The sequence below is a fragment of the Brucella sp. HL-2 genome (genome assembly GCF_025846885.2).
In the GTDB taxonomy this organism is placed as follows: Bacteria; Pseudomonadota; Alphaproteobacteria; order Rhizobiales; family Rhizobiaceae; genus Brucella; species Brucella quorumnocens.
On record NZ_JAOYTK010000001.1, the window covers coordinates 228,825 to 286,495 of the forward strand.

Genomic DNA, 57,671 nt, shown 5'->3' on the forward strand with positions numbered 1-57,671 from the left:
GATGCCGACAAGCTGCGCGTTCTCTCGGTTGATACGGGCGAAGGCCAGCCGGTTCAGGTTGTTTGCGGCGCACCAAATGCCCGCGCCGGTCTGGTCGGTGTTCTGGGTCGTCCGGGCGACTACGTGCCGGGTCTTGATGTCACGCTGTCAGTCGGCAAAATTCGCGGTGTCGAAAGCTTCGGCATGATGTGCTCCGAGCGCGAGCTTGAACTTTCTGAAGAGCATGATGGCATTATCGATCTGCCTGATGATGTTCCGGTCGGCACAAGCTTTGCCGCCTATATGGGCCTTGATGATCCAATCATCGAAATTGGCCTCACGCCGAACCGTGCCGACTGCACAGGTATTCGCGGCATCGCGCGCGATCTTGCAGCCGCTGGCCTTGGTACACTCAAGAAGCTTGATGCCGAACCTGCGAAGGGCGAGGGCGTGACGCCTGTAAAGGTTGTTCTCGATCAGGACACCGAGAACCCATTCTGCACCGGTTTTGCATTGCGTCTGGTCAAGGGCGTGAAAAACGGCCCAAGCCCGAAATGGATGCAGCAGCGCCTGAAGGCTATCGGCCTGCGCCCGATCAATGCACTGGTGGATATCACCAATTACGTGACGTTTGATCTTGGTCGCCCGCTGCACGTCTTCGATGCGGCTAAGGTCAAGGGCAATCTGACAGTTCGTGCGGCCAAAGACGGCGAAACCATTCTCGGCCTCGACCAGCGAGAGTATAAGTTCAAGCCGGGCATGTATGTGATCGCCGATGAAAACGGTCCCGAATCGATTGCCGGTATCATGGGTGGCGAGCATTCAGGTTGTGACGAAAACACCGTGGATGTGCTGATCGAATCGGCTCTCTGGGACCCGCGCATGATTGCCCGCACGGGCCGCGAACTCGGTACCGTCACGGATGCGCGCTATCGTTTTGAGCGTGGCGTCGATCCGGAAATGATGATCCCGGGTGCGGAAATTGCAACCAGACTCGTGCTCGAACTCTGCGGCGGTCAGCCGACAGTTCTCGACGTGGTTGGTTACAAACCTTATCAGACACGCGTCATCGATTTCCCGGTTACAGAAGTCAAACGCCTGACCGGCATCGAAGTGCCTTATGATGCCTCGTTCGATATCCTGAAGCGTCTTGGTTTTGGCGTTGAAGGCGATGGCAAGGTCATCAAGGCGAGCGTGCCAAGCTGGCGTGGGGACGTCGAAGGCAAGGCCGACCTCGTTGAAGAAGTCATGCGTATTCATGGCATCAACCAGATCGCGCCGCAGCCGTTGCCAAATCATGGTGCGGTTAATGGCCGTATCCTGACGACGCTTCAAATCCGCACGCGTCTTGCGCGTCGCACACTTGCTTCGCGCGGCATGATGGAAGCTGTGACCTATTCCTTCATTTCCGACGCGCAGGCCAAAGCCTTTGGTGGCGGCAAGCCAGAACTGAAACTTGCCAACCCGATTGCAGCAGATATGTCGGACATGCGGCCTTCGCTGCTGCCGGGTCTGCTGAGTGCTGCACAGCGCAACGCGGATCGCGGTTTTGGCGATACGGCTTTGTTCGAAGTATCGGGCATCTATGAAGGCGACAAGCCTGAACAGCAGCGTCGTGTGGCTGGCGGCATCCGTCGTGGCACGGCTGGCGTTGAAGGTTCGGGTCGTTTCTGGTCAGGCAATGCGGCAACCGTTGGCGTGTTCGATGCCAAGGCTGATGCATTGGCCGCACTTGAAGCAGCTGGCGCACCAGTTGACCGTATCCAGATAGAAGCCGTTGGGCCTGAATGGTTCCATCCGGGCCGTTCGGGCACGCTGAAACTCGGTCCAAAAGTTGTGCTGGGTTACTTCGGTGAGTTCCACCCGGACACGCTGGAAGCGCTTGATGTATCGGGCAGCCTTTGCGGATTTGAAGTCTACATTGATGCGATTCCTGAGCCGAAAGCTAAGGCAACCCGCACCAAGCCAGCTTTGAGCCTGTCGCAGTTCCAGAGCCTCAAGCGTGATTTTGCGTTTGTGGTGGATGCGAATGTGGAAGCTGGTAGCGTTGTGAAGGCGGTTTCATCTGCCGATAAGAAGCTGATCGCAGGCGTTCAGGTCTTCGATATCTTCACAGGCGCGTCACTCGGTGAAGGCAAGAAGTCCATTGCAGTTGAAGTGCTGTTGCAGCCGCAGGATCGCACGCTGACCGATGAGGATCTCGAAACCTTGTCGAAGCAGGTGATTGCAAGTGTCACCAAGCAGACCGGCGGCGTTCTTCGCGGCTAAATGCAAATGAAAAGCCCGGCGCCAGAGTGTAGATCTGATTCAATCAGATCTACACTCTGGCTACTTATTTTAACGTGCATCTTTGTCCGAAAACCGTTTCACACTTTTCGGGATGCGCTGCACGCCGGGCTTTTTTAACCACGCAGGCCGATGCAATTGCCCCATGGGTCTTTGATCTGGCACATGCGCAGACTGTCCTGAATAGCGAGCGGCCCGCGATAAAGTGTTCCACCAATGGCCATGAAATGCGCGACCGATGCGTCGAAATCATCAACATGCCAGTAAACAACACTGCCTGCAGTTCCTGATGCTACCTTTTCATCTGCAGGAACAATCTCCAGATCGACATTGCCGATTTTCAGATAACTGAAATCGAATGCCTCAAGGTGTGTGAGGACGGCTTGCGGAAAGGCCTTGCGATACCAGTCAATTGCAGCCTCCACATCGCTTACATGCACAAGAACGGCGGATATGATGCCGGTCATGCAGGAACGGCCTGACGCAAAGGCATCGCGAGCATTGCCATATCGATAATCTTTTGAACGGCGCCACGCGAATTGCCGTCGCGGGCTTCGAACGAAATGCTCTGCTGGATCATATGATAGAATTCGGTCATCTGCACGATATCGGTTTCGGCAGGCAGATCGCCTGCTAAAATGCCGCGTTTCAGCCGCTCTGAAAGCCGTTCATGATTGGTGTGGCGGATGACCTGAAGGAACTCCTTAACAGGCAAATTTTCCGGTCTGCACTGGATGGAGCTGACGCTGATCATACAGCCGCCTGCAGGGCAGGCAAAGGCACTATCGGCGGTGAGTTCCAGCCATTTGCGCAGGCCGTCCTGAATGGTTGTGGATTTTTCGAGAGCGTCAAATGGAGCAGCACCGATGGTGCGCTGATAATAGTCGACCGCTTCGCGAAACGCCTGCTCCTTGTTGCCAAACGCGGCGTAGAAGCTCGGCGGCGTGATGCCGATTGCCAACGTGAAATCGTTGATCTGAGCGCATTCATAGCCCTTCGCCCAGAAGACTTTCATGACTTTTTCCAGCGCAGCATCGCGATCAAAGCTGCGTGGACGCCCGCGCGGAACCATTTTTCTACCTTTCTGTAGTCATCCCTATATAATTTGCTTGACGCTCCGGAGCAAGGCGATATGAATTATGTAGTATTGACTATATAAATAGGATTCGTCCCATGAACGAAGTGTGTGATTCTGCCCTCGTGGCGGAAGAAGTTGTTGCGTCGCCAAGTGAGGCGCGGGCGATTCCACTGGTGGTCTATTGTTTGACGCTGGGCGTCTTTGCATTGACCACTTCCGAGCTGATGATTTCAGGAATGATGCCCGCACTTCAGCAAGCTTTCGGGCGTTCCATTTCTGATATTGGCAACCTCATCTCGCTTTACGCGCTGGGAATGATGATTGGTGGGCCGCTGGTAACTGTGCTGTTTCTGGCCCTGAAGATTGAGAACAAGCGTGGCCTGCTCTTCCTGCTTATTTTCTATGCGGCCGCACAAAGCATTGCTGCCTCGACCAGCAATTTCCACGTGATGCTTATCGCACGTGTTCTGACCGGCATGGCTGCGGCAACAAGTTTCGGTCTGATGCTCGCAATCACCGCACAATTGGTTGCGCCTGAACTGCGTGGCCGCGCTTCCTCGCTGGTCTTTGCGGGGCTGATGCTCTGCACGGTTCTGGGCGTACCTCTGGCAACCGTGATCACCAACAGTTTTGGTTGGCGGGCAAGCTTCTGGACGATTGTTGTTGTCATCCTCTTCTGCGCCCTTGTTATTGCGCTCAAAATTGAGGCGAAACCGAACCAAGACGAGGTAAATCTGCGCTCCGAACTTAATGAAATGCGTAAGCCAAGGCTCTGGGCAGCCTATGCCACAAGCGCATTGGTGATTGGCGCATCGTTCTCGGTCTATAGTTATCTGTCGCCGATCACAGCGAAATTGGCGGGCTTTCCTGAAGCGCAGCTGCCGTTCCTGTTGGCCATTTACGGCGCTGCAAACATCATCGGCAACTACATCGTTGGTCGCTTTGCCGACCGTCATACGATTGCGGCTATTTTTACTGGCATTCTCGTCATGCTCGCAGCAATGGTGATTTTCGCGCTCTTTGCGGAATTCAAATTTGCAACGGTTCTTGCAATCGTCATGATTGGTCTGACCGGCATTGCGCTCAACCCGGCTTTCATAGCGCGTGTAATGCGGATTGCGCATCCGGGTGCACTGGTCAATGCGATGCATGCATCCGTTATCAATATCGGGCTGGGCCTTGGGCCTTGGGCGGGTGGTCTGGCGCTAGAGTCCGGTTATAGCCTGCACGCCCCACTCTGGGTGGGCGCAATCATGACGCTTGGAGGTCTGCTTACCCTTGCACCCCGCGCTTTGCGTCGAATGTAATTCGTTCAAAGGGCACCAAAAAAAAGCCGGGGTTGATGCCCCGGCTTTTAATTTCGAGAGTCTCTTAGTCCTTTGAGAACATCGTCGCGCTCTGTGATGTTGAGACCATCGTGTTGTAATCATTCACGATCCACTGCAGATCGGAAGCGGCGCCGCCTTTGCGTGCGTCACCTTTTGTCTTCTCCAGCTTTTCCTGGAAATCGCGCAGCTTGCCCAGCAGGCTTGCCGGGCGGGATTCAAAGACGTGGAATGAGTTTGGATGTTCTGTCGCATAGTCGTCCATTTCACGGACAGCGGTTGCATAGGAATCCATGGCTTTGCCGAAAGCCTCCATATCGACAATCGGCTTCTCATTTTCAGGCAGCAACTCGACGAGAGCATTGGCGCGGATCATGACATTGCGGACATGCCAGCTGGCTTTTTTGCCCTCTGCCTTTTCAAGCGCATCAAGCTCGGCCAGATCGACCTTGCTCTTTTCTTCGCTCAGCAATGCATCGACACGCTTGCGCTCCTTGGTGAATTCCGGCGCATATTCTGCGATCTGCTTGTGGAATTCCTTGGCACCGGCATATTTGTCGGACTTGTAGTCCTTGCGGTCGTAATACTTGCTGGCCTTCTCGATCACGGGTGCAAGCTTCTGATAGATCGCAATATAGCTCACCATTGCCTCATCGAGAGCAGGCAATTTAGGCTCTGCCGTGGTGGCTGCTTCAGCCGCTTCGATCTCGCTGCGTACATCATAGAGCGAGTAAAGACCGTAAACGTTGCGTTCCTTGCCGGTTGGGCCCTTCTTCATGTCGACCCAGCTGTCGTAGCGGTCAAGCGATTCCGAGGCGCGAATGGTTCGGTTAAGAAGCGAAACATAGGCGTTCATCTTGTCAATCGCAGCATTCGGATCAGCCTCTTCAGCAGATTGCGCAAAGGCTGCTACTGGCAAAATGACTGCCAGAAGTGTGAACAGGATCGCACGAGGCGAGAAGCGTTTCATATGATTTTCCCTCTTTGAGCACATTCTAAAAACTGCAAATTGTCTTCAGCATATTTACTTTAAAAGCCGGACGTTATGTCCCCCTCCGACTATTCGCAGGCCCTGCGGTTCTTTGGCCCATTTGTTTGAGGGCCCATTTATTCGCGGGCGCATTTTATTCGCGGGCATTGTCTGGGAGCCAATTACGCCCGGAACGATTCCTTATGACAGTGATGATTGTCGCGGCGATTGAAAGCACGATCAGATATTCGACGAAGCGGAGTGGTATAACGAACCAGCCACTGATTGTGCGCTCGTTCGCGCCATAAAGATTGATGATCTGAAACTCATAATTCACGCCGGTACTGCCGCCGCCATGTGTGACGATTTCTTTGATTTGAAGGTGGCTGCCGCGGCTTCCCAAAAGCCAGGCGAACGGTTGGTTGTAGATTGGATTGCCACGGCTATCCAAACACATGCCGACGAACGACATGAAAGAAATCATGATTGCCGTAGCTTCCGGCTTTCGCCAGTCAACTTTGGTGAACCAGAATATAGCGGAGCAAACCATGAGAACAAAAATGCTTGCGACACCATCAATGAAGATGACGCCGTAGATTCCATACATCAGGCCCACTCCCGCAAGGGAGAAGCAAGCAATGACAGCGGCGGCGATGGCAAATATGCCAAGCACTTTCGTTATGGTTCCTGTTTGCATGGCGGGCAAAGAGCATGCGGAAGCAAGAAAGACAAGCTTTATTAGAGTCTTCTACTTTGCGGAGATGTTCGCATGAATATGCGTGTGTTCTCAGAGAGAAGGCCATTGAAGTCGGTCAGTAAAGAGAGGCGGAGATGATCCCGCCTCTCGAGGTCAATTAGAATTCTAGTTCGAACAATCAGAGCCCGGTCATGGCGAGCGAGGCATCGGTATAACGTTTGCCTGCAATCTTCTCAGAATCGAAAAGCGTGTTGAGCCGGTCAAGCTCTTCGGTGGTCAATGTCACGTTGGTTGCTTCCGCATTGTCTTCCAGATGGTTAATCTTGCGAGCCCCGGGAATAGGAACGATGTAATCGCCCTGATTGAGTACCCAGGCGAGTGCCAGCTGTGCCGGAGTCACCTGCTTTCCACGTGCAATCTCGGCAATCAGATCGACCTGTTTGTTGTTGGCTTCAAGATTGCCCGGCTGGAAGCGCGGAAGCGTCTTGCGGAAATCATCCTCTGCCAGATCGGATTGCGAACGCACCTGTCCCGTCAACATGCCGCGACCAAGCGGGCTATAGGGTACGAAGCCTATACCAAGCTCGGCACAGAGTGCCAAAACCTCCTGTTCAGGATCACGCGTCCAGAGTGAATATTCGTTCTGGAGAGCGGCAATCGGGTGAACTGCATGCGCACGGCGGATCGTCTTTACGCCCGCTTCGGAAAGGCCGATCGTGCGAATTTTGCCTTCATTGATCAGGTCCTTCATCGTGCCGATTACATCCTCGATGGGAACGTTTGGATCGACGCGATGCTGATAAAAGAGATCAATTGTTTCAATACCGAGGCGCTTCAAAGAAGCTTCGGCCACGGCACGGATATTTTCGGGGCGGCTGTCCACACCAACCGGCTTGCCGTCTTCAATCTTGAAGCCGAATTTCGTGGCAATGGTTACTTTATCGCGGAAAGTCTTGAGCGCCTTGCCCAAGAGCTTTTCATTTTCATAGGGGCCATAAACTTCAGCCGTATCGAAGAATGTGATGCCCAGATCAAAAGCACGGTGCAGTGTACGAATGGCATCCTGTTCTTCTTGTCCGCCATAGGCATAGCTCATGCCCATGCAGCCAAGGCCGATTGCGGACACAGTCAGTTCCTGGCCAAGCTTGCGCGTTTTCATCGGTATTCCTTTCGGGACGAGTTCTGAAATTCGAATGTCTGCACATGTATGCAGAACAAAGCGCGGAAACCCCGAGAGGCAAGAGGTGCGTAAGGGGAATGCAATTGCGGGGTTTCCGGTGAGGCAGAAACTACGCCCAGAATCCGTGTTCGATAATACCGATTTATTTTCACGGGTTATTCTATATTTTAGAACAATGAATCGAAGCCAGCTTTCCCAACTTGCAGTTCTGGCCGCTGTTGCAGCCCATGGCAGTTTTCGTGGTGCGGCGAGAGAATTGTCGATTGCGCCATCGGCTGTCAGCCATGCCGTTGCAGCTCTCGAAGATAGCCTTGGTATCCGGCTTTTGTCGCGCACCACGCGCAGCGTGGCGCCCACCGATGCCGGACGCCAATTGCTGGAGCGACTTGCGCCCGCGCTTGAGGAAATTCATCAGGCTCTCGGGGCGGCGATAGAAGCGCGTGAGCGCCCTGCAGGAACGCTGAGAATCACGCTGCCGCATATTGCGGCGCAGTTTGTCATTGCACCGCGGCTTGGAGCGTTCGCTGAAGCCTATCCGGATATTACCCTTGATCTGACAGTCGAAAGCGCTTTTACCGATATTGTATCGGCGGGCTTTGATGCAGGCATGCGGCTCGGTGAAAGTCTTGAAGCGGATATGGTCTGCGCACGTCTGACCAGTGATCTGCGGGCAGCAATCGTCGCGTCGCCTTCCTATCTAGCAACTGCACCTATTCCCAAGCATCCCAACGATTTGATGCAGCATCGTTGCGTGCGTCATCGCTTTGCCAGTGGCCGCATATATCGCTGGGAGTTTGAAAAAGCGGGTGAGGAACTGGAAATTGCCATCAACGGCTCGCTCATCCTTAACGATGACAGACTGATTCTCGACGCTATTCTTAACGGTGCCGGTCTTGCCTATCTATTTGAGGACCATGTCCGCGAGGCATTGAAAGACGCTCGGCTTGTCAGAGTGCTTGAAGACTGGTGCCAGCCTTTTGCCGGGCTTTATCTCTATTATCCAAGCCGCCGCCAGATGCGGCCTGCCTTGCGCGCATTCATTGATTTCTTTCGCGGATCTTATGAGATGCAGCACTGCTTTCTGGGGGCGTGAGATTGGACCATCTTCGTTACTCAGGCCTTTCTGAAAAGGCAAAGAAGGAGCATTTCAGCAGGCTCATCCAAGCTGATCCCGTGCTTTGGGATGCGCTACATCGTGTGCGCAGTCTCAACCTTTCCGATTGGTGGCTTGTATCGGGAGCGCTCTATAATTCTGTGTGGAACGCTTTGACTGGACGCGCCCATGGCTATGGTATCAAAGATATCGACGTCGCATATTTCGATGATCGGGATATTTCGTGGGAAGCTGAGGATAAGGTCATTCAGGCGGGTGCGTCAGTCTTTGCAGGTTTCCCTTTGCCTGTCGAAATACGCAATCAGGCTCGCGTACATCTATGGTTCGAAAAGCGTTTCAATAAGCCCTATATGCCGCTTCGTTGCGCATCCGAATCGATAGAGCGTTATGCAGCTATTGCGCATTGCGTGGGTGTCCGTCTGGAAAATGACGGCAAGCTCACTATTCACGCTCCTTTTGGGTTTGATGATATTTTTTCGTTTCGTATTCGGCCCAATCGTGCCATCGATAACCGCGAAACATATGACATCAAGGCTCGTCGCGCGTTGGAACACTGGCCTGAACTGATTGTTCAGTGCTGGGGCGAACAAGGTTGAAGCCGATATAGATAAGGGAATAGCATGTTTCGTTGGGGTATTCTTTCCACCGCCAAGATTAGCGTCACGCAGGTCATTCCGGCGCTGTGTGCTTCCGATAATGGTGTGGTTCATGCGATTGCCAGCCGCGATCATGCACGCGCTCGCGCTGTTGCTGACCGTTTTGGCGCGCCGCTCGCCTTCGGTTCCTATGAAGAGCTGCTGGCAAGTGAAGAAGTGGATGGCGTTTATATCCCGTTGCCGACTTCGCAGCATATCGAATGGACATTGAAGGCGGCTCAGGCTGGCAAGCATGTGCTTTGTGAAAAGCCGATTGCTTTGAAAGCCGACGATATTGATCAGCTGATTGCGGCACGCGACAAACACAAGGTCACAATCGCAGAAGCTTTTATGGTTTATTACCACCCGCAATGGATCAAGCTTCGCTATCTTCTCGCGGAAGGTGCCATTGGGAGATTGCGCCACGTGCAGGGCGCATTCAGCTATTTCAACGACGATCCGGGCAATATGCGCAATCAGCCGGAACTCGGTGGCGGTGCGCTGCCCGATATTGGCGTGTATCCGACGGTGGTCACGCGGATGGTAACGGAAAAAGAGCCGCTCTCGGTTCAGGCTTCGGTCGAGTTCGATCCGAGGTTCGGCACTGATCGCTATGCGAATGTATCTGCGCGATTCGATGGCTTTGACTTGAGCTTCTATGTTGCAACCCAGCTCGCTGGTCGCCAAACCATGGTTTTCCACGGTGATAAGGGATTTATTGAGGTTCACGCGCCATTCAACACCGGCAAATATGGCCATGGCCGCATTACGCTCTATAATGCAGGACATACGGAGGCGACTGAATGGTCGTTCTCCGATACAAACCACTACCAGCTTCAGGCTGAAAACTTCGTGCGGGCCACGAAGGGCGAAGGCGTGATGCTGTTTTCTTTGGAAAACTCGAAGGCAAATCAGAAATTCATCGATGCGATTTATATGGCGGGTAAAAGCAACGGTTTCGTAAACGTCTAAGAGAACCGTAAATTTTGACAGGCAGGAATCTTTCGCTCTCACACAGCTTGTGACTTGCAGTGAAAAACAGCCTTTCTTATATACGCCACGCACGAGGCTTTGATGACAGGCCCGGTTGGTCAATGGTGATCTTCCGTACCGCAACCTTGAAGCAAGCATTGTGAAATCGATAGGAGCCGCTTATGGAACGCTCGGTAGAGGTCCTGGCGGTTTGCTGAATGGAGAGAAATATGGCTAAAGTTATTGGTATCGATCTGGGAACGACCAACTCCTGCGTTGCCGTCATGGACGGAAAAAGCGCGAAGGTCATCGAAAATGCTGAAGGTGCTCGCACAACGCCTTCGATCATCGCTTTCAGCGATAGTGACGAGCGCCTCGCTGGCCAGCCTGCGAAGCGTCAGGCTGTCACTAATCCTGAAGGCACCCTGTTTGCCGTCAAGCGTCTGATTGGTCGCCGCTTTGATGACCCAATGGTCACCAAGGACAAGGATCTCGTTCCTTACAAGATCGTCAAGGGTGACAATGGTGACGCATGGGTAGAAACCCACGGCAAGAAGTATTCCCCATCGCAGGTTTCCGCGATGATCCTTCAGAAGATGAAGGAAACCGCTGAATCATATCTCGGCGAAACCGTGACGCAGGCTGTTATTACGGTTCCGGCATACTTCAATGATGCTCAGCGTCAGGCAACCAAGGATGCCGGCAAGATCGCTGGTCTTGAAGTTCTGCGTATCATCAACGAGCCAACGGCTGCAGCACTTGCTTACGGTCTCGATAAGAGCGAAGGCAAGACCATCGCTGTTTACGATCTTGGCGGCGGCACGTTCGACGTTTCGGTTCTTGAAATCGGCGACGGCGTGTTTGAAGTAAAGTCCACCAACGGTGACACGTTCCTCGGCGGTGAAGACTTCGACATGCGTCTGGTCGAGTATCTGGTTGCCGAGTTCAAGAAAGAACAGGGCATCGATCTTAAGAAAGACAAGCTTGCTCTGCAGCGCCTCAAGGAAGCTGCCGAAAAGGCCAAGATTGAGCTTTCCGCTGCTCAGCAGACCGAAATCAACCTGCCGTTCATCACGGCCGACCAGACCGGTCCTAAGCACCTTGCAATCAAGCTTTCGCGTTCGAAGTTTGAAAGCCTCGTCGACGACCTCGTTCAGCGCACGGTCGAGCCATGCAAGGCAGCTCTTCGCGATGCGGGCCTGAAGGCTGGCGACATTGACGAAGTGGTTCTGGTTGGCGGTATGACCCGTATGCCGAAGATCCAGGAAGTCGTTAAGGCTTTCTTCGGCAAGGAACCACACAAGGGCGTAAACCCTGACGAAGTCGTTGCCATGGGTGCGGCCATTCAGGGCGGCGTTCTGCAGGGCGACGTCAAGGACGTTCTGCTGCTCGACGTGACCCCGCTTTCGCTCGGCATTGAAACGCTCGGTGGCGTATTCACCCGCTTGATCGAACGCAACACGACGATCCCGACCAAGAAGTCGCAGACCTTCTCGACGGCTGAAGACAATCAGTCGGCAGTGACGATCCGCGTCTTCCAGGGCGAGCGTGAAATGGCAGCTGACAACAAGATCCTCGGCCAGTTCGACCTCGTTGGCATTCCGCCGGCACCGCGTGGCGTTCCACAGATCGAAGTCACCTTCGACATCGATGCCAACGGTATTGTGAATGTGTCTGCAAAGGACAAGGGCACCGGCAAGGAACACCAGATCCGCATTCAGGCATCGGGTGGTCTTTCGGACGCTGACATCGAAAAGATGGTCAAGGACGCTGAAGCAAATGCTGAAGCCGACAAGCAGCGCCGCGATGCGGTTGAAGCCAAGAACCAGGGTGAAAGCCTGCTTCATTCGTCTGAAAAGTCGTTGAAGGAATATGGTGACAAGGTTTCGGCTGAAGACAAGCAGGCAATCGAAGGCGCAATCGCAGCGCTGAAGACCTCGCTTGAAGGCGACGATGCTGAAGATATCAAGGCGAAGACGCAGGTTCTTGCCGAAGCTTCCATGAAGCTTGGTCAGGCTATGTATGAAGCAGCTCAGGCTGCCGAAGATGCAGGCGCTGAAGGTGGCGAGCAGGCTTCTTCCAACGACGATGTCGTTGACGCCGATTACGAAGAAATCGACGACGACAAGAAAAAGTCGTAAGCCTTGTCCGTAAAGCTTAAGCCCGGGTCATTCCCGGGCTTTTGCGGCCTTTCGGGACGGTTGCACCGGACGGACAAAAATAAAAAACAGTCCAGCAGACAGGTCATATAGAGGCCGCTTTGCGCAAAATGGGACCGTGGAGACGCAATCCGGAAAATGGATGCGATCCAGCCGTCGGGATAACGAACTATGAAGATCGATTATTACGAAGCTCTGGGTGTGGAGCGAACTGCAGACGATAAGGTGCTCAAAACCGCCTTTCGCAAGCTCGCCATGGAATACCATCCGGATCGCAATCCGAACAATCCGGATGCAGAACGCAAGTTCAAGGAAATCGGTGAAGCTTATGAAACGCTGAAAGATCCGCAAAAGCGCGCAGCCTATGACCGTTTCGGTCACGCAGCCTTTGAAAATGGCGGCATGGGCAATGGCTTTGGTGGTGGTGGCGGCGGTTTCGGTGGAGCCGGTGGCTTTGCCGATATTTTCGAAGATATTTTTGGCGAGATGATGGGCGGCGGTCGTCGTCGCTCCAATGGTGGACGCGAACGCGGCGCCGATCTGCGCTACAATATGGAAGTCACGCTTGAGGAAGCCTATTCCGGCAAGGCCGCACAGATTCGCGTGCCGACATCCATCACCTGTGACGAATGCTCAGGGTCTGGCGCCAAGGCCGGTTCACAGCCGACCACTTGCACCATGTGTTCGGGTTCGGGCCGTGTACGTGCCGCGCAGGGCTTCTTCTCTGTAGAGCGCACCTGCCCAACCTGTAACGGTCGCGGCCAGATCATCAAGGACCCTTGCGGCAAGTGTCACGGTCAGGGCCGAGTGACACAGGAGCGTTCTCTCTCGGTCAACATTCCGGCCGGTATCGAAGATGGCACCCGTATTCGTCTCGCAGGCGAAGGCGAAGCTGGAACGCGCGGTGGTCCATCGGGTGATCTTTACATCTTCCTGTCGGTCAAACCGCATGAGTTTTTCCAGCGCGATGGTGCTGATCTTTACTGCAAAGTGCCGATCTCGATGACGACAGCAGCGCTGGGCGGAGATTTTGAAGTCTCCACGCTTGATAGCACCCAGACGCGTGTGAAGGTGCCTGAAGGTACCCAGAACGCCAAGCAGTTCCGCCTCAAGGGCAAAGGCATGCCGGTTTTACGCCAGCAGGCAGTGGGCGATCTCTATATCCAGATCGATATTGAGACACCGCAAAACCTGTCCAAACGCCAGCGCGAATTGCTTGAGGAATTTGAACAACTCTCGTCCAAGGAGAACAGTCCGAAATCGGCAGGCTTCTTCTCCCGGATGAAGGAGTTTTTCGAAGGTATAGGTGAGTGAAGAAAAGGGAGCCGTTTGGCTCCCTTTTTTTACGCTTTCCTTAATGTCGCCTTGCCTAAATACGCCAATGCGGCATAAACTTGTCTGATAACGACAATGGGAGCAGTGAAGAATGGCAGGACAGCTCGGCAGGAAACTGGCCGCTAAGTTCGATGAAGAAATCCGTTTTTTCAAAGGTTGGATAGACGGACCAAAGGCGGTCGGCGCGATATTGCCGACAAGTTCCATCACGGCGCGACGCATGGCGAGCGTCATCGACACGAAATCAGGTCTGCCAGTTCTAGAACTCGGACCGGGCACAGGTGTGATCACCAAAGCCATTCTAGCCCATGGTGTGAAGCCAGCCGATCTCTATTCGGTCGAATATTCACCGGATTTCGTGGATCATCTTGACCGGGCTTTTCCCGATGTGAACATTATTCAGGGAGATGTGTTCGATCTCGATCTGGCGCTTGGCGATATGAAAGATCAGAAATTCGACAGCATCGTTTCTGCTGTTCCCATGCTGAACTTTCCGATGGAAAGCCGCATTCAGCTTATGGAAAGCCTGTTGTCCCGTATGCCGCGTGGTCGTCCTCTGATACAGATCACTTATGGTCCCCGCCCTCCGGTTCCGGCAGGCAAGGGCAATTACATTGTGCAGCATTATGATTTTGTTGTGCGCAATGTCCCTCCTGCGCAGCTCTGGGTCTATCGCAGCCCGCTCGTTTGATCCCATACGGAGTTAAGTAATCTGATGACGGCAAAGATCCTGATTTTTGCGGGCTCTATCCGCAAGGGGGCGTTCTCAGGCCATATGGCAGATGCAGCCGCCGGGGAACTGGTAGCTCAGGGTGCAAGCGTAACACATATCTCGCTGGCCGATTTTCAGCTTCCGATTATGAATGAGGATCTGGAAGCTGAAGAAGGCATTCCTGAAAACGCCATGAAGCTTGGTCGTCTCTTTGCAGCACATGACGGGCTGATGATCTGTTCGCCGGAATATAATGCGTCAATTCCGCCGCTGCTTAAAAACACGGTTGATTGGGTCAGCCGTATTTCCAGAGATGGTGACAAGCCGTTCAGGCCTTATGCGGGTTTGACGGTCGGTCTTTGCTCAACGTCCAATGGTGCTTTTGCCGGTATGCGTGGGCTTTATCATCTACGCGCCGTTCTGATGAATGTGGGCACGCAGATCGTCAGCGAGCAGTGCTCGGTCGGTGGTGCAGCTGACGCTTTCAATGATGACGGCACACTCAAGAACGAGCGTCACGCCAAAATGCTGAGCGCTGTTTGCGCCAGCCTTATCAAGCACTCGGTCAATCCAGGACGTTAAATTTAGTTTCTATCTGACAATTTCAGGGCGCGGTATCTTTCGTACCGCGCCCTGTTGTGCGAATAAACTAAAAATCATATCGGAGAATAGCATGACGACGACAGATTTGCGTGATCGGCTGATCGTGGGCCTCGACGTGCCAACCGTTGCTGAAGCGGAAAAAGTGGTCGAAGAACTGGGCGATGCTGTCACGTTCTACAAAATCGGTTATCAGCTGGTGTTTGCAGGTGGTCTCGATTTTGCAAAGAGCCTGATTGCGGCCAAGAAAAAAGTTTTCCTCGACATAAAGCTCCTCGACATCGATAACACCATCGCCAAGGGCGTGGAGAATGTCGCGAAGATGGGCGTTTCCATGCTCACCCTGCACGCTTATCCCAAAGCCATGCGCTCGGCTGTTCAAGCAGCGAGAGGCTCAGATCTCTGCCTGCTTGGCGTGACGGTGCTGACCTCTATGGATGATGCTGATCTGAAGGAAGCAGGTTATTCCGATACGCCGGAAGCACTGGTGCTCAAGCGCGCACAGCAGGCGCGTGAGGCGGGCATGGGCGGCATTGTGGCTTCTGCCGCTGAAGCTTATGCCATCCGTCAGGCAATCGGTCCCGATATGGCTGTCGTCACACCCGGTATTCGTCCGGCAGGCAGCGAGAAGGGCGACCAGAAGCGCGTGATGACGCCCGCAGATGCTCTCAAAGCTGGCGCAAGCCACCTTGTCGTTGCGCGGCCAATTGTCGGCGCCGCTGATCGCAAGGCTTCAGCCCTTGCCATTCTGGAAGAAATGCGCTCGGTTGGCTGAAAGAGGAGGATGATATGACCAAAGCCTATTGGATCGCCCGTGTGGATGCTCGCGATACGGAGCGTTACAAAGATTACGTTTCTACGGCCAAACCTGCTTTTGAGCGCTATGGTGCAAAGTTTATTGCACGTGGTGGCAAGGCTGAGGCCGTTGAAGGGCCGGGGCGTGCCCGCAATGTCATCATCGAATTTGAGTCTATGCAGCACGCGCTCGACTGCTACAATTCGTCCGAATATCAGGCCGCAAAAGCCATCCGCCAAACCGTAGCGGACGGCGAAATCGTCATCGTTGAAGGCGTCGCCTGATTATAATCTTACTGGCGGGTCGTGACGACCGGCGACAGACAGATCAAGCAATATGACCTTGCCCGCATGCGGATCTGCATTGCGGGCATTTTCATTCATGCCTTCGTGCGCGCTGGTGACAATCAAGACAGAGGCGTCTGCACCGATGAAAGCCGGGCAGGTTGGCTGGGTAACGGGTAGCTTGATCGAACGTAAGAGCCGCCCCTGCGACGAATAAGCGTTAAGGGCGCTGCCGCCCCAGCATGCATTCCACAAGGTGCCTTCCGCATCGACCACCGAGCCATCAACGCCACCATCTTCGACACGATGATGGAAAACGCTTTTTTCAGAGACCGGCAGGCCGGTTTCGGGGTCGGTATCGACCCGCCATATGATATTGCGGTCGGTATCGGCAAAATAAGTGATCTTGCCATCCGGCGAAAAGCAGATTGAGTTGGTGATCGTGATACCAGAGAACAGTTTTTTCACATGGCCTTCACGATACCACCAGATCGAGCCGGCACCCTTCTCGGCCTTCTTGCCCATGGTGCCGATCCAGAAGGAGCCGGACGGGTGCACACGTGCATCGTTGGAGCGCGTGATGGCATTATCGGCTTCGAGCGGATGATGCAGTGTGAGACGCCCATTGGCACGCTCGCGCACAAAAAGTCCGTGCTCGCTGACAATCAACTGCCGCTCACGATCAATAACCGCAAGCGCACTGGCTTTCATGCCAAGATCATGCGTGCGAACTTCACCGCTGTCGTCTCTCTCGATCAACCTTTGACCGAGAATATCGAACCACCAGCACTGACCGGTAAGCGGATCATAACCCGGGCCTTCGCCCAGTTCGGTGACATGATCAGCAAAGAATGTTGTTTTGACTGCGGTCACTTTTCTCTCCCGGCTTTGGTCCAGCTCTGGCGTTAACAGCATAATCAACAGACAGGCAGCAATCCAGTTGCAAAAATCTGCGCGTGCTCATGAAGCGTCTATGAAACCTGCATGATCGGAAACGGCTATGTCGTCTGCAAAATTCGCTTTAGAGCGCGTTTCGATCTGATTTGATCAGATCGGCGCTCTCAACTCGTTTTATCTACGCATCGTGCTTTCCTAAAATTGATTCCGATTTTAGGGCCGATGCGCTAAGTTCCGGCAACTGAGAATCGCGAGGAAATCATGTCGCTAAAAGTTGCGGTCCAGATGGACCATATCAGCACGGTCAATATTACGGGTGACACCACTTTTGCTCTGTCACTTGAAGCGCAGAAGCGCGGCCATGAGCTGTATCATTACACACCAGACCGGCTTTCGATGCGCGATGGTATTGTTTCAGCTCGCGTTGAAAAACTGGAACTGCGTGACATCAAGGGCGATCACTACACGCTGGGTGAGCCGGTGCGCCGCGATCTTTCAGAAATGGATGTGGTTCTGCTGCGTCAGGACCCGCCGTTCGACATGAACTATATAACCACTACGCATCTTCTGGAGCGTATCCATCCAAAGACGCTGGTGGTGAACGACCCGGCATGGGTTCGCAACAGCCCGGAAAAGATTTTCGTCACCGAATTTCCGGATCTGATGCCCGAAACGCTGATTACCAAGGACCCGCAGGAGGTTCTAGAGTTCCGCCGCGAGTTCGGCGATATCATCTTAAAGCCACTTTACGGCAATGGCGGTGCGGGCGTGTTCCATCTGGCTGATGGCGATCGCAATCTGACCTCGTTGCTCGAAATGTTCGGACAGCTGTTCAAAGAACCGTTCATCGCGCAGCGTTATCTCAAAGATGTGCGCTCAGGTGACAAGCGTATCATTCTGATTGATGGTGAGCCGGTCGGCGCAATCAATCGTGTGCCTTCGGAAACCGATGCGCGTTCCAACATGCATGTTGGCGGTCGTGCAGAACAGAGCAAGCTGACTGCACGTGAGCAGGAAATCTGCGCGCGCATCGGCCCGTCGCTGAAAGAGCGCGGCTTCATCCTCGTTGGTATCGACGTGATTGGCGATTATATGACCGAGATCAATGTAACCTCGCCAACCGGCATTCGGGAAATCGAACGCTTCGACGGCACCAATATTGCGGCCCTGTTCTGGGACGCGGTTGAAGCCAAGCGTAAGTAAAAAATCGGGCTTTAAGCCTTCGTTTGAAAGAGAATCGCGTCCGTTGCGGACGCGATTCCGCTATTTTTCCGTCTTGCCGATAAAATCAGCCGGGTTTTTATATTTTACCGTTTGCAGATGTTCGCAATAAAGGACGAGTTCTCCCTCGCCTTTGAAGATCTCATAGCTTGCACGGATTAGGCCAAGTTCCTTGTAGCGCGGCGTTTTTTCCATATTCGTGCGCACTGCATAAATCGTATCTCCTATGAAGACCGGTTTGATGAAACGCAGTTTGTCATAGCCATAAGAAAACGCATTCACGCAGTTGGTGGCCACCAGGCCAAGGCCAGCGGAAAAGACAAATGCGCCTGCAATCAGCCTTCGTCCGAATATTCCTTCGCTGCGCGCGAACATTTCATCCTGAACGTAAGGGTGAATATCGGTAACCAGCAGATTGAACTGATGGCTGTCGCCTTCCGATATTGTGCGTCGCAACGATCTGATCTTCTGCCCGACTGGCCAATCCTCATAGAACCAGTTTTCGGCGTTCCATACCGGTAACCTGGCATGTTCTGGCGGCATATCGGTCGGCATTGTCGAAGAGACTCCGACCGTTGGCGCAACGTTAGACATTTTTTCCTCCACAGTTCTTATATGAAGTATGCATTCATATATGCATAACAATCAAGTCAGAAAGCTCAATGCTGGCGACCGATTTAGCCAGTAGGCCAGCATCTGCGAAGCTTGCTCTCTCGCACGAGAAATGCTTAAATCCTTTGGTTGTATACAAGCACAAACTCACGTTAGAGGTGTGTAAAATACCGAGCGGGGGCTCATGGTCGCGCGAGTAGGAACAGTTGCGTTTCAGGGCATAGAAGCTGTGCCTGTCGATGTGCAGGTCATGGTTGCACCGGGCAAGATGGGCATGTCGATTGTCGGCCTGCCCGACAAAGCGGTTGCCGAAAGCCGGGAACGTGTACAGGCCGCACTTCATGCTTCCGGCCTTTCCATGCCGACCAAGCGTGTCACGGTCAATCTGGCTCCGGCTGATCTGCCGAAAGAAGGCTCGCATTATGATCTGCCGATTGCCGTTGGGTTGATGGCAGCTATCGGTGCAATTCCGATCGACGCCATACAATCCTATCTGGTTTTGGGAGAGCTTTCGCTTGATGGCTCCATAACGGCTGTTGCGGGCGTATTGCCTGCTGCAATTGGCGCCAATCGTGAAGACAAGGGCCTGATCTGTCCGTATGACTGTGGGCCAGAAGCCGCATGGGCAGGGGCCAATGTCGATATTCTTGCGCCACGCAGCCTGATTGCGTTGGCCAACCATTTTCGGGGAACACAGGTGCTGACGCCGCCTGATCCTTCGATGCGGGTTTCAAGCGAAGTGCTGCCCGATCTTGCCGATATCAAGGGGCAGGAGACTGCCAAGCGTGCGCTGGAGATTGCTGCCGCCGGAAATCACAATCTGCTTCTCGTCGGGCCGCCTGGATCGGGAAAATCCATGCTTGCACAGCGGCTCCCATCCATTCTGCCAAAACTCAGCCCGCGCGAACTGCTCGACGTTTCAATGATCACATCCATTGCAGGCGAGCTGTCGGGTGGAAAACTGTCTGACCGCAGACCTTTTCGCGCGCCACATCATTCGGCGTCTATGGCTGCAATGGTTGGTGGGGGGCTGCGGGCGAGGCCGGGTGAAGTATCACTTGCGCATAATGGCGTGTTGTTTCTCGATGAGTTTCCGGAGTTTTCGCCACAGGTGCTCGATTCTCTCAGGCAACCGCTGGAGACTGGCGAATGCATGATTGCACGCGTCAATCATCGTACCAGCTATCCGGCGCGCTTTCAGCTGATTGCAGCGATGAACCCCTGTCGTTGTGGCATGGCGGGGGAGCCAGGCCACACATGCGCACGTGGCCCGCGTTGCCAAAGCGACTATCAGGCACGCATTTCCGGGCCGTTGCTGGACCGAATCGATCTCAGGGTCGATATGCCTGCCGTCTCAGCCCTTGATCTCATTCAGCCGTCGCAGTCTGAACGAAGCGAAAGCGTTGCCAAACGTGTCGCGCGGGCACGGGCGACACAAAGCGTGCGCTATGCAGCTCTTGGGCTGGATGCATCCATGACCAACGCTTACTGTTCGGCAAATCTGATTGAAGAAGTCGCCAAGCCGGATGCTGCGGGCGTAAAGCTGCTGCGCGACGCGAGCGAACAGATGCGCTTTTCTGCGCGTGCCTATCACCGCATTTTGAAAGTGGCCCGCACATTGGCCGATCTCGATGGAGTGGACCAGATCAGCCGCATACATCTTGCTGGCGCGATTTCTTATCGCATGGGCGCTGAGAGACTGTCTTCTGTGGCGTGAAGACCACGTCACAGAAGCTCTTTCTGCTCTAAAGCATGTCGCAGTTAAATGGATTCATTTAACGTTCGCGAACATGCGACAATTAAAAGAATCTAGAGCGAGCACCATGGGTGCGATTAAACACGACACGCTCTAGCAGTTCAGGGTCTGAAGCGTCATGCTGCCATTGTTCAGAAAACAGGCTTTGCTGAACAGCGATAGATCAAGCGGATTTGGAAGACGCACGTCGCTTAGATCCGGGCAGGCTTTGGCGTCTGCATCAAAACTACGATCAATCTGCGAGATACAGAGAATGGTTAGTCCTTTCTCTTCAGCAAAAGCTTTCAGCGCTCTTATCTGAACCATCAGTTCCGGTTTTTCACGCTTCTGATCCAACAATTGTAGATAGTCGACAACGACACATGTATCGCGCGGCGCATTCTGCGATTGCTCGACGATGTAATCTGCGCTGATTGCTTCAGATGTGTCGAACACAAACTGTGTTTGAAAGTCACGTTCGTTGATACCGAGCATCTCAAATCGTTTTCCGATGTCTTTTCTCGTATAGTCCAGAGAGAAGAACAGGCCGCGATGGCCTTTTTTCATGGCCTCAATGAGGATTTCAAGGCTGAGCAGTGTCTTGCCATGGCCGGGCCGGGCACCAACCAAAACCAGATCACCGGGTTGCAGGCACGCATAAAGTTCGGCTGCTGAAACGGCGTCGTTATGTTTGTGGGTCAGCATACTCCAGCTTTTAAAGCCTTCGTGTGCAGCGATGCGATCCAATGCCAAATGAAGCGGTATGTTCTCATTGCGCGCGATAAGCTTTGCGCGGCGTTTCAGATGATAGATCGGGGCCGACAATTTCATCAAAACCTCCTGCGAGCTTTGATTGCAATCCCTCCTTATGCATTCGCTCGACCAGTTGGTTCGGTGGTGAGATTTCCCGCATGAAAAATGCTTTCCCGATCGGAGGGGGGAGGCGTGGATAAAGCCAGAATCAGAGCATAGCGCAGATCAGGCTGAGAGGTGAATAGGATTTTGCGTGATTGCCGGGGAGCGGCTTACTCTCCCCGGCATTTGTTAGAGCCCGAACGTCACGAGTCCGTTTTCATCAATACTCCAGGCCGGGTTCCAGGCGATTTCCCATGCATGCTCGTCGGGATCAGCAATGTAGCCGCGCAAGCCGCCATGCACTGGCGCATCGGCGGGTCGCAATATCTTTCCACCAGCGCGCGTCAGCTTTTCCATGAGCGGCTGGACGTCTGTTTTGTCACCTACATTATGCGCCAGCGAGAATGCGCCCGGCTGCATCAGGCCGAAGCAGTTCATATCGGCTTCAAGCGAAGTTTTCAGGAAGGTGCCGAGAACAAAGCCATTCATCTGATAGAAGATGATTTCTTGGTTCTGGAATATTGGCGTCCAGCCAAAGCCTTCGACGTAAAAACGACGAGAGCGCTCAAGTTCCTGGATGCCAAGCGTGATGACGGAGATTTGCTGTTTCATAATCAAGACCCTATATTCTCCAATACACCATTGCATCGGAGTTGAAGGTCAAGGGACTCGACGAATTGGTCGGATTAGCTCGCATACCGAAAAGTTTGAAACCGCTTCGGATAAGATACGCTCTAAAACACCAATGAAGGCCAGGACCCGCTTTTGAGCGGGGATCGGGCTAACCGCACCGAGCTCTCCTTTTTAGACCCGAAAAGGATAACACAAACGGGCCCGGCTTCAAAAGACTTGAAGAAGGCTGGTGGTTATTTCACTGCACCAACCAGCAAATTGTCCTGGGATTCGATTGTGACCCAGCGGCCGGTATTGTTTGCGGCCTGACGCTTCAAGTAGGTGTAGTCGGTTTCGTCCCAGCGCAGAACTTCGTCAGTCAGGTTGTCGAGAACGAAATCGCCGCGATCCGTGCGAACGGTTAATACTGCGTGGCCTTCGCCGTCTGGCTTGCGAACGACAGTGATCAGCAGGTCCGTCATCGGAACACCGGCCTTGGCGAGTTCACGCTGCTTGAGAAGAACATAATCTTCACAATCGCCAACAGTGGTTGGATAGGCCCAATATTCCTCAACGCCGTAGATTTCCATGTCGGTCATCGGCTTGATTCGTTCATTGACCGAAAGATTGATGGTTTGAATGTGCTGCCAATTGCTGTTGTTGAGCGAGAGTGCACGGGTGTCGCGGCTGACGATATTGCATTCAGCGGCTTCGCGCTTGCAGAACTCGTAATGACCGATTGGCTGTGAAGTAAGCTTGCCAGTCTGCATATAGGCACCGGTTCCAGCCTGTGCACCGACGCTCGCCATAAGAGCGACAATGCCGATGCTGGCAGCAGCGATAAACTTCATGCTCGAGCGAACTACGCAAAACATACTCAAGGCCCTTTTCACAGCCCGCACTGGGCATTTATTAACGAAAAGTTAAAATATGAAACATGCCCGGAGTCAATTGAGGCTGCCGCGTCTTCGCCTAACATCTTAATTAATGGTTAACGCGGGCATTGTGCGGTATATGCACCTATAAATTGTATATGATGAGGAAAAAAACCGCCGCTTTAAGGGCGACGGTTTAAAAATTACGTATATATAATATAAGCTTACGCTGAAATTTCTGTCAAAGGGATGCTGCTCGAAAGCGGCGTCTGAACAGGCCGACTCTGTTCAGGAAGCTTTTTAAAGCGGTGTGAAGCAGACGTTTGTGTGTCCGGCACTGATAAAACCAAGGCGCTGCGCTGCACCCTTGGAAAGATCAAGCACACGCCCTTTAATGAACGGACCGCGATCATTGATACGAACAATGAGCGACTTGCCGTTTCTCTGATTGGTGACCTTGACCTTGCTGCCAAGCGGCAAGGTGCGGTGGGCAGCTGTCATCCCTGATGGGTTCATGCGTTCGCCCGATGCGGTGCGTGAGGTGAGTGCATACCAGGAAGCACCGCCACAGCGTGCAGCTTGAGCTTCCATTGCGGTGATCGAGAAAAGACCAGTCGTCGCAACGGCGAGCATAGCCATACGGATTTTGAAGTTCATACTGATTCCAAGAGTCGTTTCACAAAGTCTGTCCGGTAATTTTGAGTTACGACGAGAAAGACCTGCGCCAACTGGAATCTAAATGTGGCGATGGCGTGATGTTATTGAGAGTATAATGAGATAATAGATTTAATGAACTGAGCGGAAAATGATCCTATACTAAGCGTTGTTTATTTTATGACTCAAGAAAATATCAGGAATATTTTAATCGATATGCCAGTGTTGCTGTAAAACTGTTTACGATTCGTTAGGATTCTGTGCTTGCCCGTTGCTCAACCATGTTTTGTGGCGGGAAGTGCAAGAAAAGCTGCTTTGCAGATGGTCACAGTCGTACCGTCTCGGTACAATTTTTATTTGTGGGCCCAGTTTTCAGCCGCTTCAGCCAAGTTGACGGAATCCGGCCTTTTTCGGGCAGAATACAACCATGGGCTGTTTTTGAGGTGGTAAAGTTTGTAACGCCGCCTGTAACTTTTGTTGAAATGTAGCGCGATGACACAGTTTTGACCGCGCATCGCATGCACGCAAAAGCCAAAATCCTGCTATAAGCGCTCATCTTCAGAACGGAAAATCATGCAGGATAAAACGCCAAAGGACGATACCGACACAACGCTTCCAGTCATATCGGCGGGAAAACGTATTCTATATCTATGCCTTGGCTTTCTCATGCTGGTGCTTGGTATCATTGGTGCCATTCTGCCGGTAATGCCGACAACAATCTTTATCATCTTGGCTGCGTGGTTTTTCGCGCGTTCATCGCCGAAATTTGAGGCGCGCCTGCTCGCTGATCCGCGATTTGGTCCGCTTATTGTCAAATGGCGCGAGCGCGGTGCAATCCCGCCTAAGGCAAAACTATATGCCTGTCTTGGCATGGCATTCGGCTATGGCATGTTCTGGTGGGGTGCGCGCCCGGGGCCTTTGCTTGCCGTCTCTGTCACGATCTTTATGCTCGGCTCTGCGGCTTACGTTCTATCGCGCCCCAGTGAATAAGATAACATAGCAACGGGAGCTCTTAATGCCTTTGCCTTCCATCAATCCGCTTATCGGTAAGCTTTCCGCACCGCCAATTCCTGCAGTGCAGGCGTGGGCGCGGAATTATGATGGTGCGCATGGTCCTCTGATTGATCTCTCGCAGGCCGTTCCCGGTTATCCGCCGCATCCCGATATGCTGCGTTTTCTCGGCGTGGCCGCAGGATCAGTCACCTCTGCGGGCTATGGTCCGATTGAAGGCGAGACGGTTTTGCGAGAGGCCTATGCAGCCCATGTTGGTGGCCTCTATGAGGCTCAGATCCAGGCTCACAACGTTCATATAACATCGGGCTGCAATCAGGCTTTCATTGCAGCGATTATGTGCGTCGCCCAAAGCGGCGATACGGTTCTTGCGACTAATCCCTTTTATTTCAACCACCAATCATCGTTGGAGATGCTGGGCATCCACTCGGCAACAGTCGCCTGCCGCGCTGAAAACGGGTTTGTGCCTGCAATTGAAGATATAAAGGCGGCCTTACATAAAGGCGTGCGCGCGCTTGTTTTGGTGTCGCCCAATAATCCAACCGGTGCAATTTATCCGCCGCAATTGCTTGGTGAGATTTATGCTGCTTGTCGTGAAAACGGGACGTGGCTGCTGCTCGATGAAACCTATCGCGATTTTCTAAGCAATGCTGATCGAGCTCCGCATGGACTGTTCGCAGAGGCTGACTGGCCGTCGCATCTGGTCCAACTCTACAGCTTCTCTAAATCCTTTTGCATTCCGGGCCACAGGCTTGGGGCAATTGTCGCAGGTTCCGAGATGGTGGCCAATGTTGCCAAAGTGATGGATAATCTGCAAATCTGCGCAACACGTGCACCACAGATTGCGGTCAGCCAGGCGATTGAACCGCTCAAGACTTGGCGCGACGACAACCGCAAGGAGATTGAACGGCGCGCGGGAGCCTTGCGTGTCTCCATGAGTAATGTGGCTGGTTGGCATATTGAGGCAGTGGGCGCTTATTTCGCATTTGTGCGTCATCCTTATGAAGGCGTGTCGTCTGCCAAGGTTGCCGAGATGCTCGCCAAGTCCATAGGTGTTGTCACACTACCCGGCAGCTTTTTCGGAGATGAGCAGGATGCATTTTTGCGATTTGCTTTCGCCAATGCAGACGTTGCCGGCATTAAGGCCATGGCCGCGCGACTTCCGCTTTTGAAACTTTGAGTGTTCAAGCAGCAAGGAAAACCCTGCAAAACGGCGGGCAAAGTCGATTGATACAAAGCTGTAACACTACTGTCATATGACTGTTATATAGAGCGCGTAGACGGCTGGTGACGCTTTCACGTCATGTGTCTTTTACAACAGGGGCTGGTGCTCATGAACAAGATGATTTCCTCGACCGCAGCGCTCGCAATTGCTGCAGTATTGTCGGTTTCCGCTGCGAATGCGCGCGATCAGATTCAGGTTTCCGGTTCCTCGACCGTTCTGCCTTATGCCAAGATCGTTGCAGAAACCTTTGGCGAAACCTATCCGAACTTCAAGACGCCGGTTATTGAATCGGGCGGCTCTGGCGCAGGCATCAAGGAATTCTGCAAGGGCGTCGGTGAAAACACCATCGATATCGCCAATGCATCGCGCGCCATGAAGGGCACCGAACTCAAGTCCTGCATTGATGCAGGCGTTAAGGAAGTTCAGGAAGTCCGCTTTGGCTATGACGGCATCGTGTTTGCAACCGATGCGAACGGTCCAGACTGGAAACTGGCTCCAGTTGACGTTTACAAGGCTCTTGCTGCCAAGCTCGTCGTAGACGGCAAGCTGGTCGACAATCCAAACACCAAGTGGAACCAGGTCAATGCAGACCTGCCAGATTGGGATATCACTGCCTACATCCCTGGCGAAAAGCATGGGACGCGTGAAGTTTTCGAAGAAAAGCTTCTTGCTGACGGCTGCAAGGAATCCGGCGCTCTCGACGAAATCAAGAAGACCGGTCTCGATGACAAGGCTTCGGCTGCTGCCTGTATCGCTGTTCGTAAGGACGGCAAGGCTGTCGATATCGATGGCGATTACAGCGAAACGCTGGCTCGCATCGACTCCAACAAGCAGGGCGTTGGCGTTTTCGGTCTCTACTTCTTCGAAAACAATGCTGACAAGCTGAAGGTAGCGACCGTAGGCGGCGTCAAGCCATCGGCTGAAACCGTTGCTTCGGGCGAATATCCGGTTTCGCGTCCACTGTTCTTCTACGTGAAGAAGGCTCACCTTGGCGTCATTCCAGGCCTCAAGGAATATGTTGACTTCTTCCTGTCCGAACAGATGGTCGGCCCGGAAGGCCCGCTTGCTGAATACGGTCTGGTTCCGGCTCCGGATGCAGAACGTGAAGCACAGCGCACTGCCTTCACCGAAGGCAAGCTGATGGAAGTCAAGTAAGCTTTGATCTGTGGAATGTGGGGAGGACTCCTTCCCACATTCTTCCTCTTTTGCGCTGGTCGGATAAGACAGGCGCATTCGCGTGGAATTGGCTGACTGCAAACTGTGCTTGAGCAGCTATCTTCACATTTTTTGGGGCAACCGGGGAAATTGAATGTCCTTCTTTCTGGTTCTCGTCAGTGTCGTCGCAATCGGACTGATCGGATTCTTTATAGGTCGACAGCGCGCCGTTGCGATTGACAAGGCTCAGCCTGTCGTCAGTTCAGGCGCAGCCACAGAGAAAATGCATTCCCGCCCGCTCTATCATGGCTGGTGGGTTTTCCTCGTTTCCGCATTGCCCGCAATTTTGTTTCTCGCGGTCTGGGCGGTTGGTACATCGGTTTATCTCGATCATACGGCAACTGCTCGTATGCCGGCTGCTGTCGAAGATGGTTCGTTTTCAGAGCGCAGCTTGCAGCTTGGCATGATTCGCAGCCTTGCTGGCGGCTTGGAAAAGCTGACGCCTGCTGAAATCGATAGTTTACCGCAGACCTATAAGGAAGCCCGTGATGTTCTCGGCTCAAAAGGCGTAGCGCTTGCGACTGAAGGCCAGGACTATATGGTTCCAGTTGCGCTCTTCCTCGAAAAGGCGAGTAAGGTTTCCCATACGGTTGGCAGCGCAATCGCTCTCGTTATCGCGGTTGCTGGTCTGATTTTTGGACTTTCCGGCATCAAGCGCCGCACGCGTGCCCGTAACAATGTCGAGCGCATCGTATTGTGGGGCCTGATTGCCGCTTCCGGTATCGCTATTCTGACGACCATCGGCATCGTGTTCTCTGTTCTGTTCCAGACGGTGAGCTTCTTCCAGTCGATCGCCCCGATGGACTTCTTCTTCGGAACTGTCTGGGACCCACGCTTCGCAGCTGCAGGTTCGGGTGGTGAAGTCGGTCAGTTTGGTCTCATCCCGCTTTTGGCTGGTACGCTTTATATTGCATTCGTTGCGATGTTGTTTGCTGTACCAGTTGGCCTGTTCTCCGCAATCTACATGGCAGAATATGCGTCGCCGCGTGTCCGCACAGTGGTCAAGCCCGTGCTTGAGCTTCTTGCCGGTATCCCGACCATTGTTTACGGCTTCTTCGCACTGATAACGGTTGGCCCGTTCCTGCGAGATCTCTCTGCTGCCATTGCTGGCGGTCAGGGCTTCATTATGGCGCAGAGCGTTCTGACTGCTGGTCTTGTCATGGGCGTGATGCTGATCCCGTTTGTATCGTCTCTGTCTGATGACATTATCACAGCGGTTCCCGGTTCTCTCCGCGATGGCTCGCTTGGTCTTGGTGCAACGCGTTCGGAAACAATCAAGCGTGTTGTTCTGCCAGCAGCACTTCCGGGCATTGTCGGCGCACTTTTGATGACGGCTTCGCGTGCAATTGGTGAAACCATGATTGTGGTGCTTGCAGCCGGTGTTGCAGCGCGCCTTTCTGCCAATCCCTTTGAAGCGATGACGACGATCACTGTCAAAATCGTCAGTCAGCTCACCGGCGACCTTGAGTTTGATTCCCCGCAGACGCTTGTTGCCTTTGCGCTGGGTATCACCCTCTTCGTCCTGACGCTGATCATGAATATCTTTGCGCTCTACATCGTTCGCAAGTACCGGGAGCAGTACGAATAATGACCGATTCAACTCTCAATGCTGGCACTGCGGTAACAAAGCCCCAGCGCCGCGATATCGGAATCAAGCGTCGCTACGCTGCTGAACGTCGCTTCCGTCTCTATGGTGTGGTTGCCATTGCGATTGGTGTGTTCTTTCTCTGTGCGCTTTTGTTCTCGGTGTTTTCCAAGGGCTATACGGCTTTCGGACAGACGACGATTTATCTGCCGGTCAAGCTTGACGCACAGGTTATCGATCCGGGCAATAAGCTTGCAACCGATCCGAATGTGTTGATCACGGCCAACTATCCGCTTCTGGTACGTAACGCCTTGGCTGAAAAGCTGGGTGTGCCGAGCACGGATCGCGCTGAAATGCGTGAAGTTGGGCGCTTCTTCTCCGATGGTGTTCGTGTTCAGCTTCGCCAGATGGTGATGGATAATCCATCATTGATTGGCACCACACAGACAGTTCCAGTTCTGGCTGCTGCTGATATTGACTCCGCCTATAAGGGGCAGATCGATTTTGAGGTTCCAGAAGCAAACCGCAAGGTTTCAGACCGTCAGTTTGAGTGGATCAAGACGCTTACCAATGAAGGCATCCTGAGCCAGGCTTTCAACTGGGGCTTGTTTACCAATGGCGCTTCCAGTCGTCCTGAAACCTCTGGTCTCGGTGTTGCGCTTGTCGGTTCCTTCTACATGATGATGATCGTGCTGGTTCTCGCACTGCCTATCGGCGTGGCCGCTTCGATCTATCTTGAAGAATATGCCAAAAAGAACCGCCTCACGGATATTATCGAAGTCAATATCAACAATCTGGCAGCTGTTCCGTCGATTGTGTTCGGTCTGCTTGGGCTTGCAGTCTTCATCAACTTCTTCAATCTGCCGCGTTCAGCGTCAATTGTCGGTGGTCTGGTGCTGACATTGATGACGCTTCCAACCATTATCATTGCGACACGCTCCGCACTTCGCGCCGTGCCGCCGTCGATCCGCGCAGCAGCTCTTGGGCTTGGTGCATCTAAAACGCAGATGGTGTTTCACCATGTGCTGCCGCTTGCAGCGCCCGGCATTCTGACCGGAACGATTATCGGTCTTGCTCAGGCGCTTGGTGAAACAGCACCATTGCTTCTGATCGGCATGGTGGCTTTCGTTGCCAATATGCCTGCAACGCCGATGGACCCTGCAACGGCTCTGCCTGTGCAGATCTTTATGTGGGCGAATGAAGCTGAGCGTGCCTTTGTAGAACGGACATCAGGCGCTATTATCGTCCTGCTCCTGTTCCTGGCAGTCATGAATATTGCAGCAATTATTCTGCGCCGCCGCTTTGAGCGCCGCTGGTAAACGGGAGAGAAATGATGAATCTCATGACCGAACGATCTCTCGAAAAAGCCGTAGGAGAAAAGATGAACGCCAACGCCCCCTCCATAAAGATGCGCGGCGACAAAGTCTGCGTGTTTTATGGCGAGAAACAGGCTCTGTTCGAAGTTGATCTGGACGTTCCAGAGAAGATGGTGACGGCGCTGATCGGTCCTTCGGGCTGCGGCAAGTCTACATTCCTGCGTTCGCTCAATCGTATGAACGATACGATCGAAGGCTGCCGTATCGCTGGCAAGATCACGCTCGACAACGAAGATATCTACGATCCGAAGATCGACGTTGTTGAACTGCGTGCTCGCGTTGGCATGGTGTTCCAGAAACCCAATCCGTTCCCAAAGACTATTTTTGAGAACGTGGCCTATGGTCCACGCATTCACGGTCTGGCACGCAACAAGACCGATCTCGAAGAAATCGTGGTCACCAGCCTCAAGAAGGCCAGCCTTTTTGAAGAAGTGAAGGATCGTCTGCACGATGCCGGAACCGGTCTTTCAGGTGGTCAGCAGCAGCGTCTTTGCATCGCACGTGCGATTGCGGTCAGCCCGGAAGTCATCCTGATGGATGAGCCGTGCTCAGCCCTTGATCCGATTGCGACTGCCAAGGTCGAAGAGCTTATCGACGAGCTGCGTCAGAACTACACGATCGTAATCGTCACACACTCCATGCAGCAGGCAGCTCGTGTTTCGCAGCGCACCGCAATGTTCCACTTGGGCAATCTGGTGGAAGTGGGCGATACGGATGTGATGTTCACTGCACCGACCGAGAAGCGTACGCAGGACTATATCACGGGTCGTTTTGGCTAAAATAATTGGAGCATTTCCAGCAAAAGTGTGAAGCGGTTTTGCGTAGGATAATGCGTGGTAAAGATGAGCAGGAGCGACGGCTGATTTGAGAAGACAGCTGTTCGGCTTCCCCGCAATTTAATTGAGGTCTATTATGGCGTCTCAGCATACCGTCACCGCTTACGACGAAGAACTGCAGTTCCTGACCCATAAGATCGCCGAAATGGGTGGTCATGCGGAACGTATGGTCGAGCAGTCCGTTGCAGCGATTGTCAACGCGGACAATGCGCTTGCTCAGCGCGTTATTTCCGATGATCTCATCCTTGATGCAAGCGAGCGTGAGATTGACGACAAGGCAGTCATGATCATTGCAAAGCGCCAGCCAATGGCTGTCGATCTGCGCGAGATTATCGGCTCGATCCGCATCTCCGCCGATCTGGAACGCGTTGGCGATCTTGGTAAAAACATCGCAAAGCGTGTTGCCGCCGTTTCGGAATCACGCCAGCCGGTCAAGCTCTATCGCGGGCTTGAAACTTTGGCCGAACTCGCTTTGACCCAGCTCAAAGATGTGCTCGACGCTTATGCAACGCGCTCGGTGCAGCAGATCAATGTCGTTCGCGACCGCGATGACGAAATTGACTCGATGTACACCTCGCTGTTCCGCGAGCTGCTCACCTATATGATGGAAGATCCGCGCAACATTTCAGCCTGCACGCATCTTCTGTTCTGCGCAAAGAACATTGAGCGCATCGGCGATCACGCAACCAACATTGCGGAGACGGTCTATTACATTGTGACCGGCCTGCAAATGCCTGCGGAACGCCCGAAAGAAGACCTGAGCCACGGCATTGTCGTGGATGAGGCGCGTAAATCCTAAGAACACTGGTGCCGCTATTTACGGCCCAGAATGTATGCATGAGTAAGAATAACGCGACGGCACGCGGTCGATCGGGGGCTTGTATCTTCCGCGGAGCCTAAGCGCATCCCAAAAAGTGTGAAGCGGTTTTTTGGATAAGATGCGCGGTGAAGAAAAAAGCGCATCCCAAAAAGTGTGAAGCGGTTTTTGGATAAGATGCGCGGTGAAGAAAAAAGCGCATCCCAAAAAGTGTGAAGCGGTTTTTGGATAAGATGCGCGGTGAAGAAAAAAGCGCATCCCAAAAAGTGCCGAGCGGTTTCGGCCAGGATCCGCGTTAAACAATGAGTTAGAGCGAAATCTGTTTCTATCAGATCGAAACGCGCTCTAAATTTTGGATAGGAAATACTGGATGTCACAGGCACCCAAGATTGCTGTGGTTGAAGACGAAGAAGCCCTGAGTGTGCTCTTGCGCTACAATCTCGAAGCCGAAGGCTATCAGGTTGATGCGATGCTGCGCGGCGATGAAGCCGAAATCACGCTGCGCGAAAACGTACCGGACCTTCTTATTCTGGACTGGATGCTTCCCGGTGTATCGGGGATCGAGCTTTGCCGTCGTCTGCGCCAATGGCCGGAAACCGAGCGCCTGCCGATCATCATGCTGACCGCGCGTGGCGAAGAAAGCGAACGTGTCCGGGGTTTGAGTGTCGGTGCTGACGATTATGTCGTAAAGCCCTTCTCGACGCCGGAACTGCTTGCGCGGGTTAAAGCCATGCTGCGCCGTGCCAATCCGAGCGTTCTCTCGCACGTGCTCAAGGTTGGGGACCTGGTTCTCGACCGTCAGCAGCACCGCGTCTACCGCAAGGAAAAGGAAGTCCGTCTCGGACCGACAGAGTTTCGCTTGCTCGAATATTTCATGATGTCACCGGGCCGCGTGTTCTCTCGCAGCCAGTTGCTGGATGGTGTCTGGGGTCCAGATATCTATGTCGATGACCGCACGGTTGATGTGCATGTTGGTCGATTACGCAAGGCGATCAATGTCGGTCGTGCCCTCGATCCAATTCGCACGGTGCGGGGCGCAGGCTATTCCTTCGGGTAATAAAATCCCGACATGTAGAACGTCAAAGAAGCGGCCCGTTACTGAAAATGTGACGGGCCGTTTTGCATTAGAGCGCGTTTCGATCTGATTGGATCAGATCGGCGCTCTAATTATCTATTTTAACGCGCATCTTTGTCCGAAAAACGTTTCACACTTTTCGGGATGCGCTCTAGAGCATAATCCAACCAGCGTGAAACGGGGATCGATAAGATTATGCTTCAAATAAAAGGGGGAGGGCGGCGGTCTGATAAATCAGATCGAAACGGCTCTAAGGGAGCGAGCGGCGCGACTCAGTCAAAGCCCTTCCGATTCGGAAATGGACTTCCATAACGTGCCAAAATGACTAGTATCACGCGATGTTACATCGATCGTGACAAAGTTGAAGGAACCGTGAAATCGGCGCCAAAAACAGCATCTGAAAAGTTAAAAAACGTGGCTGCGTAAAATCTTGAAACATCAGCGAAATAAGGCAGCGATGTGGCCTGTATTTCAGCAAATTGAATCGCGTTAAATCAATAACTTATAAGATTTTCTAAATTACGTTAAGGATTTGTTAATAAATTTAAGGGGTTTGTGGGGGAAATTAAACTCTGGATTCGGGTTCGATTGGCCACCGTTTTGGTGGCTTTGTCATTTTAGGAATTTGACCGTTCGCCTTTTTTTGGCCTAAAAATTCCAAAACCTTGAATGCAATGAGTGACAGCAGAACGTTTATTTTTTGATTTTCGTTCTATTTGGCTGGAGCGCCGAGTGTCTCGATTGGATGCACAACGGCTGCTCTGTTAGTTCAGATCTGCTGCATAGTTTTATGCAGTGGCACCACAGCCAGGTTTCAAACGCCTTTTGCGGGGCGGAGGCCAGGTTGGATCAGTTAAGGGTCCTAACGATGAGACTGAGCCGTTGACGCGCGCTGCTAAGTGGAAACTGCCCGTTATTCTAGGGCTTCTGGTTGCTCCATTCGTGGTGACAGGTTGCACGACGACCGGAGGCACTGCCAAGACCAAAACGGAAAAGACGGCGGCGGCCAGCCACGTCAAGACGGTCAATGGTGTCAAGACTTTCACCTATACCGCCAGAGACCGCGAATGCCTCGAACGTGCGATGTTCTTTGAATCAAACCGTTCAAGCCCTGATGGCCTGATGGCTGTCGGCACTGTCGTTATGAACCGTCTCGCATCGGGCAGTTATCCGGATACGATCTGCGGCGTTGTCGGTCAGAAAAACCAGTTTGCACCGGGCGTTCTATCCCGCAAGATGAATTCCAAGGCTCTGCCGGATGTTCAGGCGGCAGCTGACTCCGTTCTCAAGGGCAAGCGCCATCCATCGCTGAAGAATTCAATGTTCTTCCACACCGCTGGCCTTAAATTCCCTTATCGCAATATGCATTACGTGCTGGTTGCTGGCGGCAATTCCTTCTATGAAAAGCGTGGCCGCGATGGCGCACTGGAAAATCCAGTACCGCAGACCCCGTATAATCTGGCATATGCTTCGACACCTCAGTCGCCGTCCATGCCGGAAGGTCCATTCTACAATGTAACCGATCAACAGGATGTGCCGGTTCCACAGGCTCAGCCGACTGTACAGGTTGCATTGGCTGAGGCATCCAAGACAACCGAAGTTCAGCAGAATGAAGGTGTGGGACCGCAGGCGCGTGGTGATCGTTTGGCTGCATTGCCCGTTAAGCCAGCTGAAAAGCCGGTGCTGACGCAGGTGGCAAGCTACCAGCCGACATTTGATGAAACGGCTCCTGCCGCGCAGAATGTATCTCTGGGATATACCGCTGATAAGAAGCATGTGGATGCTATTGGCGCCATGCTTCTGTCGCAGGAGCGTCCTGAATCGCCTCTATGAAGCCCCGATTTCAAAAGTGATTTGAATAAAAAAGCGCCTCTAGAGGGCGCTTTTTTAATGCTCTGTCTGCCTGTTACTGGGCTCGACTATTACTTGGCTTGAACTGGCACTGGTCGATAAATCGGCTGATAGATCACCATCGGCGTATCGTAGAAATCGGCACGGTTCTGCCAGGCGCGGCGATCTGCACGACGATCCAGATCAAGCTGCAAAAGGCAGTTGGAAAATGCATCGGATTTTTGCTTGAAACCATAGCTGCGGCAGGTTTGTTCATCTGCTGCGCGGCGCTGTTCCGGTGTCATGGTTTGACAACCGGCCAAAAGGCCCGTCAGACCAAGGATAATAAGCACGCTTTTCTTCATAGCTGTTGCTCTCAGTGATTTAAAATTTTCTATCGACCGCATAAACAATATATCGCAGTGGCAGGAAAAAGCGTGGTGAAATTAAGTCATCTGATAAACTGCTGCTGATTCTTTCAAACACGAGGCTTGCAGCCATATGGCACATGACAATAACGCTCCCGTCATCGATCCGGTAAAACTCGAACGTCTGGCTGAAGTGGCTGTACGCGTCGGGCTGCAATTGCGTGAAGGGCAAGACCTTGTCATCACAGCTCCCGTCGTTGCTCTGCCGCTTGTGCGCCTGATAGCAAAACATGCCTATAAGGCAGGTGCGGGACTTGTAACGCCGTTCTTTTCTGACGATGCGATTGCGCTGGCGCGTTATGAAAACGCGAGTGACGAGAGCTTCGACCGTGCAGCGAGCTGGCTCTATGAGGGCATGGCCAAGGCCTATGCCAATGGTGCAGCACGCCTTGCGATTGCAGCTGACAATCCAATGCTGCTGTCTTCGCAGGACGCTTCAAAGGTTTCGCGCGCCAACCGTGCCAACTCCAAAGCCTATCAGCCTGCTCTTGAGAAGATTGCCGGTTTCGACATCAACTGGAATATCATTTCCTATCCGAACCCGGAATGGGCGAAGCTGATGTTTCCCAATGAGGCCGAAGACGTTGCGACCCGTAAACTTGCTGATGCAATCTTTGCTGCGTCGCGCGTTGATGTGGACGATCCGGTCGGTGCATGGGCGGCACATAACGCAGCATTGCGAACCCGCACCCGGTTGCTCAACGGCAAGGCCTATAGCGCTCTGCATTTCAAGGGAACGGGCACCGATTTGACGGTTGGTCTGGCAGATGGCCACGAATGGCATGGCGGTGCGTCGACTGCCAAGAATGGCATTACGTGCAATCCGAATATTCCGACCGAGGAAGTCTTCACCACGCCGCACGCTCTGCGCGTCGATGGTCATGTGTCGAGCACCAAGCCGCTGTCGCATCAGGGAACGCTGATCGACAATATTTCCGTGCGTTTTGAAGGCGGGCGTATTGTCGAAGCCAAGGCGAGCCGTGGCGAGGAAGTTCTCAACAAAGTGCTGGATACCGACGAAGGCGCACGTCGTTTGGGGGAGGTGGCTCTGGTTCCGCATTCCTCGCCAATCTCGCAAAGCGGCCTGTTGTTCTACAACACGCTGTTCGATGAAAATGCTGCGAGCCACATTGCGCTTGGCCAGTGCTATTCGAAATGTTTCATTGATGGTGCGAAGCTTGACCCTGAACAGATCGCAGCGCAGGGAGGCAATTCAAGCCTTATCCACATCGACTGGATGATCGGTTCCGACAAGATCGACGTAGATGGTGTCAATGCCGATGGCAGCCGCGAGCCTGTGATGCGCGGTGGCGAATGGGCCAACTGACCTTTGCAAATACAAAAAGGCCGGGAATTTCCCGGCCTTTTTCATTTTTGATTGGTCAGAGTACCAAGATCAGTTCTTTTCCTGAACATGTGCTTCAAGGAACCACAGCGATTTGTCGAGGCTGCGCGACGCGGCAGTGAAAATGTCTGCCGTGGTGTCGTCACCAGCGTCATCTGCATCCTTGATCGACTGGCGCACGAGATTGGCAACGTCGCCATAACGTTCGATCAGTGCGGCGAGGTGATCATGAACGGCATAGATATCCGTCGGATAGGCCTTGAGCTTCGAATCCTTGGCAACAACCTGCGTGGTACCATAGGCGGTGCCGCCGAGCTGCACTGCGCGCTCTGCGATCGTATCGACATGCTCATCAAGGTCTTTACGGAAAGTATCCAGCAATTCATGCACGGCGATAAATTGTGGCCCCTTAAGGTTCCAGTGCGCCTGCTTTGTGATGAGGGCAAGGTCGATGGTCGCTGCCAGATTTTCGTTTAGCAGCGCTATCATCGTGGTCTTGGTATTGGAGGGAAGATCGTTGCGGGTTGCATGCATCGACTTCTTGGACATTTTATCCTCATATCCTTTGCACGATCCGGCTGTGTATCAGCGTTTGGGACATCGCTGAAGGAAAACAGATTTGTTTTTCTGAAACCGGCCCCGCCAGATCTCAATGAAAGGCCGGTCTCCGGATACGGTAAATGATATCCGCCCCGCATCCAGCATAAAAACGCTTCAAGTGGGATTTGGTTCCTTGATCAGCTTGTAAATTTTAGCCGTTTTATGTGTTTTGCTTGTCGCGGGACGATTTCTGATTTACCCGATGGCTTATGAAGATACTTGCCATCGATACCGCCTCTTCCTGGTGTGCTGCCGCAGTTTATGATTCTGGCAGTGGTGCCGTTCTTGCTGAAGTCAGTGAGGATATCGGCAAGGGACATGCTGAAGTCCTGATGGACTATATCGAACAGGTCATGACGCAAGCCGGAATCGCCATGTCTGAACTGGGCCGGGTGGCGGTGAATGTCGGCCCCGGTTCTTTTACCGGTGTGCGCATTGGCGTGTCGGCAGCGCGCGGTTTTGCACTGGCTCTCGGCCGTCCGGCGATTGGTGTCAGTGCATTTGATGTGCTTGCTTCCGAAGTCGCGATAAGCCATCCGGGGCAACCCGTTCTGGTGCTGCTCGAAGCGCATCGGGGTGAGATTTACGAGCAGGCCTTTGGCGCTGACGGCAACGCTCGGAGCAATCCCATGGTGGTTTCTCGCGACGAAGCGCTGGCGCTTATCCAGCAACAATCGTCCCAAACAGTTCTGGCCGGTTCTGCCGCAGCCACATTGAACGAAATGCTTGCCGGAACCTTCAGTGTCGCGCGGGGTGAGCCGACCGGACAAATCGGCACTTTTGCAAAACTCGCTGCTTTACGCGAGCCGGGCGAAGCGCCGAAGCCGCTTTATATGCGTGGACCGGACGTGAAGCCGCAAACCGGTTTTGCGTTGCCGCGTAAGGCAAGCGGAGAATAGCGTCATGATGAGCTTTGTGCTGGGCCGCTTTGGTCGCAGGCCTGTTTCGATTGAGACGCTCGGTGCGCAGGACAGCGGAGAAATCCAGCGTATTCACGCGCTTGCGTTCCGCCATGGCTGGAGTTCAGATGATTTTCGCTCGCTGATAGCGCAGGATACGGTGTTCGGTTTTTTGGCGCGGCCGGAAGGCAAACCAGGTAAGGCTTGCGGTTTCGTGCTGGCGCGTCTGGTTGCGGGTGAGGCTGAAATTCTCACCATCGCGGTTTCCAACGAGGTGCGAAAACAAGGGGTGGGGCGCTCGCTGATGGATGCTGTGTTGCGCTATCTCTATCAGGAACGTGCCGATACGCTGTTTCTTGAAGTCGATGAGGCCAATGTGGCCGCTCTCGCTCTGTATCGTCGCATCGGTTTCAACAAGGTCGGCGAAAGACCGGCATATTATGAAACAGCAAATGGACGATCATCCGCGTTTATTTTGCGGCGTGATCTGGTGAGGCCGCAATGATTGGTGCGATCCGCATCATCTTTGTGGTGGCGGCGATGGTCGCACTCAGCCTGTCACTTATTCCGGTACAATATGTGTTTCTGAAACTCAAAAACACATGGAAGCGTCGTCTTCCCAATTTCTTCCATCGCATTGTGGCGCGTCTGTTTGGCTTTCGCATCACAATCGTCGGCGATATGCCCGAAGGAAGACCATTGCTGCTGGTCTCCAATCACACCTCATGGAGCGATATTATTGTTTTGTCTGCCGCAGGGCAGGTGTCGTTCATTGCAAAATCGGAAGTCAGAAGCTGGCCGGTTTTCGGCTTCTTTGCCGTTTTGCAGCGCACAGTCTTTGTTGAGCGAGAACGACGCGGCAAGACCGGCGAACAGACCTCCGATATTGCCAAGCGGATTGCGGACGGTGATGCCATGGTTCTGTTTCCTGAAGGTACGACATCGGATGGCAATCGCGTACTGCCGTTTAAGACAGCGCTTTTTGGGGCAGCCCATGCGGCGATCCGTGAGGCAGGCGTACCGGAAGTGATCGTACAGCCGGTGTCTATTGCCTATACAGGCGTGCATGGCATGGCGATGGGGCGTTATCATCGTCCGATAGCTTCATGGCCGGGCGACGTGCAGTTAATGCCGCATCTCAAAGGTATTCTGCGCGAGGGTGCCATCGACGTCGAAGTGCGCTTTGGCGAACCAATAATGGTGACTGCCGAGACGGACCGCAAGGCGCTTGCCCGCACCATGGAAAGCCGGGTGAGGGCGCTGTTGCAGAGCTCACTTCTTGGACGTGAGATCGCGGAAGACTGATACCCAATTCCAGAGAGTGAAACTCAATGGAATTGGGCCAAGCCCGAGTAGCGTTTGAATTTTTTCAAGGCGAGATGTGTCAGCATCTCAGCGCCTTGGTATAAGAGCGTAAGTTTGTCGCCTTCCAAAGTGGCGATAAAAACGCTAGATAGCCGCGCATGAGCGAAAATATGACTGATATCAAGACAAACCCGGATGGCAGCAACACGCGTAAGGTCTTTGTGAAGACCTATGGTTGCCAGATGAACGTCTATGACAGCCAGCGCATGGCCGATAGCCTTGCGCAGGAAGGCTACGTCACGACTGATACGCCCGATGATGCCGATCTGGTGCTGCTCAATACCTGTCATATTCGCGAAAAGGCATCGGAAAAGCTTTATTCAGCGCTGGGTCGCCTGCGCAAGATGAAGGATGCACGCGGACCAAATGGCAAGCAATTGACCATCGGTGTTGCCGGTTGCGTTGCGCAGGCTGAAGGTCAGGAAATTCTGCGCCGTGCGCCCAATGTCGATCTTGTTATCGGACCGCAGACCTATCACCGCCTGCCCAGCGCGCTTGCGCGCGTGCGCAACGGCGAAAAAATTGTCGAAACCGAATATGCCATCGAAGACAAGTTTGAACATTTGCCTGCGCCAAAGCGCGAGGAAACACGCAAGCGCGGCGTTTCGGCGTTCCTCACGGTTCAGGAAGGTTGCGACAAGTTTTGCACTTTCTGCGTTGTGCCTTACACGCGCGGTTCGGAAGTTTCACGCAGTGTTGCACAGATTGTGGCCGAGGCTGAGCGTCTTGCCGATAGTGGCGTGCGCGAACTCACCCTTCTTGGACAGAACGTCAATGCATGGCATGGCGTGGGCGATGACGGTCGTGAATGGGGTCTTGGCGAACTGCTGTTCCGCCTTGCCCGCATTCCCGGTGTGGCGCGTCTGCGATATACGACCAGCCATCCGCGCGACATGGATGATGCGCTGATTGCTGCGCACCGCGATCTCAAACAGTTGATGCCTTATTTGCATCTTCCGGTTCAGGCGGGTTCGGACCGTATTCTCAAAGCCATGAACCGTCGTCACAAGGCGGATGAATATATCCGGCTTATCGAGCGTATCCGTGAAGTGCGTCCGGATATGGCGCTTTCAGGCGATTTCATCGTAGGCTTCCCCGGTGAAACCGATCAGGATTTTGAAGATACGATGCGGCTTGTACGTGAGGTGCATTACGCGCAGGCCTATTCGTTCAAATATTCACCGCGTCCCGGTACCCCGGGTGCCGATCTTCCCGATCATGTTGAGGAAGCGGTCAAGGACGAGCGTCTGCAACGCCTTCAGGCGCTGCTTTCCGAGCAGCAATATGCATTTCAGAATTCGCTGGTCGGTCGCGAAATGGATGTGCTTCTGGAAAAGAAGGGTCGCTTCGATCATCAGATGGTTGGTCGTTCGCCATGGCTTTTGCCAGCGATCGTCGATGACAATGACGATCAGGTCGGTGACATCATTCACGTGAAAATTACAGGTACAGGTACCAATAGTCTTATTGCGCAAAAGCTCGTGTAAGCGCATGATACAGTCAAGGCAGTAGTCGCGGTGAGTAGCCTTATACCGAACGTTCTGCCAGTACTGTGATTGCAATGCGTGAACCTTAGGGAGATGCGGTTGAGCGCTACGGAAAAGTTGAAGTCTGCCAAGCCAACCATTCAAACGCAAACAAACACAATTTCAGGTTCGGTTACAAATCCGGCTGCAAGGGCCGCGTCCGGGGCCTCAGACATGGCCCATATCGTCCTCACCTTTGATAATAACCGTCTCGCCAGTGCGCTTTACGGTCAGTTCGATGAGAATCTGGCACGTATCGAGCAGAAGCTTGGCGTTGATGTGCGTTCGAAGGGGAACGAGCTTTCCATTCGTGGAGACGCAACGGCCACTGAACAGGCCCGGCGCACGCTGGATCAGCTTTATGAATATCTGCAAAAAGGCCATGAGTTGAGCCCGTCGGATGTTGATGGTGCCATGCGCATTGCCATTGCTGCGGATGATCAGCTGATATTACCGACGCTTGAAACGAAGGGGAAAATGTCGGCTGCGCAGATATCGACGCGCAAGAAGACAATCTTTGCCCGCACGCCGACGCAGGACGCCTATATGCGCGCGCTTGACCGGTCAGAGCTGGTTCTGGGGGTTGGGCCTGCGGGTACGGGTAAGACCTATCTTGCCGTCGCCCATGCTGCAATGCTTCTGGAGCGCGGTCTTGTAGAACGCATTATCCTTTCACGCCCGGCTGTTGAAGCTGGCGAGCGTCTGGGCTTTCTGCCCGGCGATATGAAAGAAAAGGTCGATCCTTATCTTCGTCCGCTTTATGACGCGCTTTACGATATGATGCCTGCCGAAAAGGTCGAACGCGCCATTACGGCCGGTGTGATCGAAATTGCGCCGCTCGCTTTCATGCGTGGCCGAACACTGGCGCATTCTGCGGTCATTCTTGATGAAGCACAGAACACGACTTCCATGCAGATGAAAATGTTCCTGACGCGTCTTGGCGAAGGTTCGCGCATGATGGTCAATGGCGATCCAAGCCAGATCGATCTTCCTCCCGGCCAGAAGTCCGGCCTCGTTGAGGCACTGCGGGTGCTGGATGGAGTGGATTCGGTGGTCAAGGTGCGCTTTACCGAGAAAGATGTGGTGCGTCATCCGCTGGTCGCAGCAATCGTCAGCGCCTACGACAGCGACGCGAAAAAGCATACACGAGCGGAATGATTCAAAGTTTATCTTGTAATTTTGCAGTCAAATGACGATGTAAAAATATTACGTCCGCTTTCAAGCGGACGTATCTTTTAACAACTGGAAGGATAGAGCGGTTGCTTCATCGCAAACCGCGGCAGAAGTGTCAGACAACGCGATCCAAATCGATATCATGATCGAAGCCGGCAATTGGCCGGATGAAACGGCCCTGGAAGGGCTTGTAAAACGCTCAGTTGAGGCGGCCTGGGATAATCTTCGGCTCAAGCCCGCAGAGAGCGAACTCAGTCTGGTTTTTACCGACGATGCTTCCATTCAGGCAATCAATGCTGAATGGCGCGGCAAGGACAAGCCCACCAATGTTCTGTCTTTTCCCGCTTATCCTGTGAAGGCTGGCGAGCAGCCGGGCCCGATGCTTGGCGACATCATCATCGCACAGGAAACGGTCGAACGCGAAGCGCTCGAAGAAGGCAAACCGCTCGAAAATCATCTTACCCATCTGGTGGTGCATGGCTTTTTGCATCTTTTGGGTTACGATCATGAGAGCGAAGATGAGGCCGAGGAGATGGAGCGACGTGAACGCGAAATCCTTCATGCTCTTGCCATCCCCGACCCTTATGCTGTATCCGATTTAAACGTTGAAACAGATTGATCATGGCTGACCAAAGCAATTCCTCGTCCGCAGGCGATAGCCGAAGCGACACACAAGATTCAGAAGGACAAAGTACGCAGCGGTCGCAGGCGACCGAAAAGCGTTCCCTTTTGTCGAACATTTTTCCCTTCATGCGTTCGCGCCAATCATCTTCTTTGCGTGAAGATCTGGCCGATGCGATTTCCAGCACCGCAAGTGAGCAGGACTCAGTTTTTTCGCCTGAAGAAAAGGCGATGCTGCACAATATCCTGCGTCTGCGTGAAATCCGTGTCGAAGATGTGATGATCCCGCGTGCTGATGTGGTGGCGGTTGAAATTTCCACTCCGCTTTGGGAAGCGCTGGAGCTGTTTGAAAGTTCCGGTCATTCGCGTATGCCGGTTTATGCCGAAACGCTGGATGATCCGCGCGGCATGATCCATATCCGCGATGTGCTCAATTATATCACCAAGCAGGCACGTCAGAAGACAACCCGTCGTACCACGGCGCGCAAGACCGCCGAGGCAAGTGCCGCCAAGTTCGACATGGGGCGCATTGATCTCACCAAGACGATTGGCGAGCTTAATCTCATGCGCAAGGTGTTGTTCGTGCCGCCATCGATGATGGCGAGTGGACTGATGGCGCGCATGCAGGCGTCCCATATTCAGATGGCATTGGTCATTGATGAATATGGTGGCACAGATGGATTGGCGTCGCTCGAAGACATCGTTGAAATGGTTGTCGGTGACATCGAAGACGAACATGACGACGAAGAAATCATGATCGCCGAAGAGGCAGATGGCGTGTTCGTCGTCGATGCCCGCGCGGACCTTGATGAATTGTCTCAGAAGATCGGCTCTTCCTTTGAAGTGGGTGAGCATGGCGATGACGTCGATACGGTCGGCGGCCTTATCTTCTCCGTTCTGGGACGTATTCCATTGCGCGGCGAAGTCGTACAGGCGGTTCAGGGCTATGAATTCCATGTGCTTGAAGTTGATCCACGTCGCGTAAAACGTGTTCGGATCGTGCCTCTTTCGGAAGCGGATCGCCGCAGACAACAGCGCTCCGTGAGCCCGGTGAAATCGGATGATGCGTCCGAGGTCACGACTGAAACAACGGAAACGTCCAAAGAGGCTTGATGATAGAGAGGCTTGCGGGGAAGATCTCTTCTATGAGCGGTTGGCGTCGTGCGCTGACCGCTTTTGTCAGTGGTGCCGTGGCGACGCTGACCCAGCCACCATTCGATATTTTCATCGCGGGCTTCATTGCCTTTCCGCTGCTGGTCTGGCTCATTGATGGTGCCATCCCCGATAAAGACAAAGGTCCTATCCGTCGCTTTTTCCCGGCAGCGCTCATCGGCTGGTGGTTCGGCTTCGGTTATTTCGTATCTGGCCTCTGGTGGATCGGCACAGCACTTCTGGTTGACGCGCAGCAGTTTGCCTGGGCCATACCGCTCGCGGTTCTTGGTCTTCCGGCATTTCTTGCGATATTTTACGGGCTGGCTGCAATGCTCGCCCGGTTGTTCTGGTCGGACGGTATCGGGCGAATTTTTGCGATAGCGCTGGGCTTTGGTTTCGCCGAATGGCTGCGCACATTCGCTTTCACGGGCTTCCCATGGAACGCACTCGGCTATGCCGCAATGCCCACGCCGATGATGATGCAATCGGTGGAAATCATTGGCCTTGTCGGGATGAGCGCGCTTGCGGCGCTAGCTTTTTCAGCACCGGCGCTGTTGAGCGGCGGCCGTCTGGCAAAGACCGGTATTATCTTGGCCGTTCTGCTGATTGCTGCCCATATCGGCTTTGGCGCATGGACCCTGTCGAAAGCACCAGCCCTGGATGCGGATCGGACAACGCTTTCGGTCCGGATTGTGCAGCCGTCCATTTCGCAGAGCCTGAAATGGGACAACAATGAACGTCGTGCGATCTTCGATAAGTTTATTGCCATGACGCAACTGCTACCTGCAGAGGGAAAACCGAAGCCTGATGTGGTTATCTGGCCGGAAACGGCTGTGCCTTACATTCTGTCATCGACGCCTGAAGCACTCGCGCTGATTGGTGATGTGATTGGCGACGATCAGGTGTTGCTTACAGGGGCGGTGCGTGAAGAACTCGTGCCGCGGCGCGACCCGCGTTATTACAATTCGATCCTCACGATCAATGGTCAGGGACGGATCACTGATTATACCGATAAGGTGCACCTTGTGCCCTTCGGTGAATATCTGCCCTTTGAAGGTATCTTGCGCAGTCTAGGGCTTCAGGAAGTGGTGGAAATGCCGGGCGGCTTTACGGCGGCAAAGGCGCGTCACGCAATCAATGTGATGGAAGGACAAACCTTCTTGCCATTGATCTGTTACGAAGCGATTTTCCCTGATGAACTGTCCTATACGGGCCGCAAAGTGACGGCGATTGTGAACGTCACGAATGATGCATGGTATGGCGATACGCCGGGTCCCTATCAGCATTTTCGACAGGCGCAGGTGCGATCCGTCGAGCAGGGCCTGCCATTGGTTCGTGCAGCTAATAATGGAATTTCGGCCGTCGTTGATGCCTATGGTCGAATCATCGAGGAATTGCCACTCGATGCTGTCGGTGTAATTGATGCCTATTTACCTGAAGAGCGTGTCCCATTTTGGGGCACCGCACCGGGCAGCAAACAGACTCTTTCACTCCTATTAACCCTACTCGCCGTATGCGTGTGGTTCAGGTTGTCTTTCCGACGGCGTTTTCATTGACACGGCAATTTTGTTAAGCTGTTATGCTCGCGCTGTGACGGTTTCTTTCGAAAACCAGTCTGACTACCTCCCACAATGTATTTTATCCCTGTTCGGATGAACAGGCCATGAATGAAAGCTCGCGGTTGCGAGGAGTGAAAGCCGTATGATTGAGAATAAGAAGAAACCCAACCCCATTGATGTGCATGTGGGCAGCCGCATTCGCCTTCGTCGCAATATGCTGGGTCTCAGTCAGGAAAAATTAGGCGAAAGCCTCGGCATCACATTTCAGCAGATCCAGAAATACGAAAAAGGCACCAATCGCGTTGGTGCCAGCCGTCTTCAGGCGATTTCTTCCATTCTCACGGTTCCTGTGGCCTTCTTTTTTGAAGATGCGCCCGGTTCAAACCCCACATCGCAGGCAGGCTTTGCCGAGGACAATGAAGCGACTTACGTTGTTGACTTTCTGAACTCGAATGAAGGTGTGCAGCTTACCCGTGCATTCACGAAAATTGCGGATCCGAAAGTGCGCCGCAAGATCATCGATCTGGTGAAGTCGCTCGCCGCCGAAGGCGAATAAGGCCTCAAACACGGCTCCCAAACGTGGGGGCAGTTTTGGGCGTAAGAAACACTTCAAGAAAATAATGAAAGCGCATCGTTTGAATAAAACTCAAACGATGCGCTTTCATTTGTTCACAAAAGCGTAAGCCGGAAGGATTTTTTCCAGCAACGCTGTGTCGCAACAAGAATATCCATTGACGGTCCAATCCCAACTTCGCTAACACAATGATGTGCCCGGAACCTGTTTATCACTCCGGGCGCTACTGTGTTTCCAAAACGGACATTCGCTCCGTTGGATTTTCAAGAGGGGTTACCCGTGTCGCGCAGTTCTTATCTCTTCACCAGCGAATCGGTGTCCGAAGGTCATCCGGACAAGGTTTGCGACCGCATTTCCGATGAAATCGTAGACATGATTTACAAGGAGGCGCGCCGTACCGGCGTTGACCCCTGGACCGTCCGTGTCGCGTGTGAAACGCTTGCCACCACCAATCGTGTGGTTATTGCCGGCGAAGTGCGGGTACCTGAAACTTTCCTGAAGAAGAATAAGGACGGCTCTGTCGCTCACGACAAGGCAGGCCATCCTCTAATCAATCCTTCCCGTTTCCGTTCTGCAGCCCGCAAGGCGATCCGCGAAATTGGTTATGAACAAGACGGTTTTAACTGGCGTACGGCGAAAATCGACGTGCTTCTGCACCCACAATCCGCCGATATCGCGCAGGGCGTGGATAATGCAGCCGACCGTCAGGGTGAAGAAGGCGCTGGCGATCAGGGTATCATGTTTGGCTATGCCTGCCGTGAAACACCGGATCTGATGCCAGCTCCGATCTATTACTCGCACAAGATTCTCGAAAAGCTGGCAGAAGCCCGTCATAAGGGTGAAGGCGATCCAGGCAAGCTCGGACCCGATGCCAAGAGCCAGGTCACTGTGCGCTATGAGAACGGTAAGGCTGCGGAAGTAACCCAGATCGTTCTTTCCACACAGCACCTCGATGCAAGCTGGGATTCCAAGAAGGTCCGTTCGGTTGTCGAGCCTTACATTCGTGAAGCGCTTGGAGATTTGCCAATTGCGGCAAACTGCAACTGGTACATCAATCCAACCGGCAAATTCGTCATCGGCGGACCGGATGGTGATGCAGGCCTGACGGGCCGCAAGATCATCGTCGATACCTATGGTGGTGCCGCTCCGCATGGTGGCGGTGCTTTCTCGGGCAAAGACACGACCAAGGTTGACCGCTCTGCCGCTTACGCAGCGCGCTATCTTGCAAAAAATGTCGTTGCAGCCAACCTTGCTGACCGCTGCACGATCCAGCTTTCCTACGCTATCGGCGTCGCCCAGCCACTTTCGGTCTATGTCGATTTACATGGCACCGGCAAGGTGGATGAATCGGCGGTCGAAGAAGCATTGCGCAAGGTCATGGATCTTTCGCCGAGCGGCATCCGCAAACATCTTGATCTTAACAAGCCTATCTATGCCAAGACTTCGTCTTACGGTCACTTTGGCCGCAAGCCGGGTCGTGACGGTTCCTTCTCCTGGGAAAAAACCGATCTCACCAAGGCATTGAAGGCTGCTCTTTCAGCCTGATTGTTTGGAGAGTATTTCCAGCAAACTGCGAAGCAACTTTGCTGGAAAAGCGCCACAATAAAAAAGTTAGAGCAGGTCCAACAACCTCGTTCTGACTGGAATCGCGATAAATGACTGATGAATCCCATCCTGTACGCGCGGCCGGAAATTTTTTCGGCCGCCGTCATGGCAAGCCACTTCGTCCGCATCAGAGTAATCTGTTTGAGGATTTGCTGCCGCGCCTGAAAATTGACCTCGACACAGCTACGCTACAGGATTTGCGCTCGCTGTTTGAAGTGCCAGTCGAAAATGTGCGTATGGAAATCGGCTTCGGTGGTGGCGAACATCTCCATAACGAGACGGGCCGTTATCCTGACACAGGTTTCATCGGCGTAGAGCCTTTCGTCAACGGCATGGCCAAAATGCTGGCCGTCCTTGATGAAGCGCCACGCAGCAATCTGCGTCTTTACGATGAGGATGCGACAGCCGTTCTCGATTGGCTACCGGATGCTTCGCTGGTTGGTATCGACCTTTTCTATCCCGATCCATGGCATAAGCGTCGTCACTGGAAGCGCCGCTTTGTGAGCGACGAAAACCTTGATCGTTTCGCGCGTGTGCTGAAGCCGGGTGGACGATTCCGTTTTGCTTCCGATATCGAGCATTACGTTAACTGGACACTCCAGCATTGTGGCAGACATGACGCTTTTGAATGGCAGGCAGAAGGACCATCCGACTGGAACGACGCCTATGAGGGCTGGCCAGGTACGCGCTACGAGGCCAAGGCTTTTCGTGAAGGCCGCCGTGCAGCCTATCTGACATTCATTCGGCTTTGAAACGGAAGCAAATTGCGGCCTTGAAAAAATTCGCATCCGCTGGTATATAAGTTTCAAATTCTTGGTCGTTTGAACAAGAGTGGGTCCCCCCGGTCCCGCTCTTTTTTGTTACTTACGGCTCTGTAAAAAAGGTTTATCGGGTGACGGAACAGGAACACGCAGTTGAAGCCGTAAGCGCAGATGATCGCATCATTCGCGAAACGGGTATCGATGCAAAAGTAGCAAACATCGTGGAACCGGTGATTAACACGCTGGGTTTTCGCCTTGTGCGTGTGCGCCTGTCCGGCCTTAACGGTCAGACATTGCAGATCATGGCCGAGCGCCCTGATGGCACCATGACGGTTGAAGATTGTGAATTGTTGAGCCGAACAGTCGCTCCGGTTCTGGATGTCGAAGATCCGCTTAGCGGCAAGTATCACCTGGAAATTTCGTCGCCGGGCATTGATCGCCCGATGGTTCGCAAGTCCGATTTTTCGGATTGGGCCGGACATATTGCCAAGGTTGAAACCTCTATCGTCCATGAAGGGCGCAAGAAGTTTCGTGGTCGTATTGTGATCGGCGATGCAGATTCGGTCGTGATTGAAAGCGATCAGATTTCTTACGGAAACGAACCTGTCGTCCGCATCCCATTCGATTTGATTTCGGATGCGCGTCTGGTTCTGACCGATGATCTAATCCGTGATGCGCTGCGCAAAGACAAAGCTCTACGTGAAGGCCGCATTCCCGGAGATGACCTGGGCGATGGTCACGGTTCTGATCTTGATGGTGAGGCTGAAGAGGTTGCGCCACCGGAAGCCGAAACCGAAACGGAAAAGAAATAAGTTTCAAAGTGAGTTTCAGGCGTCCGGTTCTCGAAGAAGACCGGATGCGTCACCAAGGAGAGACCTATGGCAGTCAGTGCAAACAGGCTGGAACTTCTGCAAATCGCTGACGCGGTCGCACGTGAGAAGTCTATTGACCGCGAGATCGTTCTTGCGGCCATGGCCGATGCTATCCAGAAGGCAGCGCGTTCGCGGTATGGACAAGAAAGCAACATCCGCGCCGACATCAATGCGAAGTCGGGCGAGATCAAGCTTCAGCGCCTTCTCGAAGTGGTCGAAACCGTAGAAGACTATTCCACGCAGATTTCGCTGTTCACTGCACGTGATCGCAATCCCGATGCGCAGGTTGGTGATTTCATTGCCGACCAGCTGCCGCCAATGGATTTCGGCCGTATTGCTGCTCAGTCAGCCAAGCAGGTCATCGTGCAGAAAGTGCGCGAAGCCGAGCGTGACCGCCAGTATGACGAATTCAAAGATCGTGTTGGCGAAATCGCCAACGGTACAGTCAAGCGCGTGGAATACGGCAATGTGATCGTTGATCTCGGCCGTGGCGAAGCCATCGTCCGTCGCGACGAACTGATCCCGCGTGAAGCATTCCGCTATGGCGATCGCATCCGCGCCTATGTTTACGACGTGCGTCGTGAACAGCGTGGTCCGCAGATCTTCCTGTCACGCACCCATCCATCTTTCATGGCGAAGCTCTTCACCATGGAAGTGCCGGAAATCTACGACGGCATCATCGAAATCAAGTCGGTTGCCCGTGATCCGGGTTCGCGCGCCAAGATCGCCGTTGTATCCCGCGATGCATCGATCGATCCGGTTGGTGCCTGCGTTGGTATGCGTGGTTCCCGCGTTCAGGCTGTTGTTGCCGAACTGCAGGGCGAAAAGATCGACATTATTCCATGGTCGCCAGATGCGGCTTCCTTCATTGTCAACGCGCTTCAGCCTGCTGAAGTTGCCAAGGTTGTTCTCGATGAAGATGCAGAACGTATTGAAGTTGTCGTCCCGAATGACCAACTATCACTGGCAATTGGTCGTCGCGGTCAGAACGTGCGCCTTGCTTCGCAGCTGACCGGCTGGGATATTGACATCCTGACGGAAGACGAAGAATCCGAACGTCGCCAGAAGGAATTCGCCGAGCGTTCGAACCTCTTTATGGAAGCCCTCAACGTTGATGAGATGGTTGGTCAGGTTCTGGCTTCCGAAGGCTTTGCCTCTGTTGAAGAGCTTGCTTATGTCGAGCCAGGCGAAATCGCTTCTATCGACGGTTTCGATGAAGACACCGCCGGTGAAATTCAGGAACGTGCACGCGAATTCCTGGAACGCATCGAAGGCGAGCAGGACGACCGTCGCAAGGCGCTTGGTGTCGAAGACGAACTTCGCGATCTTCCAGGCCTGACCACAGCAATGCTGGTTGCGGTTGGCGAAGATGGCGTGAAGAACATCGAAGACTTCGCTGGTTATGCCGTTGACGATCTTGTTGGCTGGCGTGAACGCAAAGACGGCGAAACGGTTACTCATACCGGTATCCTGACGCCATTCGATGTTTCTCGTGTTGACGCGGAACAGATGATCCTTACCGCGCGTTTGAAGGCTGGTTGGATCACGGAAGACGAACTGGTTTCGGTTGAAACCGACGAAGATGCTGAAGCTGGCGAGGAAGAAGCCGCTTCGTAAAGTATCAGAACACAATGCTTTTGCGCCCGGAGCGATCCGGGCGCAAAAGTTGCTGTTTCAGAGTTTCATGTTGAGAAGTGACGTAAGCTCTGCTAGGCCGCTGCCAGATTTGTAATTGAGTTGATGGTGATCGATGGCAAAGCCCGACCTGGCTTGGAGTTGCGCCGAGCTTGGAGTTGTGTGTGGAGCAGGATATGAATGACAGAACCTGTATCGTCACGCGCGAAAGCGGTTCTGCTGATGACCTGATCCGTTTTGTAGCAGGTCCCGATGGCTCGGTTGTGCCGGACCTTAAGCGAAACCTGCCCGGCAGAGGCTGTTGGGTCAAGGCCGAGCGGCGTCTGGTCGATGAAGCCGTCAAGCGCAAGCTTTTTGCGCGGGCGTTGAAGGAAGGCGTAACGCCACAGGCAGATCTAGGCGCGCTGGTTGACCAGCTGCTGACGAAATCCGCACTTGGCAGTCTGGCTTTGGCGCGCAAGGCAGGCGCTGTGGTGTCTGGATCGACCAAGGTGGATCAGGCGATCCGCTCGGGCGCTGCGGCACTTGTGTTGCATGCTCAGGAAGCGGCCTCCGATGGGGTTCGCAAGCTTGATCAGGCCCGTCGCGTGGTGGTGCATATGGATGGCCCCGAAATCCCGGCCTTCTCTCTTTTCAAAGGAGAAGAAATGGATTTGGCATTTGGGGGTGGAAATGTGATACATGCAGCCGTGCTCGACGGAAAGGCATCCGTCGGTGTGGTGCAAAGGGTGCTTTTATTGCATCGCTATCGTGGTGAAAGCCACTAGCGCAGTTTAAGGAAAAGTGGGAACCGGTTTCCCGTTTGAAGCTGCGCCAATAAAACTGTCGCGGAAAGGCGGTTGCCAGTTTCCGATCACGACAGGTGAAGAAATAGGGTTTAAAGCGCGTGATCCTCAAGGATTGCATGAGCGCGCTTTATGAAATTGAAACGGCAGTCCGACACTGCTGTGGTATAAATTAGTAGAGCGGTTCTCTTAATCCCGAGAAGACGGGATCCGCTCTGGAGCATGAACTGGAAACTCGGCTTGGTTGCCGAAACGGATCATGCACTGAAGTGGATGACTGGAGCATTATTCAAAATGATCTGATCTGATTGGATACTGCTCGAGTAAAGCGGCTGAAGCTGCGAAGGAAACGGAAACGTAATGAGCGATAAAACAAACGACGACAAGACGCTGAGCGTCAACTCCAAGAAGACGCTGACCATCAAGCGGCCAGGCGTTGAGCAGAGCACCGTGCGCCAGAATTTCAGCCACGGCCGCACGAAGGCTGTCGTCGTTGAAACTAAGAAGCGCAAGTTCTCACGGCCTGATGAGAAGCCTGAAGTGGAAGTAGCGGCACCAAAGCCTGTAGCTGCACCTGCTCCGGCAACTCCCGCAGCTGCGGCCCCACAGACGCCTGCACCAGCAGCGACGTCCGCACCTGTAGTGACACCTGCACCAGCAGCTCCCGCAGCGGTGGCTCCACAGGCACCTGCACCGGCAGCGACGCCTGCACCGCAGCAGCCAAAGGCTCCTGCGGCAGCAGGACCTGCAGCGCCTGTAACGACGCCTCGGCCGCATGTTGCACAGCAGCAGCCGCGTAATCAGCAGCGCCCCGGCCAGCAGTCACAGCGCCCACGCCAGTCTGATCGCTCGGGTATGGTGTTGAATACGCTGTCACGTTCGGAAATGGATGCACGTCGCCGCGCGCTGGAAGGTGCGTTGGTTCGTGATGCGGAAGATCGTGTTCGCGCAGCTGAAGAAGCCAAGCGTCGCGCCGAAGAAGATGCACGCCGCGCCAAGGAACGTGAAGAATCCGCTCGCCGTCAGGCAGAGGAAGAAGCACGTCTGAAGGCAGAAGCAGAAGCCAAGGCGCGTGCCGAGGCGGAAGCAAACAAGCGCATGCCACAGTCGGAAGGCCGTTCGGAACAGCGCGGCGATTCCCGTCCTGCACCGCAGGGTGGTCGTCCGCAGCATTCGGGTCGTCCCCCACAAGGTGGCCGTCCGCAGCAGAATGCGCGTCCGGCAGCCCCTGCTATTGCTGATGTTATCCCAACTGCAAACAAGCCGCTTCCACAGAGCCAGCAGCGCAAGCCAGGCGGAGCCGGCGGTGATGACGATGATCGTCGTGGCGGTGGTCTGACTGCCGCTCGTCGCGGTGCACCCGCAAAGCCGGAAGTGCGCACGCCAAAGGTCACCAAGACCGAAGATGATCGCCGTCGTGGCAAGCTGACAATCTCCAGCAATCTGGAAGATGAAGGCCGTTCGCGTTCGCTGTCGGCAATGCGTCGCCGTCAGGAAAAGTTCAAGCGTTCGCAGATGCAGGAAACCCGCGAGAAGATTTCTCGTGAAGTGACCGTGCCTGAAACGATTACACTTCAGGAACTCGCACAGCGTATGGCTGAGCGTTCCGTCGACATCATCAAGTACCTGATGAAACAGGGCCAGATGATGAAGCCGGGAGATGTGATCGATGCCGATATGGCGCAGCTGATTGCTGAAGAATTCGGCCACACAGTTAAGCGCGTTGCTGAATCCGACGTTGAAGAAGGTATCTTCAACGTGGTGGATGATCAGGCAGCACTCGTGTCGCGTCCTCCTGTTGTTACCATCATGGGTCACGTCGACCACGGTAAGACCTCGCTTCTCGATGCGATCCGTCAGGCCAATGTGGTATCGGGTGAAGCTGGTGGCATCACACAGCATATTGGTGCTTATCAGGTCGAACAGAACGGCCAGAAAATCACCTTCATCGATACGCCGGGTCATGCTGCCTTTACCGCAATGCGTGCCCGTGGTGCGCAGGCAACCGACATCGCCATTCTGGTGGTCGCAGCTGACGACAGCGTCATGCCGCAGACGATCGAATCGATCAACCACGCCAAAGCGGCCGGTGTTCCGATCATCGTTGCCATCAACAAGATCGACAAGCCAGCTGCCGATCCTCAGAAGGTTCGTACTTCGTTGCTGCAGCACGACGTCTTCGTGGAATCGATGGGCGGTGAAGTGCTCGACGTCGAGGTTTCGGCCAAGAACAAGATTAACCTCGACAAGCTGCTTGAAGCGGTTCTGTTGCAGGCTGAAATTCTTGACCTCAAGGCTGATCCGACCCGTACGGCAGAAGGCGTGGTCATCGAGGCCCAGCTTGATCGTGGCCGTGGTTCGGTTGCAACCGTTCTGGTCCAGAAGGGTACATTGCGTCCGGGTGATATCATCGCTGCCGGTAACGAATGGGGCCGCGTGCGCGCTCTGGTCAACGACCATGGCGATCATGTGAAAGAAGCTGGTCCTGCAATGCCGGTTGAAGTCCTCGGTCTTCAGGGTACACCACAGGCTGGTGATCGTTTTGCCGTCGTTGCCAACGAATCCAAGGCCCGTGAAATTGCCGAATATCGTCAGCGCCTTGCTCGCGATAAGGCTGTTGCACGTCAGTCTGGCCAGCGCGGCTCGCTTGAACAGATGATGAGCCAGTTGCAGGTGACAGGCACGAAGGAATTCCCGCTTGTTATCAAGGGCGACGTGCAGGGTTCCGTTGAAGCGATTATTACCGCTCTCGAAAAGCTGGGTACCGACGAAGTGCGTGCGCGCATCGTTCATTCGGGTGCAGGTGGTATTACGGAAAGCGACGTATCGCTGGCCGAAGCTTCCAATGCAGCGATCATCGGCTTCAACGTTCGTGCCAACAAGCAGGCACGTGATGCAGCCGATCAGCAGGGTACTGAAATCCGCTACTACAACATCATCTACGATCTGATTGAAGATGTTAAGGCAGCAATGTCCGGCCTTCTGTCGCCAGAACGCCGCGAAACATTCATTGGTAATGCGGAGATTCTCGAAGTCTTCAACATCACCAAGGTGGGCAAGGTTGCCGGTTGCCGCGTCGTTGACGGTAAGGTCGAACGTGGTGCAGGTGTACGCCTGATCCGTGACAACGTGGTTATCCACGAAGGCAAGCTCAAGACACTCAAGCGCTTCAAGGACGAAGTGTCGGAAGTACCGATGGGTCAGGAATGCGGTATGGCGTTCGAAAACTACGATGATATGCGTGCAGGCGATACGATCGAAGCGTTCCGCGTCGAGCACATTACGCGTACGCTGTAATAAACGACAGCCAAACGAAACTTCTACCCGTCCGCAGACAATGCGGGCGGGTATTTCGCGCCCGGTTCTGAGGGTCTGACTCCCATCGGAACTGTGGTAGATTGCGCTTTCAATTCATGACCACATTGTCGAGCAGCCTTTGATGGCAGCGCGTCGATATCTGGTCGTCTATCGAGGATAAACTTATGGCACGTTCTCCAGATCCGAAAGGCTCGGGCGGCCTTTCTCAACGACAGCTGCGCGTGGGCGAGCAGGTGCGTCACGCATTGGCTCAGGTGCTTCAGCGCGGTGAAATTCGCGATGATCTGATCGCAAAGACCGTTATTTCCGTATCGGAAGTGCGCATGTCTCCTGATCTCAAGATCGCGACCTGTTTCATCACACCACTCGGCAGTTCTGACGTTCAGGCTGTAATTAAGGCATTGGCCTCAAATGCGAAATTCATTCGTGGTCGCGTGGCTCCAAGCCTCGCACAAATGAAATATATGCCTGAATTCCGTTTCCGGCCCGATACGAGCTTTGACAATTTTTCAAAGATCGATGCTCTGCTCCGTTCCCCGGAAGTGGCGCGCGATCTAGTGCGTGACGATGAAGAAAATGACGAAGCGGATCATAACGCTCCCCGCAATGGAGACGAATAAAGCATGGCAAGACGGGGCAAGAAAAAAGGCCGTCCGGTTTCTGGCTGGGTCATTTTTGACAAGCCGAAAGGTATGGGATCGACCGAAGCAGTCTCGAAGATCAAGTGGCTTTTCAATGCTGAAAAGGCCGGTCACGCCGGTACACTCGATCCGCTTGCTTCCGGCATGTTGCCCATTGCACTTGGTGAAGCCACCAAGACTGTGCCTTACGTCATGGACGGCACCAAGGTTTACCGTTTTACGGTGACCTGGGGTGAAGAGCGCTCCACCGACGATCTTGAAGGCGTTGCCACCAAGAATTCCGACAATCGCCCATCCAGCGACGAAATTCAGGCCTTGTTGCCAAATTATACCGGCGTGATTTCGCAGGTTCCGCCGCAGTTCTCCGCCATTAAGATCGCGGGCGAGCGCGCCTATGATCTGGCACGTGAAGGCGAGACGGTAGAAATCCCGGCCCGTGAAGTCGAGATTGATCGTCTGGAAGTGGTGGGGTCGCCGGATGCTGATCGCACCGAGTTTGAAGTCGAATGTTCGAAGGGCACCTATGTGCGCTCACTTGCCCGCGACATGGGCCGCGATCTTGGCTGCTTTGGTCACATTTCTGATCTGCGCCGCATCGAAGTAGCTCCTTTCACCGAAGAGGATCTGGTGACACTGACGGAGCTTGAAGAAGTCTGGCCACCGCTCCCACCCAAGAAGGAAGAGGGCGAGGCCGATGCTGAGGCCGAGGTTATGGAACAGCCGGCACCACGCCGTGACTTTTCGGCTCTTGACGCTCTTGTCATAGATACGGGTGCTGCTCTTGATTGCCTGCCACAGGTTCCACTGACAGATGATCAGGCGCAGAGGGTGCGTCTTGGGAATCCGGTTATCCTGCGTGGCCGCGATGCACCCTTGGAAGCCGATGAAGCCTGTGTAACAGCACACGGCAAGTTACTTGCAATTGGCTATATCGAGCATGGTCAGTTCAAGCCGAAGCGCGTGTTTACTGCGGGCTAAACAGCCGAAGCATATTTGACGCTGGCATTATTGCCATTTTTGCACTATATGCCCCTCAGCGATCGTATTAAAATACGTCAGATCGTGTAAATGGCCCGCGCTGGACGACATCCCGGCCTGGGCGTCTCTTTTTCCTCTCATCAAGAAAGGGTGTACGATGTCGATTACTGCTGAGCGCAAGCAAGCACTTATCAAGGAATTCGCTACCAAGGAAGGCGATACCGGTTCTCCTGAAGTACAGGTTGCCGTTCTTTCCGAGCGTATTTCGAACCTTACGGATCATTTCAAGGGCCACAAGAATGATAATCATTCGCGTCGCGGCCTTCTGAAGCTGGTTTCGCAGCGTCGTCGTCTTCTTGACTATGTCAAGGGCATCGACCAGGCACGTTACCAGGCGCTGATCGGCCGTCTCGGCCTGCGCCGCTAACGGTAAAATCGGGCGACGTCTTCAAACGTCGCCCGTTTGATTTGGAGCGTATCCAGAACGATGCGCGCAGATATTACTGTGTTCTAAGGACGAGCGGATAGCCGCTTTCCTGAAAGAGAATACGTTTATAGGGCAAATGCCCATCTGGCATGAGACGGCGCACTGGGTGCATTCCGTCATGCCAACCGAGCCATGAGGCTCATGACCTGGACCAGTCATGGGGCAGGATTGCAGGTAGTTCGGCGGGTACGATCCCGAAAAGTTGCAGACTTTTCGGATCAGAGAATACCCGGGAAAAGTATGATCCCGAAAAGTGGGAACCGGTTTTCGGATAAGATCATACTATCAAAGCTGAACTTCCCGTTGTCTTGCCCGTGGCATGTCCGCCAACCCGGATGATGTCCCAGCGCTTTTGCGCGGCGTCTCCACATAAGGACTAGATATGTTCAACACACATAAAGTTGAAATCGAATGGGGCGGTCGTCCGCTCATTCTGGAAACCGGCAAGATTGCGCGTCAGGCTGACGGTGCAGTTCTCGCAACTTATGGCGAAACCGTCGTTCTAGCGACTGTTGTTTCTGCCAAGGAACCAAAGCCAGGTCAGGATTTCTTCCCGCTGACCGTCAACTATCAGGAAAAGACCTACGCAGCTGGTAAAATCCCAGGTGGCTTCTTCAAGCGTGAAGGTCGTCCAAGTGAAAACGAAACCCTCGTTTCGCGCCTGATCGATCGTCCGATCCGTCCGCTTTTCGTTGATGGCTACAAGAACGACACACAGGTTGTTCTGACCGTCATTCAGCACGACCTTGAAAACAATCCCGATGTTCTGTCGATGGTTGCAGCTTCTGCTGCAT

General features: G+C 53.7%; 56 protein-coding genes (2 of these 56 cut by a window edge). 43 read left to right on the plus strand and 13 right to left on the minus strand.

Annotated elements, in window-relative coordinates; translation table 11 throughout:
* Window positions 1-2,247, plus strand: partial view of a phenylalanine--tRNA ligase subunit beta gene (gene pheT / locus OIV19_RS01120; RefSeq protein WP_264230448.1) — the 3' portion only. Its footprint begins 168 nt before the window's first position; only the last 2,247 of its 2,415 coding nucleotides appear in the window; its start codon lies beyond the left edge, outside the window; its stop codon occupies window positions 2,245-2,247.
* 134 nt (window positions 2,248-2,381) lie between these two features.
* Here the strand turns inward: pheT and OIV19_RS01125 are convergent, their stop codons facing one another.
* Together OIV19_RS01125 and OIV19_RS01130 are read right to left on the minus strand one after the other, a co-directional pair.
* A complete protein-coding gene (locus OIV19_RS01125; RefSeq protein WP_095447752.1) occupies window positions 2,382-2,732 on the minus strand; it encodes a VOC family protein in 351 nt (116 codons plus the stop codon).
* Window positions 2,729-3,337 (minus strand): TetR/AcrR family transcriptional regulator, encoded by a 609-nt coding sequence (locus tag OIV19_RS01130; RefSeq protein ID WP_264230449.1) that lies wholly within the window; start codon window positions 3,335-3,337, stop codon window positions 2,729-2,731. The genes OIV19_RS01125 and OIV19_RS01130 overlap by 4 nt, the downstream gene beginning before the upstream one ends.
* A 101-nt stretch (window positions 3,338-3,438) precedes the next feature.
* Between OIV19_RS01130 and OIV19_RS01135 the strand changes: the two genes are divergently transcribed.
* A complete protein-coding gene (locus OIV19_RS01135; RefSeq protein ID WP_264230450.1) occupies window positions 3,439-4,650 on the plus strand; it encodes an MFS transporter in 1,212 nt (403 codons plus the stop codon).
* Window positions 4,651-4,714: 64 nt separating this feature from the next.
* Here the strand turns inward: OIV19_RS01135 and OIV19_RS01140 are convergent, their stop codons facing one another.
* Both OIV19_RS01140 and OIV19_RS01145 read right to left on the minus strand, forming a co-directional pair.
* The gene (locus OIV19_RS01140) at window positions 4,715-5,638 is read right to left on the minus strand and encodes a YiiG family protein (protein WP_264230451.1); all 924 of its coding nucleotides are present in this window, start codon (window positions 5,636-5,638) and stop codon (window positions 4,715-4,717) included.
* A gap of 154 nt (window positions 5,639-5,792) precedes the next feature.
* Window positions 5,793-6,245, minus strand: coding sequence for a hypothetical protein (locus tag OIV19_RS01145; protein WP_264230452.1), 453 nt, complete (start codon window positions 6,243-6,245; stop codon window positions 5,793-5,795).
* Window positions 6,246-6,276: 31 nt separating this feature from the next.
* On the opposite strand from OIV19_RS01145, the gene OIV19_RS01150 reads away from it, so the two are divergent.
* Window positions 6,277-6,411, plus strand: coding sequence for a hypothetical protein (locus OIV19_RS01150; RefSeq protein WP_264230453.1), 135 nt, complete (start codon window positions 6,277-6,279; stop codon window positions 6,409-6,411).
* A 102-nt stretch (window positions 6,412-6,513) separates the two neighbouring features.
* Here the strand turns inward: OIV19_RS01150 and OIV19_RS01155 are convergent, their stop codons facing one another.
* Window positions 6,514-7,494, minus strand: coding sequence for an aldo/keto reductase (locus tag OIV19_RS01155; protein ID WP_095447757.1), 981 nt, complete (start codon window positions 7,492-7,494; stop codon window positions 6,514-6,516).
* A gap of 196 nt (window positions 7,495-7,690) precedes the next feature.
* Here OIV19_RS01155 and OIV19_RS01160 point away from each other — a divergent pair, with 196 nt between their 5' ends.
* The 9 genes from OIV19_RS01160 (at window position 7,691) to OIV19_RS01200 (ending at window position 16,122) form a co-directional block, all read left to right on the plus strand.
* The gene (locus OIV19_RS01160; RefSeq protein ID WP_264230454.1) at window positions 7,691-8,608 is read left to right on the plus strand and encodes a LysR family transcriptional regulator; all 918 of its coding nucleotides are present in this window, start codon (window positions 7,691-7,693) and stop codon (window positions 8,606-8,608) included.
* Window positions 8,609-8,610: 2 nt separating this feature from the next.
* Complete coding sequence (locus OIV19_RS01165; protein WP_264230455.1) at window positions 8,611-9,225, plus strand: nucleotidyltransferase family protein; 615 nt, start codon at window positions 8,611-8,613, stop codon at window positions 9,223-9,225.
* Between the two features lie 24 nt (window positions 9,226-9,249).
* Window positions 9,250-10,236, plus strand: a complete 987-nt coding sequence (locus OIV19_RS01170) for a Gfo/Idh/MocA family protein (protein WP_264230456.1) — start codon at window positions 9,250-9,252, stop codon at window positions 10,234-10,236.
* Window positions 10,237-10,466: 230 nt separating this feature from the next.
* The gene (dnaK, locus tag OIV19_RS01175; protein WP_095447761.1) at window positions 10,467-12,377 is read left to right on the plus strand and encodes a molecular chaperone DnaK; all 1,911 of its coding nucleotides are present in this window, start codon (window positions 10,467-10,469) and stop codon (window positions 12,375-12,377) included.
* A gap of 189 nt (window positions 12,378-12,566) precedes the next feature.
* Complete coding sequence (gene dnaJ / locus OIV19_RS01180) at window positions 12,567-13,709, plus strand: molecular chaperone DnaJ (protein ID WP_095447762.1); 1,143 nt, start codon at window positions 12,567-12,569, stop codon at window positions 13,707-13,709.
* 112 nt (window positions 13,710-13,821) lie between these two features.
* Window positions 13,822-14,421 (plus strand): phospholipid N-methyltransferase PmtA, encoded by a 600-nt coding sequence (gene pmtA, locus OIV19_RS01185; RefSeq protein WP_264230457.1) that lies wholly within the window; start codon window positions 13,822-13,824, stop codon window positions 14,419-14,421.
* Between the two features lie 24 nt (window positions 14,422-14,445).
* Window positions 14,446-15,024, plus strand: coding sequence for an NADPH-dependent FMN reductase (locus tag OIV19_RS01190; protein ID WP_264230458.1), 579 nt, complete (start codon window positions 14,446-14,448; stop codon window positions 15,022-15,024).
* Between the two features lie 91 nt (window positions 15,025-15,115).
* Window positions 15,116-15,817 (plus strand): orotidine-5'-phosphate decarboxylase, encoded by a 702-nt coding sequence (gene pyrF / locus OIV19_RS01195; protein ID WP_264230459.1) that lies wholly within the window; start codon window positions 15,116-15,118, stop codon window positions 15,815-15,817.
* Window positions 15,818-15,831: 14 nt separating this feature from the next.
* Window positions 15,832-16,122, plus strand: a complete 291-nt coding sequence (locus OIV19_RS01200; protein ID WP_095447766.1) for a DUF1330 domain-containing protein — start codon at window positions 15,832-15,834, stop codon at window positions 16,120-16,122.
* Here OIV19_RS01200 and OIV19_RS01205 read toward each other — a convergent pair whose 3' ends face one another.
* Window positions 16,123-16,995, minus strand: coding sequence for an SMP-30/gluconolactonase/LRE family protein (locus OIV19_RS01205; protein WP_264230460.1), 873 nt, complete (start codon window positions 16,993-16,995; stop codon window positions 16,123-16,125).
* Between the two features lie 285 nt (window positions 16,996-17,280).
* Between OIV19_RS01205 and gshB the strand changes: the two genes are divergently transcribed.
* Window positions 17,281-18,222: a glutathione synthase gene (gene gshB / locus OIV19_RS01210; RefSeq protein WP_095447768.1), complete on the plus strand. Its 942-nt coding sequence runs from the start codon at window positions 17,281-17,283 to the stop codon at window positions 18,220-18,222.
* Between the two features lie 60 nt (window positions 18,223-18,282).
* On the opposite strand, the gene OIV19_RS01215 is transcribed toward gshB, so the two are convergent.
* Window positions 18,283-18,834: a MaoC family dehydratase gene (locus OIV19_RS01215; protein WP_151092494.1), complete on the minus strand. Its 552-nt coding sequence runs from the start codon at window positions 18,832-18,834 to the stop codon at window positions 18,283-18,285.
* Between the two features lie 202 nt (window positions 18,835-19,036).
* Here OIV19_RS01215 and OIV19_RS01220 point away from each other — a divergent pair, with 202 nt between their 5' ends.
* A complete protein-coding gene (locus tag OIV19_RS01220; protein WP_264230461.1) occupies window positions 19,037-20,569 on the plus strand; it encodes a YifB family Mg chelatase-like AAA ATPase in 1,533 nt (510 codons plus the stop codon).
* A 132-nt stretch (window positions 20,570-20,701) separates the two neighbouring features.
* On the opposite strand, the gene OIV19_RS01225 is transcribed toward OIV19_RS01220, so the two are convergent.
* The 4 genes from OIV19_RS01225 to OIV19_RS01240 all read right to left on the minus strand — a co-directional run bounded on the left by OIV19_RS01225 (window position 20,702) and on the right by OIV19_RS01240 (window position 23,586).
* Window positions 20,702-21,418 carry a DNA helicase gene (locus OIV19_RS01225; RefSeq protein WP_264230462.1) on the minus strand — a complete coding sequence of 239 codons (717 nt, stop codon included), beginning with the start codon at window positions 21,416-21,418 and terminating at the stop codon, window positions 20,702-20,704.
* A gap of 213 nt (window positions 21,419-21,631) precedes the next feature.
* Entirely contained in the window at window positions 21,632-22,054 is a 423-nt protein-coding gene (locus OIV19_RS01230) for a VOC family protein (RefSeq protein WP_095447771.1), read from the minus strand.
* 254 nt (window positions 22,055-22,308) lie between these two features.
* Complete coding sequence (locus OIV19_RS01235; RefSeq protein ID WP_095447772.1) at window positions 22,309-22,929, minus strand: transglutaminase-like cysteine peptidase; 621 nt, start codon at window positions 22,927-22,929, stop codon at window positions 22,309-22,311.
* Window positions 22,930-23,229: 300 nt separating this feature from the next.
* Entirely contained in the window at window positions 23,230-23,586 is a 357-nt protein-coding gene (locus OIV19_RS01240) for a septal ring lytic transglycosylase RlpA family protein (protein WP_095447773.1), read from the minus strand.
* Between the two features lie 570 nt (window positions 23,587-24,156).
* Between OIV19_RS01240 and OIV19_RS01245 the strand changes: the two genes are divergently transcribed.
* The 9 genes from OIV19_RS01245 (at window position 24,157) to OIV19_RS01285 (ending at window position 34,556) form a co-directional block, all read left to right on the plus strand.
* Window positions 24,157-24,573 carry a YbaN family protein gene (locus OIV19_RS01245; RefSeq protein WP_264230463.1) on the plus strand — a complete coding sequence of 139 codons (417 nt, stop codon included), beginning with the start codon at window positions 24,157-24,159 and terminating at the stop codon, window positions 24,571-24,573.
* A gap of 31 nt (window positions 24,574-24,604) precedes the next feature.
* Window positions 24,605-25,774 carry an aminotransferase gene (locus OIV19_RS01250; protein WP_264230650.1) on the plus strand — a complete coding sequence of 390 codons (1,170 nt, stop codon included), beginning with the start codon at window positions 24,605-24,607 and terminating at the stop codon, window positions 25,772-25,774.
* A gap of 153 nt (window positions 25,775-25,927) precedes the next feature.
* On the plus strand, window positions 25,928-26,974 hold the full coding sequence (locus tag OIV19_RS01255) for a PstS family phosphate ABC transporter substrate-binding protein (RefSeq protein ID WP_264230464.1): 1,047 nt from the start codon (window positions 25,928-25,930) through the stop codon (window positions 26,972-26,974).
* Between the two features lie 154 nt (window positions 26,975-27,128).
* Window positions 27,129-28,622 carry a phosphate ABC transporter permease subunit PstC gene (pstC, locus tag OIV19_RS01260; protein ID WP_095447777.1) on the plus strand — a complete coding sequence of 498 codons (1,494 nt, stop codon included), beginning with the start codon at window positions 27,129-27,131 and terminating at the stop codon, window positions 28,620-28,622.
* Entirely contained in the window at window positions 28,622-29,938 is a 1,317-nt protein-coding gene (gene pstA, locus OIV19_RS01265; RefSeq protein ID WP_264230465.1) for a phosphate ABC transporter permease PstA, read from the plus strand. The genes pstC and pstA overlap by 1 nt, the downstream gene beginning before the upstream one ends.
* A gap of 62 nt (window positions 29,939-30,000) precedes the next feature.
* Complete coding sequence (gene pstB, locus OIV19_RS01270; RefSeq protein ID WP_235901785.1) at window positions 30,001-30,774, plus strand: phosphate ABC transporter ATP-binding protein PstB; 774 nt, start codon at window positions 30,001-30,003, stop codon at window positions 30,772-30,774.
* Between the two features lie 133 nt (window positions 30,775-30,907).
* Window positions 30,908-31,630 carry a phosphate signaling complex protein PhoU gene (gene phoU / locus OIV19_RS01275; protein ID WP_024898359.1) on the plus strand — a complete coding sequence of 241 codons (723 nt, stop codon included), beginning with the start codon at window positions 30,908-30,910 and terminating at the stop codon, window positions 31,628-31,630.
* Window positions 31,631-32,018: 388 nt separating this feature from the next.
* Window positions 32,019-32,705 (plus strand): phosphate regulon transcriptional regulator PhoB, encoded by a 687-nt coding sequence (gene phoB / locus OIV19_RS01280; RefSeq protein ID WP_024898358.1) that lies wholly within the window; start codon window positions 32,019-32,021, stop codon window positions 32,703-32,705.
* Window positions 32,706-33,605: 900 nt separating this feature from the next.
* On the plus strand, window positions 33,606-34,556 hold the full coding sequence (locus tag OIV19_RS01285; RefSeq protein WP_095448015.1) for a cell wall hydrolase: 951 nt from the start codon (window positions 33,606-33,608) through the stop codon (window positions 34,554-34,556).
* Window positions 34,557-34,645: 89 nt separating this feature from the next.
* On the opposite strand, the gene OIV19_RS01290 is transcribed toward OIV19_RS01285, so the two are convergent.
* Complete coding sequence (locus OIV19_RS01290; RefSeq protein WP_095447780.1) at window positions 34,646-34,918, minus strand: hypothetical protein; 273 nt, start codon at window positions 34,916-34,918, stop codon at window positions 34,646-34,648.
* 136 nt (window positions 34,919-35,054) lie between these two features.
* Between OIV19_RS01290 and OIV19_RS01295 the strand changes: the two genes are divergently transcribed.
* The gene (locus OIV19_RS01295) at window positions 35,055-36,308 is read left to right on the plus strand and encodes an aminopeptidase (RefSeq protein ID WP_264230466.1); all 1,254 of its coding nucleotides are present in this window, start codon (window positions 35,055-35,057) and stop codon (window positions 36,306-36,308) included.
* 69 nt (window positions 36,309-36,377) lie between these two features.
* Here the strand turns inward: OIV19_RS01295 and dps are convergent, their stop codons facing one another.
* A complete protein-coding gene (gene dps, locus OIV19_RS01300) occupies window positions 36,378-36,875 on the minus strand; it encodes a DNA starvation/stationary phase protection protein Dps (protein WP_095447782.1) in 498 nt (165 codons plus the stop codon).
* 260 nt (window positions 36,876-37,135) lie between these two features.
* Between dps and tsaB the strand changes: the two genes are divergently transcribed.
* From tsaB to pnp, 19 genes are all read left to right on the plus strand, one after another.
* Entirely contained in the window at window positions 37,136-37,825 is a 690-nt protein-coding gene (gene tsaB, locus OIV19_RS01305) for a tRNA (adenosine(37)-N6)-threonylcarbamoyltransferase complex dimerization subunit type 1 TsaB (RefSeq protein ID WP_264230467.1), read from the plus strand.
* A 4-nt stretch (window positions 37,826-37,829) separates the two neighbouring features.
* A complete protein-coding gene (rimI, locus tag OIV19_RS01310) occupies window positions 37,830-38,330 on the plus strand; it encodes a ribosomal protein S18-alanine N-acetyltransferase (protein WP_095447784.1) in 501 nt (166 codons plus the stop codon).
* Window positions 38,327-39,130, plus strand: a complete 804-nt coding sequence (gene olsA / locus OIV19_RS01315) for a lyso-ornithine lipid O-acyltransferase (protein WP_095447785.1) — start codon at window positions 38,327-38,329, stop codon at window positions 39,128-39,130. The genes rimI and olsA overlap by 4 nt, the downstream gene beginning before the upstream one ends.
* Window positions 39,131-39,288: 158 nt before the next feature.
* Window positions 39,289-40,677, plus strand: a complete 1,389-nt coding sequence (miaB, locus tag OIV19_RS01320; protein ID WP_095447786.1) for a tRNA (N6-isopentenyl adenosine(37)-C2)-methylthiotransferase MiaB — start codon at window positions 39,289-39,291, stop codon at window positions 40,675-40,677.
* Between the two features lie 99 nt (window positions 40,678-40,776).
* A complete protein-coding gene (locus OIV19_RS01325; protein ID WP_191793753.1) occupies window positions 40,777-41,874 on the plus strand; it encodes a PhoH family protein in 1,098 nt (365 codons plus the stop codon).
* Between the two features lie 127 nt (window positions 41,875-42,001).
* Window positions 42,002-42,508, plus strand: coding sequence for an rRNA maturation RNase YbeY (gene ybeY / locus OIV19_RS01330; protein WP_264230468.1), 507 nt, complete (start codon window positions 42,002-42,004; stop codon window positions 42,506-42,508).
* A 2-nt stretch (window positions 42,509-42,510) separates the two neighbouring features.
* Entirely contained in the window at window positions 42,511-43,623 is a 1,113-nt protein-coding gene (locus OIV19_RS01335) for a hemolysin family protein (protein ID WP_095447788.1), read from the plus strand.
* Complete coding sequence (gene lnt / locus OIV19_RS01340) at window positions 43,623-45,218, plus strand: apolipoprotein N-acyltransferase (RefSeq protein WP_264230469.1); 1,596 nt, start codon at window positions 43,623-43,625, stop codon at window positions 45,216-45,218. The genes OIV19_RS01335 and lnt overlap by 1 nt, the downstream gene beginning before the upstream one ends.
* Window positions 45,219-45,363: 145 nt before the next feature.
* The gene (locus OIV19_RS01345) at window positions 45,364-45,777 is read left to right on the plus strand and encodes a helix-turn-helix domain-containing protein (protein WP_095447790.1); all 414 of its coding nucleotides are present in this window, start codon (window positions 45,364-45,366) and stop codon (window positions 45,775-45,777) included.
* 297 nt (window positions 45,778-46,074) lie between these two features.
* Window positions 46,075-47,340, plus strand: a complete 1,266-nt coding sequence (gene metK, locus OIV19_RS01350; RefSeq protein ID WP_095447791.1) for a methionine adenosyltransferase — start codon at window positions 46,075-46,077, stop codon at window positions 47,338-47,340.
* Between the two features lie 110 nt (window positions 47,341-47,450).
* Window positions 47,451-48,152 (plus strand): tRNA (guanine(46)-N(7))-methyltransferase TrmB, encoded by a 702-nt coding sequence (gene trmB / locus OIV19_RS01355; RefSeq protein ID WP_264230470.1) that lies wholly within the window; start codon window positions 47,451-47,453, stop codon window positions 48,150-48,152.
* Window positions 48,153-48,292: 140 nt separating this feature from the next.
* The gene (gene rimP / locus OIV19_RS01360) at window positions 48,293-48,973 is read left to right on the plus strand and encodes a ribosome maturation factor RimP (RefSeq protein WP_095447793.1); all 681 of its coding nucleotides are present in this window, start codon (window positions 48,293-48,295) and stop codon (window positions 48,971-48,973) included.
* Window positions 48,974-49,039: 66 nt separating this feature from the next.
* On the plus strand, window positions 49,040-50,650 hold the full coding sequence (nusA, locus tag OIV19_RS01365) for a transcription termination factor NusA (protein ID WP_095447794.1): 1,611 nt from the start codon (window positions 49,040-49,042) through the stop codon (window positions 50,648-50,650).
* Window positions 50,651-50,844: 194 nt separating this feature from the next.
* A complete protein-coding gene (locus OIV19_RS01370) occupies window positions 50,845-51,435 on the plus strand; it encodes an RNA-binding protein (RefSeq protein WP_036567503.1) in 591 nt (196 codons plus the stop codon).
* Window positions 51,436-51,813: 378 nt separating this feature from the next.
* The gene (infB, locus tag OIV19_RS01375; RefSeq protein ID WP_095447795.1) at window positions 51,814-54,750 is read left to right on the plus strand and encodes a translation initiation factor IF-2; all 2,937 of its coding nucleotides are present in this window, start codon (window positions 51,814-51,816) and stop codon (window positions 54,748-54,750) included.
* Window positions 54,751-54,935: 185 nt separating this feature from the next.
* A complete protein-coding gene (gene rbfA / locus OIV19_RS01380) occupies window positions 54,936-55,391 on the plus strand; it encodes a 30S ribosome-binding factor RbfA (RefSeq protein WP_264230471.1) in 456 nt (151 codons plus the stop codon).
* Window positions 55,392-55,394: 3 nt separating this feature from the next.
* Window positions 55,395-56,390, plus strand: coding sequence for a tRNA pseudouridine(55) synthase TruB (truB, locus tag OIV19_RS01385; RefSeq protein ID WP_264230472.1), 996 nt, complete (start codon window positions 55,395-55,397; stop codon window positions 56,388-56,390).
* 157 nt (window positions 56,391-56,547) lie between these two features.
* Window positions 56,548-56,817: a 30S ribosomal protein S15 gene (gene rpsO, locus OIV19_RS01390; protein WP_095447798.1), complete on the plus strand. Its 270-nt coding sequence runs from the start codon at window positions 56,548-56,550 to the stop codon at window positions 56,815-56,817.
* A gap of 442 nt (window positions 56,818-57,259) precedes the next feature.
* On the plus strand, window positions 57,260-57,671 hold the 5' end (the start) of the coding sequence (gene pnp / locus OIV19_RS01395) for a polyribonucleotide nucleotidyltransferase (protein WP_095447799.1). The gene runs 1,730 nt beyond the window's last position; 412 of the gene's 2,142 nt are visible here — the first part of the coding sequence; it begins with the start codon at window positions 57,260-57,262; its stop codon lies off the right edge, out of view.

Coding starts and splice junctions, on each gene's coding strand:
- OIV19_RS01215 (WP_151092494.1), bottom strand. CDS start 18,834: ATGTCTAACGTTGCGCCAACGGTCGGAGTCTCTTCGACAATGCCGACC.
- nusA (WP_095447794.1), top strand. CDS start 49,040: ATGGCAGTCAGTGCAAACAGGCTGGAACTTCTGCAAATCGCTGACGCG.
- OIV19_RS01255 (WP_264230464.1), top strand. CDS start 25,928: ATGAACAAGATGATTTCCTCGACCGCAGCGCTCGCAATTGCTGCAGTA.
- OIV19_RS01190 (WP_264230458.1), top strand. CDS start 14,446: ATGACGGCAAAGATCCTGATTTTTGCGGGCTCTATCCGCAAGGGGGCG.
- OIV19_RS01160 (WP_264230454.1), top strand. CDS start 7,691: ATGAATCGAAGCCAGCTTTCCCAACTTGCAGTTCTGGCCGCTGTTGCA.
- OIV19_RS01125 (WP_095447752.1), bottom strand. CDS start 2,732: ATGACCGGCATCATATCCGCCGTTCTTGTGCATGTAAGCGATGTGGAG.
- phoU (WP_024898359.1), top strand. CDS start 30,908: ATGGCGTCTCAGCATACCGTCACCGCTTACGACGAAGAACTGCAGTTC.
- OIV19_RS01135 (WP_264230450.1), top strand. CDS start 3,439: ATGAACGAAGTGTGTGATTCTGCCCTCGTGGCGGAAGAAGTTGTTGCG.
- OIV19_RS01335 (WP_095447788.1), top strand. CDS start 42,511: ATGGCTGACCAAAGCAATTCCTCGTCCGCAGGCGATAGCCGAAGCGAC.
- dps (WP_095447782.1), bottom strand. CDS start 36,875: ATGTCCAAGAAGTCGATGCATGCAACCCGCAACGATCTTCCCTCCAAT.
- pmtA (WP_264230457.1), top strand. CDS start 13,822: ATGGCAGGACAGCTCGGCAGGAAACTGGCCGCTAAGTTCGATGAAGAA.
- pyrF (WP_264230459.1), top strand. CDS start 15,116: ATGACGACGACAGATTTGCGTGATCGGCTGATCGTGGGCCTCGACGTG.
- OIV19_RS01240 (WP_095447773.1), bottom strand. CDS start 23,586: ATGAACTTCAAAATCCGTATGGCTATGCTCGCCGTTGCGACGACTGGT.
- OIV19_RS01295 (WP_264230466.1), top strand. CDS start 35,055: ATGGCACATGACAATAACGCTCCCGTCATCGATCCGGTAAAACTCGAA.
- rimI (WP_095447784.1), top strand. CDS start 37,830: ATGATGAGCTTTGTGCTGGGCCGCTTTGGTCGCAGGCCTGTTTCGATT.
- pstC (WP_095447777.1), top strand. CDS start 27,129: ATGTCCTTCTTTCTGGTTCTCGTCAGTGTCGTCGCAATCGGACTGATC.
- OIV19_RS01225 (WP_264230462.1), bottom strand. CDS start 21,418: ATGAAATTGTCGGCCCCGATCTATCATCTGAAACGCCGCGCAAAGCTT.
- pstB (WP_235901785.1), top strand. CDS start 30,001: ATGAACGCCAACGCCCCCTCCATAAAGATGCGCGGCGACAAAGTCTGC.
- dnaJ (WP_095447762.1), top strand. CDS start 12,567: ATGAAGATCGATTATTACGAAGCTCTGGGTGTGGAGCGAACTGCAGAC.
- OIV19_RS01150 (WP_264230453.1), top strand. CDS start 6,277: ATGACAGCGGCGGCGATGGCAAATATGCCAAGCACTTTCGTTATGGTT.
- lnt (WP_264230469.1), top strand. CDS start 43,623: ATGATAGAGAGGCTTGCGGGGAAGATCTCTTCTATGAGCGGTTGGCGT.
- dnaK (WP_095447761.1), top strand. CDS start 10,467: ATGGCTAAAGTTATTGGTATCGATCTGGGAACGACCAACTCCTGCGTT.
- phoB (WP_024898358.1), top strand. CDS start 32,019: ATGTCACAGGCACCCAAGATTGCTGTGGTTGAAGACGAAGAAGCCCTG.
- truB (WP_264230472.1), top strand. CDS start 55,395: ATGGCAAGACGGGGCAAGAAAAAAGGCCGTCCGGTTTCTGGCTGGGTC.
- OIV19_RS01200 (WP_095447766.1), top strand. CDS start 15,832: ATGACCAAAGCCTATTGGATCGCCCGTGTGGATGCTCGCGATACGGAG.
- OIV19_RS01220 (WP_264230461.1), top strand. CDS start 19,037: ATGGTCGCGCGAGTAGGAACAGTTGCGTTTCAGGGCATAGAAGCTGTG.
- OIV19_RS01235 (WP_095447772.1), bottom strand. CDS start 22,929: ATGTTTTGCGTAGTTCGCTCGAGCATGAAGTTTATCGCTGCTGCCAGC.
- OIV19_RS01140 (WP_264230451.1), bottom strand. CDS start 5,638: ATGAAACGCTTCTCGCCTCGTGCGATCCTGTTCACACTTCTGGCAGTC.
- OIV19_RS01345 (WP_095447790.1), top strand. CDS start 45,364: ATGATTGAGAATAAGAAGAAACCCAACCCCATTGATGTGCATGTGGGC.
- tsaB (WP_264230467.1), top strand. CDS start 37,136: ATGAAGATACTTGCCATCGATACCGCCTCTTCCTGGTGTGCTGCCGCA.
- OIV19_RS01290 (WP_095447780.1), bottom strand. CDS start 34,918: ATGAAGAAAAGCGTGCTTATTATCCTTGGTCTGACGGGCCTTTTGGCC.
- infB (WP_095447795.1), top strand. CDS start 51,814: ATGAGCGATAAAACAAACGACGACAAGACGCTGAGCGTCAACTCCAAG.
- trmB (WP_264230470.1), top strand. CDS start 47,451: ATGACTGATGAATCCCATCCTGTACGCGCGGCCGGAAATTTTTTCGGC.
- gshB (WP_095447768.1), top strand. CDS start 17,281: ATGTCGCTAAAAGTTGCGGTCCAGATGGACCATATCAGCACGGTCAAT.
- pstA (WP_264230465.1), top strand. CDS start 28,622: ATGACCGATTCAACTCTCAATGCTGGCACTGCGGTAACAAAGCCCCAG.
- OIV19_RS01245 (WP_264230463.1), top strand. CDS start 24,157: ATGCAGGATAAAACGCCAAAGGACGATACCGACACAACGCTTCCAGTC.
- olsA (WP_095447785.1), top strand. CDS start 38,327: ATGATTGGTGCGATCCGCATCATCTTTGTGGTGGCGGCGATGGTCGCA.
- OIV19_RS01145 (WP_264230452.1), bottom strand. CDS start 6,245: ATGTATGGAATCTACGGCGTCATCTTCATTGATGGTGTCGCAAGCATT.
- OIV19_RS01130 (WP_264230449.1), bottom strand. CDS start 3,337: ATGGTTCCGCGCGGGCGTCCACGCAGCTTTGATCGCGATGCTGCGCTG.
- rbfA (WP_264230471.1), top strand. CDS start 54,936: ATGGCACGTTCTCCAGATCCGAAAGGCTCGGGCGGCCTTTCTCAACGA.
- OIV19_RS01170 (WP_264230456.1), top strand. CDS start 9,250: ATGTTTCGTTGGGGTATTCTTTCCACCGCCAAGATTAGCGTCACGCAG.
- OIV19_RS01155 (WP_095447757.1), bottom strand. CDS start 7,494: ATGAAAACGCGCAAGCTTGGCCAGGAACTGACTGTGTCCGCAATCGGC.
- OIV19_RS01370 (WP_036567503.1), top strand. CDS start 50,845: ATGAATGACAGAACCTGTATCGTCACGCGCGAAAGCGGTTCTGCTGAT.
- OIV19_RS01230 (WP_095447771.1), bottom strand. CDS start 22,054: ATGAAACAGCAAATCTCCGTCATCACGCTTGGCATCCAGGAACTTGAG.
- rpsO (WP_095447798.1), top strand. CDS start 56,548: ATGTCGATTACTGCTGAGCGCAAGCAAGCACTTATCAAGGAATTCGCT.
- miaB (WP_095447786.1), top strand. CDS start 39,289: ATGAGCGAAAATATGACTGATATCAAGACAAACCCGGATGGCAGCAAC.